We start from the raw sequence: 55,817 nt of genomic DNA on the forward strand, positions 1-55,817 counted from the left end.
GAGATGCCGGCCGGCGCCCCCGAGCAGGCCCGGGAGTCCATCGGCGGGGCCCTGGCCGTGGCCGGCGGTGACGCGGGGCTGGTGCGGGCGGCCCGGGAGGCCTTCGCCGACTCGATGTCGACGACCTTCACGATCAGTGCGGTCGGTGTCCTGGCGGCGGCGGTCGTGGCCACGCTGGTGATGCGGGACCGCAAGCGGGAGCCCGCCGGGGCCGTGAACGAGGAGCGCGACCTCGTCGCCTGACGCTGCAGCCCGAGGGCCGTCACCCCGCAACGGGGTGACGGCCTTTCGTCGTGCCGTTCTTCCGTGGTTCGCTGCGCCGTCCCCCGGGTGGGAATGTCTTCCCGGTTTTCTCTGTTCGGGGTGGCAGGAAGTTCAACGCTCAACTAAACTGGGCGTACACGAGGAGGAACCGACATGCCTGCAGTGACCGTCGAGAACCCGTTGACGCTGCCCCGCGTGACCGCGCCGTCCGAGGCAGTGGCACGTCCCGTGCTGGCCGTCACGACCGCTCCGAGCGGTTTCGAGGGCGAGGGCTTCCCGGTGCGCCGGGCGTTCGCGGGGATCAACTACCGCCACCTCGACCCGTTCATCATGATGGACCAGATGGGCGAGGTGGAGTACGCGCCGGGCGAGCCCAAGGGCACGCCCTGGCACCCGCACCGCGGCTTCGAGACCGTCACCTACATCATCGACGGGATCTTCGACCACCAGGACTCCAACGGCGGTGGCGGCACCATCACCAACGGGGACACCCAGTGGATGACCGCGGGCTCGGGCCTGCTGCACATCGAGGCCCCACCCGAGCACCTCGTCGTCTCCGGCGGGCTCTTCCACGGCCTCCAGCTGTGGGTGAACCTCCCGGCCAAGGACAAGATGATGGCCCCGCGCTACCAGGACATCCGCGGCGGCTCGGTCCAGCTGCTCACCACCCCCGACGGCGGCGCGCTGCTGCGGGTCATCGCCGGTGAGCTGGACGGGCACGCGGGTCCCGGCATCACACACACCCCGATCACGATGGTCCACGCGACCCTCGCGCCGGGGGCGGAGCTCACGCTGCCGTGGCGCGAGGACTTCAACGGGCTGGCCTACGTTCTGGCCGGGCGCGGCAGCGTCGGCCCCGACCGCCGGCCGGTCCACATGGGCCAGACGGCCGTCTTCGGCGCTGGCTCCTCGCTGACCGTCCGCGCCGACGAGAAGCAGGACTCCAACACGCCGGACCTGGAGGTCGTCCTGCTCGGCGGACAGCCGATCCGTGAGCCCATGGCCCACTACGGCCCGTTCGTCATGAACACCAAGGACGAGCTCATGCAGGCCTTCGAGGACTTCCAGAAGGGCCGCCTGGGCACGGTGCCGGCGGTGCACGGCATGACCGCGAGCGGCCCGCAGGGCTGACGCGGACCCGGGGCGGCTGACGCCCCGTCACCCTGGCGGGCCTCCCTGACGGGACGGCCCGCCGGGTGCGTGATCGGGTGGAGGGGTGCAGGACACCCAGCAGGCCCCCCTCCTCCCCGGCCCCGCCCGGCGCCTCGCCGCCTGGTGTGCGCTGCTCCTGCTCGCCGCCGGGGTCGTCTACGTCGGGATCCGGCTGGTCGTGGAGTTCCGGACCGCCGTGGTGCCCGTGCTGCTCGCCCTGCTCGGGACGGCGCTGCTCGGGCCGCTGCACCGGCGGCTGGTGAAGGCCGGGGTGCACCGGTCGGTCGCGGCCGGGCTGACCTGCGTCGCGGTGGTCGCCGTGGTCGGCGGGGCCGTGTACATCGTGGTCGCCGCGCTCATCGACACCGGCGACGAGATCGTCGCCTCGCTCAAGGAGGCCGCCCGGGGCGTCTCCGAGCACTTCGGGGCGGCCGGCACCTCGCTGGACGACCTCGCCTCCAACGCCCGGGAACTGCTGGGCAAGTTCGGCGGTACGGCCGCCTCCGGCGTGATCAGCGGCGTCAGCGTGGTCGGCGAGTCCATCGCCATGGCCGTCCTCGCGCTGCTGCTCGTCTTCTTCTTCCTGCGCGACTCCGACAAGGCCGCCGCGACCCTGCGGTCCCTGTCGCCCCGCGGTTCGGCCGACACCCTGGAGGCCATGGCCCGCCGGGCCCTGAACGCGGTCGAAGGCTTCATGCGCGGCACGACCCTCATCGCCCTCATCGACGCGGTGCTCATCACCGTGGGACTGCTCGTCCTCGACGTGCCCGGCGCACCCGGGCTGGGTGCGCTGGTCTTCGTCGGCGCGTACATCCCCTACCTCGGTGCCGTCATCTCGGGAGCCCTGGCCGTGCTGGTCGCGCTGGCCGACCGGGGGTTCGTCATCGCGCTGTGGGCGCTCGGCGTGGTCCTCGCGGTGCAGGTGCTGGAAGGGCACGTGCTCCAGCCGATGGTCCAGAGCCGGACCGTGCAGATGCATCCGGCGGTGGTGATGGTCACGATCACGGCCGGGGCGTCCGTCGCCGGGGTGCTCGGCATGCTGCTCGCCGTGCCGCTCACTGCGGCGGCCTTCGGCGTGGTGCAGGAGCTGCGCACCCGGTACGGCGATCAGGAGCCGTCGGCGTCCCGGCCGTGACCGCTACGGCGACCAGGACCCCTCGCCCGAGCCGTTCACGGACTCGTAGAGCTCGAACCAGATGCTCTTGCCCTCGCCGCGCGGGTCCACCCCCCAGGCGTGCGCGAGCAGTTCGATCAGCACCAGGCCACGGCCCGAGGACGCCAGCTCCCCGGGTCTGCGCTTGTGCGGCAGGTCGTCACCGGCGTCGGTGACCTCGATCCGCAGCCGCCGCTCACCCACCCCGCCGGTGATCTCGGCGACGAGCAGCGCGTCGGAGTCGGTGTGCACGAGGACGTTCGTCAGCATCTCGGACAGCAGCAGCACCGCCGAGTCGACCTGGTCGGGCGAGGACCAGTCGTGCAGCAGCTCGCGCAGTTGCTGCCGGGCCACCGCGATCCGCTCGGGCTCGGCCTGCGCGACCGTCAGCACGGTGCGCCGCGCCGGGAGCCGTACGGCCATGGTGTCGCCGCCACCGCATCCCTCCCCCTGCCGGCTCAGCAGCAGCATCGCGATGTCGTCCTCGCGGCGGTCGGCCAGCGGGCCGGTGGTGTGGTGCGAGGACGGGCCGTGCACGGCCTGGACCAGTGCGTCGGCCAGCTCCTCCAGATCGCCCTTGTGCTCCTCCAGGATCGTGCGCAGCCGCAGCCAGCCGGTGTCCAGGTCGTGGCCGCCGGTCTCGATCAGGCCGTCGGTGCACAGCAGCATGGTCTCGCCGGCTTCGAGGGCGAGCCGGGTCGTGGGGTAGTCGGCGTCCGGGTTGATGCCCAGCGGCAGGCCTCCGGCCGTCGGTCGTGCCAGCACCGTGCCGTCGGCCATGCGGATCGCCGGGTCGGGATGCCCGGCACGGGCGATGTCCAGCACCCCGTTCACCGGGTCGACCTCGACGTAGACGCAGGTCGCGAAGCGCGGGTCGGTGGGGTCCTCGTCGCCGATGCCGTGCAGGAAGCGGGACGCGCGGTACAGCACCGCGTCCGGTCGGTGCCCCTCCGAGGCGTAGGCCCGCAGGGCTATCCGCAGCTGGCCCATCAGCCCCGCCGCGCGCACGTCATGGCCTTGCACGTCACCGATGACCAGTGCGAACCTCCCGCTCGGCAGCGGGATCACGTCGTACCAGTCGCCGCCGACCTGAAGGCCACCGCCGGTGGGAACGTAGCGGGCGGCGACGCTCATGCCCGGTATGCGCTGTGCGCCGAGCCTCGGCAGCATCGTGCGCTGGAGCCCGTCGGTCAGGGCCCGCTCGCTCTCCGCCACTCCCGCCCGGGCCAGGGCCTGCGCCAGCATGCGCGCCACCGTGGTCAGCACGGACCGCTCGTCGGGGGTGAACGCGACCGGGTAGGCGAAGGCCGCCATCCACGCGCCCATGGTGCGGCCGGCCACCGTCAGCGGCAGGAACGCCCACGAGTGGCGGCCGAAGGACTGGGCGAGCGGCCAGGTCAGCGGGTAGCGCGACTTGTAGTGCTCGGGAGAGGACAGGTACACGGCCCGGCCGGTCCGTACGACCTCGGCGGCCGGGTAGTCCGTGTCCAGTGCCATGTGCGTGAACGGGCTCTCGCCCGCCTGCTGGGGCGGGCCGTGGTGGCCGATGAGCGTCAGCCGGTCGCCCTCCACGCTGAACACCGCGAGCCCATCCGGGGAGAACCCCGGCATCGACAGGTTCGCCGTGACCCGCAGCACCTCCTGCGTGGAGCGTGCCTCGGCCAGCGCTCGGCCGGCGTCCAGCAGGAACGCCTCCCGGGAGCGCCGCCAGTCGCCGGTGACCGCGCTGCGCCCGGCCGGGGTGCCCGGCGTCGGCTCGGCGACCTCCTGGAGGGTGCCGATCAGCTCGTACGCCTTGCGGACCTGGTCGAAGGACGGCTTGGAGCGGCTTCGGACGACCCGGACGACCCGGCCCTGTTCGTCCATGATCCGCACCCGCACCTCGGCGAGGGTGCCCTCGGTGACGGCGAGCTGGACCACGCCGGTGATCTCGTTCCAGTCCACCGGGTGCATACGGGCCCGGGCCTGGGCTTGTGTGAGGCTGGTCTGCTCGGCGGGCAGCCCGAGCAGCCGTGCCGCCTCGGCATCGACCGTGACCAGGCCGGTGGCGGTGTCCCAGTGCCACAGGCCGGTCGCGAGGGCGGCGAGAACCTCCCCCACGGCGGGCAGAGGCTCGCCAGTGCGCATTGCCCCACTCTAGGAAGAGGTCATCGAACGCTGCCACCGAAAGCAGAAGGGAGTGATCGTCATACCGGGGGAGGCGATCTCCGCCCGAACGGTACGCTGGGGAGGCGTTTCACGTGAAACACAGACCCCGATCAGCGAAGACTGGATGAACGACGATGCATCGGTACAGGTCCCACACCTGCGGCGAGCTCCGCTCCTCTGACGTCGGCAGCGACGTCCGGCTGAGTGGCTGGCTGCACAATCGGCGCGACCTGGGCGGCATCCTCTTCATCGATCTGCGCGATCACTACGGCATCACGCAGCTCGTGGCCCGTCCCGGCACCCCCGCCTACGAGGCCCTCGACAAGCTCTCCAAGGAGTCGACCGTCCGCGTCGACGGCAAGGTCGTCTCCCGGGGCACGGAGAACATCAACCCCGAGCTGCCGACCGGTGAGATCGAGGTCGAGGTCGGCGAGGTCGAGCTGCTCGGCGCCGCCGCCCCGCTGCCGTTCACGATCAACACCGAGGACGGGGTCAACGAGGAGCGGCGCCTGGAGTACCGCTTCCTCGACCTGCGCCGCGAGCGCATGCACCGCAACATCCTGCTGCGCACGTCGGTCATCTCGGCGATCCGCCACAAGATGACGGCGCTGGGCTTCAACGAGATGGCGACACCGATCCTGTCCGCGACCTCCCCCGAGGGCGCCCGCGACTTCGTCGTCCCCTCCCGCCTGAACCCGGGCAAGTTCTACGCCCTTCCCCAGGCGCCCCAGCAGTTCAAGCAGCTGCTGATGATCTCCGGCTTCGACCGCTACTTCCAGATCGCGCCCTGCTTCCGCGACGAGGACGCGCGTGCCGACCGCTCGCCGGGCGAGTTCTACCAGCTCGACATCGAGATGAGCTTCGTCGAGCAGGAGGACGTCTTCCAGCCCGTCGAGAAGCTCATGACCGAGCTGTTCGAGGAGTTCGGCGGCGGCCGCCACGTCACCTCGCCGTTCCCGCGGATCCCGTTCCGCGAGGCGATGCTGAAGTACGGCTCCGACAAGCCCGACCTGCGCGCCCAGCTCGAACTCGTCGACATCACCGACATCTTCGAGGGCTCGGAGTTCAAGGCGTTCGCCGGCAAGCACGTCCGCGCCCTGCCGGTGCCGGACGTCTCGGGCCAGCCCCGCAAGTTCTTCGACCAGCTCGGCGACTACGCCGTCTCGCAGGGCGCCAAGGGCCTGGCCTGGGTCCGCGTCGCCGAGGACGGCTCCCTGACCGGTCCGATCGCCAAGTTCCTCACCGAGGAGAACGTCGCCGAGCTGACCAAGCGCCTGTCGCTCGCGGCCGGCCACGCGGTCTTCTTCGGCGCGGGCGAGTTCGACGAGGTCTCGAAGATCATGGGCGCGGTGCGGGTCGAGGCCGCCAAGCGCGCCGGGCACTTCGAGGAGGGCGTCTTCCGGTTCTGCTGGATCGTCGACTTCCCGATGTACGAGAAGGACGAGGAGACCGGCGCGATCGACTTCTCGCACAACCCGTTCTCCATGCCGCAGGGCGGCCTGGAGGCCCTGGAGACCCAGGACCCGCTGGACATCCTCGGCTGGCAGTACGACATCGTCTGCAACGGCGTCGAGCTGTCCTCCGGCGCGATCCGGAACCACGAGCCGGAGATCATGCTCAAGGCCTTCGAGATCGCCGGGTACGACCGCGAGACGGTCGAGGAGAAGTTCGCCGGCATGCTGCGCGCCTTCCGCTTCGGCGCCCCGCCGCACGGCGGCATCGCCCCGGGCGTCGACCGCATCGTCATGCTGCTCGCCGACGAGCCCAACATCCGCGAGACCATCGCCTTCCCGCTCAACGGCAACGCCCAGGACCTGATGATGGGCGCGCCGACGGAGCTGGAGGAGGCCCGGCTGAAGGAGCTGCACCTGTCGGTGCGCAAGCCGCAGCCGAAGTAGGCGATCTCCCGTGAGTGGCTCGGAACCGGCGCCGGTTCCGAGCCACTTTCGTACCCAGGGCTCTTGCCCAGCTCTTACCCAGGCTCCGTACAGCCGCGCTCCCTAGCTTCCCTTCCCATGACGGGACACGAGACGGCCCGAGGGCCGAAGCACAAACGGGATCTGACACGCCGTAAGGTCATCGCCGCGGGCGCCGGTGCGGTGGTGGCGGCGGGCGTCGGCGGTACGTTCGCGGCGGGCGCCTTCGCCGGCGAGGAGACGACGGCCGCCCGGGCGAAGACGGCCGGGACCTCCGGCGAGGCCTGCTACAAGCTCACCTCCGAGACGACCGAAGGCCCCTACTACATCGACGCGGACAAGCTCCGCCGGGACATCACCGAGGACCAGGACGGCATCCCCCTCACCCTGCGGCTGAAGGTGATCGACTCCGACACCTGCAAGCCCCTCGCGAACGCCGCCGTCGACATATGGCACTGCAACGCGCTGGGCATCTACTCCGGTTACGAGGCGATGGGCAGCGGGGGCGGGGGCGGCGACGGGGGCGGTACGCCGCCCTCCGGGGCGCCGACCGGTTCCCCAACGGGCGCGCCGACCGGTTCGCCTCCGGGCGGTGGCGGTGGCGGTGGCGGGGGGCACGAGGAGCCGACCGACGACGAGCGCTACCTGCGCGGCACGTGGCGTACGGACAAGAAGGGCGAGGTCGTCTTCCGTACGGTCTTCCCCGGCTGGTACCAGGGCCGCTGCGTGCACATTCACACCAAGGTGCATGTGAACGGCACCTGGACCGACGCGGGGTACGAGGGCGGCACGACCTGCCACACCGGGCAGCTCTTCTTCGACGAGGCGTCCGTGCTGGCCACGGCCGAGGTGGAGCCGTACTCCACCAACACCACGACCCGCACCACCCTCGACGAGGACACCATCTACCCGGGCAACGGCACCGAGGGCGGCCTGCTGAAGCTGAAGTACAAGAAGGGCGCCATCGCGAAGGGCGTCGTCGCGACGCTCACCCTGGGCGTCGATCCCGGGGCGACGCAGGACGGCACGGGCGCGGGCTGACGCGGACATGTGAGGCGGACGTGTGCGGGAGGGTCCCGGCCGTCCGCTTCATGTTCACATGCATGGACTTCAGCTCAACCCGCGGACCCAGAACTTGAGCCTCCATAAGGTCCCTTCGAGACGCGTACGCCGGCTACGCGATCACGTTCTGGCTGCCGAGCCTGGTGGAGGAGATCGGCGGGCTGTCGCCGTTCCAGATCGGCCTGCTGTCGGCGATCCCCTGGATCTGCGCGGTGGTCGCGATGTACACGATGAGCCACTTCACGGACCGGGCCGCGGACCGCCGCCCCTACCTGGCGATCGCCCTGGTCCTGTCCGCCACCGGCACGTTCCTGGCCACGCTCGGCTCTCCCTGGTTCGGCCTGGCCGCCCTGACCCTGGCCGCGGTCGGCGGCAAGTGCGCGGCGACCCTGTTCTGGCCGATGGCCCAGTCGGGCCTCGACCTGAAGATCGCGGCACCCGGCCCTGGTCAACTCCCTGGGAAACCTGGGCGGGTTCGCCTCCCCCACGCTGTTCGGCTACCTGAAGGACACGACGGGCAGCACGAACGGGGGCCTGTACACGCTGTCGGCGGCGTCGGTCCTGGCGGTGGTGGGGGTGGCGTTCGTGCGGCACACCAAGAGGGGTGAGCGGGCCGGGTCCGGCGGGGAGGTGGCGGTGACGGGGGAGCCGGTCGTGGGGGAGGCGCGCTGAATCGAGCCGACCCGACCCAGGCCTTGGGCCCGCTCCTTGGATGGGCGGGCCCGGCCCTCGGGCGGTGCCGGTCACTCTTCGACGAACAGGTCCTCGGCGGTGGTGGCCGTCAGGGAGCGGTCGAACCAGAGGGTGAGGGTGTCGAGGTCGGTGCAGGAGGTGATGCGGTCGCGGGTGGCTTCGGGAACGGGGATGCCGCGTTTCTCCAGCACGCTCAAGATGGATTCGGCTTTGCCTTCGGCTTTGCCCTCCAGGTACGTCTCCTCGAAGAGGGTTCCCCTGCCCGGGAAGTATGTGGCGACCATCTTCTCCAGCTCTCTCCATGTCTCCCGGACCGGAGTGGCCTCCAGCCCGACCTCAAGCCATTCGCACCAGTACTTCGCTGTTGCCCTGTCGAGCGACCGCATGCCGCGGGCCACCATGGACAGTATGGCCGGGGCGTTTTCGCTCTCGCTATGCACGATGGCCGAGAAGGTGGCCATGGCCGGTTCCCGGGCCACGACGGACTCGTCCGTGATCTCCGGGACGTTGTCGGGGCCCAGTACGAAAGGGCGAGTGCTCTGTGTCGTCCAGGTGCCCACCCGGCACTCGAAGGGGCCGGCTGCCCAGGATGCCGTCGACTGCTTTCTGCAGACCGTGACGAGCAGCACCGGCAGGTCGAACTTCGCGCGCAGGTACGCCACGTAGTAGGACCAGCTGGAGCCCTTGTCACGAGCCCGATCGGTCTGGGCCTCGATGGCGATCAGGAAGCCGTCCCCGTCGGACGGTTCGACCTTCAGCACCGTGTCGACGCGGCGCTCCAGCGGTTTGACCTCCGTGGCGTCGGGAGTGAGCGCCTCGATGATCGCTTTCGCGGGTGGCGGCAGCCCCAACGCCTTGAAGGCGGGAGTGAGAACCTCCGGATGGTCCTGGAAGATCCGGTGTGAGGTCTCATGGGTTGATATGACCATGTGCGCAAGCTAGGTCCATCAGGGGCGATGCACTCGTGGACCGAGCCGCGTTCACTCTTTCGAGGTTCGGAGAAACGTTCAGCGCATGACGGGAGAGGTCACCTCGCCACGAACTGAGTCAGGATCGCCTGGACCTCGTAGATGTCGACGCCCTTGGTGAAGGTCTTCTCGATGGGGGTCGGGGTGCCGGAGATCCAGATCTTCAGTTCGGCGTCGAGGTCGAAGGTGCCGGCCGTTTCCACCGCGAAGTGGGTGATGCTGCGGTACGGGACCGAGTGGTACTCGACCTTCTTGCCGGTGATGCCCTGCTTGTCGATCAGGATCAGGCGGCGGTCGGTGAAGAGGATCGTGTCGCGGATCAGCAGGAACGCGGCGTGGACCTGCTCGCCGTGGCCGAGGAGGCGGGCGTAGTCCTGCTGGGCCGACTGCGGGTTCACGGTGTGTGCGTTGCCGAAGAGTGCCATGTGTCCCCCTGGTCGAGTCGGGGCGGCCTTCGTGGCCGTCCTGAGGGGATCTTCGCAAAGCGCGGGGCCCGGGAGAAGGTTCTCGTTCTCCCGGGCCCCGTGCTGTAGCGAGCGCGTTACGCCCGTTACGCGGCCGGTTCGCCGCCGAAGCGCTCCTTGTACGACTCCAGGTCCTCGTCCGTGAGCTTGGCGAACAGGACCGGCGGGATGGTGAAGGGGGTGCCGGCGGGGACGGCGCTCAGCGAGCGGGCCTCGTCCGCGGTGACCCAGAGCGCGGTGTCGTCCTTCAGGGAGAACGCCTCGCGCATCTTCTTCGCCGACGTCGGGATGAACGGCTCGGAGACCACCGCGTAGAGGTGGATAAGGTTCATCGCCGTACGGAGGGTCAGCGCGGCGCCCTCCGGGTTGGTCTTGATCTCCAGCCAGGGGGCCTTCTCCTCCAGGTAGGAGTTGCCCGCCGACCACAGGGCGCGCAGCGCGGCCGCCGCCTTGCGGAACTGGATGGCCTCCATCTGCGACTCGTACTCCGCGAGCAGGCGGGCGATCTCCTCGCCCAGCTTCGCCTCCGCCTCGCCGGGCTCGGCGCCCGCCGGGACCTCCTCGCCGAAGCGCTTCCTGGAGAAGGACAGGACGCGGTTGACGAAGTTGCCGAGGGTGTCGGCCAGGTCCTTGTTCACCGTGGCGGTGAAGTGTTCCCAGGTGAAGGACGAGTCGTCCGACTCCGGGGCGTTCGCCATCATGAAGTAGCGCCAGTAGTCGGCCGGCAGGATGTCGAGGGCGTCGTGCGTGAAGACGCCCCGGCGCTGGGACGTGGAGAACTTGCCGCCGTAGTAGTTCAGCCAGTTGAAGGCCTTGATGACGTCGACCTTCTTCCACGGGGCGCGGGTGCCCAGCAGGGTCGCCGGGAACATCACGCTGTGGAAGGGGACGTTGTCCTTGCCCATGAACTGCGTGTAGTGGACGTTCGCGTCCGACTCCCACCACCAGGAGCGCCAGTCGCGGTTCTCCGGGTCCTGGTCAGCCCACTCCTTCGTCGCGCCGATGTACTCGATCGGGGCGTCGAACCAGACGTAGAAGACCTTGCCCTCCGCGGCGAGGTCGGGCCAGGTGTCGGCGGGGACCGGGACGCCCCAGTCCAGGTCGCGGGTGATCGCGCGGTCGTGCAGGCCCTCCGTGAGCCACTTGCGGGCGATGGAGGAGGCGAGGACGGGCCAGTTGTCGGCTCGCTCGTCGACCCACGCCTCGACCTCGCCGGCCAGGGCCGACTGGAGGAGGAAGAGGTGCTTGGTCTCGCGGACCTCCAGGTCGCTGCTGCCGCTGATCGCCGAGCGGGCGTCGATCAGGTCCGTCGGGTCCAGCACGCGCGTGCAGTTCTCGCACTGGTCGCCGCGGGCCTTGTCGTAGCCGCAGTGCGGGCAGGTGCCGATGATGTAGCGGTCCGGCAGGAAGCGGCCGTCGGCGTTCGAGTACACCTGGCGGATCGCGCGCTCCTCGATGAAGCCGTTCGCCTTCAGCTCGCGGGCGATCTCCTGCGTGATCTCGTGGTTCTGCGGGGAGGAGCTGCGGCCGAAGTAGTCGAAGGCCAGGCTGAAGCCGTCGTAGATGGCCTTCTGCTGGTGGTGCGCCTCGGTGCAGAACGCGTCCACCGGGATGCCCTGCTCCTTGGCGGCCAGCTCCGCCGGGGTGCCGTGCTCGTCCGTCGCGCAGATGTAGAGGACCTCGTGGCCGCGCTGGCGGAGGTACCGGGAGTACACGTCCGCCGGGAGCATGGACCCCACCATGTTGCCCAGGTGCTTGATCCCGTTGATGTACGGAAGGGCGCTGGTGATGAGGTGTCGAGCCATCGCGGGCTGCTCCCAAGTCGCTACGTGGGGTGACGATCTCGTGGTCTCGGTCGTCTACGGAACCTTGAAATCGTAGCTGACACGGGTACGCCGCCCGCCTCCCCTTTTACGGGGTGGGAAGCGGGCGGCGTCGTGAGCGGTGGGTGGCTACGGGCGCCAGTTCGCCAGTACGCCCTCGTACAGCTCCTTGTCCGTGAGCTCGCGGGGGGTTTCGCCGGCGAGGAAGTGGGACGTGTTGGGGGTCTTGAGCTTGCGGAGGTAGTCGAAGGCCTTGTTCTCCGGGTCTCCGAAGGCGACGAAGGAGAAGAAGACGGCGGGGTGGGTCTTCGCGGCGTCGGTGAGGGCCTGGGTCGCGGGGGTCTTCGCGTCGGGGGCGCCGTCGGTCTGGAAGACCACCAGGGCGGGGGCGGTGGGTTCCGCCGTCTTGTCGTGGTGGGCGAGGACCGCTTCCACGGCGGCGTGGTAGCTGGTGCGGCCCATGCGGCCGAGGCCCGCGTGCAGGTCGTCGATCTTGTTCTCGTGGTCGGTGAGGGTGATCTCGCCGGTGCCGTCGAGTTCGGTGGAGAAGAAGACGACCGGGACGGTGGCGTCGGGGTCGAGGTGGGCCGCGAGGGCGAGGGTCTGCTCGGCGAGGGCCTGGGCGGATCCGTCCTTGTAGTACGGGCGCATGGAGGCGGAGCGGTCGAGGACGAGGTAGACCTTGGCGCGGGTGCCGGTGAGGTTGTTTCGGTCGAGGGTGGTTGTGGCGGCCTTGTAGGCGGTGCTGAGGCCGGGGGCGTGCTTCTTGAGGGCGGTGAGGGTCAGGGCTGGGCCGGCCTCGCCTGCGGCTTCGGCCGTGTTCTTCTTCCCACCCGCACCACCCGTGCGGCTTTCGTCGCCGGGTGCGGGTGGCCCCTGCGGGGCGGTGTCGCCGTCGGCGGCCGCGGGCTCGGGGGCCTTTTCGGACTTCGTCCCTGTCGTGCCCGTTGTGTCCGTCGTGCCCGTCGTCCCCTTGGTGGCCTTCGCGGCCCTGGTGGCCTTCGTCGCCTTGGTCGTCTCGCCGGCCTCGGCCTTCGGCGCGGCCTTGCGCGTGGCCTCGGGCTCGGGCTCGGGCTTGGGCTCGGGCTTCGCGTCGGCTGCGGACTCGGCCTTCGGCTTCGCTTCGGCTGTGGGCTCGGCCTCGGGCTTCGGCTCGGCCTCGGCCGTCGGCTCCGGCTTCGGCTCTGCGGGCGTCTCGGCCTGCGGCTCGGGCGCGGCTTCCGTCTTCGCGTCCGCTTCCGCCGGTGCTTCGGACCCGGCTTCCGCCTCCGTGTCCGTCTTCGCCGCGGGCTCGGACTGCGCATCGTCCGCCGGGCTGGCCTCGGGCTTCTCCGACGTCGTCGACTCCGGCTCCTCGGCGACCGGCGTCTCCGCCGGAGCCGCCTCTGCAACCGTGGCCTTCTCCGCCTCGGCAGGCTCAGCCGCCTCCGGCTTCTCTACAACAGTCGGCTCCGCGGCAGCCACCGGTTCCTCAGCAGCGGCCGGCTTCTCAGCAGCGGCCGGTTCCTCCGCAGCCGCCTTCGCGGAACCCGCCGGCTCCTCCGCACCCGCCGACTTCTCAGCCGTCGGTTTCTCTACAACAGCCGCCTCCGCGGCACCCGCCGGTTCCTCCGCAGCGGCAGGCTCTTCCGCAGCGCCCGGCTCACCCTCCGCCGATCGGGTCGGCCTCGGGACCGTCACATGGTCGAAGGCCGCCGAGACGAGGTCGTGTTCCCCGGAGTCCGAGTCCGGCGTGCGGGGCTCGGGGACACTGGCCGAAGGCGTGGGCTCCGGTTCCGGGGAGGGGGACGGGACCTTCGGGTCCGTGGCGGGGGGCGACGCCGGTGCGAGGGTGTCCTCGCTGGTCAGGCCCTCGGTCCCGCTGGTCTCATCGGCGGTCGCCGTCCGCGCCGCACCCTCCGCCTCGGCGGTCCGTGACTTGCGGGACCGACCGAACGCGTTCCGCAACCGAGTGAGAATGCCCATGTGCGCGCAACCCTTCGCGTGAGTTGAAGCCGTCAATCCCTGGCCAGGACGGACACGTAAGGTTAGCGGCCCTCCTGTGTGATCTTGGGCAGGGTCTGTTGTGCCAGGTCCACCCTGTCAAGGGGGACATCCGGCCGGTGCGGGTGTCGCCGGGCTTAATCGTCGCAACCCCCGTACAGCGGCCGGGGGTTCATCCGTTGTTCACCAGGGCGCCCGGCTCTCGCGCATATGTGCCCCTACGGTCACGCTGACACCAAGGGCATCCAAGGAGAGAGCAAAGTGCGCAAGCTGCTGCCGTTGATCGGAACGCCGTCCGGTTCTCACCCCGGCGGCCGGTCCGCCATGACCTGTCGTTTCCGGTGTGGTGACGCCTGCTTCCACGAGGTGCCCAACACCAGCTCCAACGAGTACGTCGGTGACGTGATCGCCGGTGCGCTCAGCCGCCGGTCGATGATGCGCGCCGCGGCCGTGGTGACCGTGGCCGCCGCGGGGGCGGGTGCTGCCGGTGTCGCGCAGGCTCCGCAGGCCGCCGCCGCCCCGGCCACCGGCGCCCCGTCCGCCACCGCCGCCTCCGAGGCCGCCCGGCGTAACACCAAGGGCGCGCGCGGGCTGCGCTTCGCGCCCGTCGCGCCCAACACCGCCGACGCGGTGACCGTGCCGGAGGGGTACCGGCAGAACGTCGTCATCCGCTGGGGCGAGCCCATCCTGCGCGGCGCTCCCGCCTTCGACCCGGAGAAGCAGACCGCGAAGGCGCAGGCCGGGCAGTTCGGGTACAACTGCGACTTCCTCGCCCTGCTGCCGTTGCCCGGGGAGCGCAACCGGCAGCTGCTCGTCGCCAACCACGAGTACACCGACGAGATCCTGATGTTCCGCGGCTACGACGCCGCCAACCCGACCCGCGAGCAGGCCGAGATCGCCTGGGCGGCGCACGGGCTGTCCGCCGTCGTGGTGGAGGGGGACCGCAAGAGTGGCAGGCTCACCGCCGTCTCCCGGCATCAGCTGAACCGGCGCGTCACCGCGACCACCGAGTTCCGGCTCACCGGGCCCGTCGCCGGGTCCGAGCTCGTGAAGACCTCCGCCGACCCGTCCGGCACCAAGGTGCTCGGCACCCTCAACAACTGCTCCGGCGGTGTCACCCCCTGGGGCACGACCCTGCACGGCGAGGAGAACTTCAACCAGTACTTCGCCAACAGCAGCCGGGCGACCGACAAGCGGTACGGGATCGGCACCGGGGCCAGCGAGCGGAAGTGGGAGCGGTTCGACAAGCGGTTCGACGTCGCCCAGGAGCCGAACGAGGTGCACCGGTTCGGGTACGTCGTGGAGTTCGACCCGTACGACCCCGCCTCCACGCCTCGCAAGCACACCGCTCTCGGGCGGTTCAAGCACGAGGCGGCGACCGTGCGGCTCACGCACGACGGGCGTCCCGTCGTGTACTCCGGGGACGACGAGCGCTTCGACTACTTCTACAAGTTCGTCGGCAGCAAGCGGATGAAGCACGGCACCTCCCGGGCCGTCCGCGAGCACAACCTCTCCCTCCTCGACGAGGGCACGCTGTACGTCGCCAAGCTCACCGGCGACTCCCCCGCCATCGAGATCGACGGCACGGGCAAGCTGCCGAAGGACGGCGAGTTCGACGGGAGCGGCGAGTGGATCCCGCTGGCCACCGCCACCGCGAAGGGCGCCGTCTCGCACGTGGACGGGATGAGCGCCGAGGAGGTGTTCGTCTTCACGCGGCTCGCCGGTGACAAGGTGGGCGCGACCAAGATGGACCGGCCCGAGGACATCGAGCCCAACCCGGTGACCGGCAAGGTGTACGTCGCGCTGACCAACAACAGCAACCGGGGCGTCGGCTCCAACGCCAAGGCGGACGAGGCCAACCCGCGCAACGCCAACAAGCACGGGCACGTGCTGGAGCTCACCGAGCGCTGGAACCGGCCCGAGAGCACCCGGTTCGCCTGGTCGCTGTTCCTGGTCGCCGGTGACCCGGACGACCCGGCGACCTACTTCGCCGGCTTCCCGAAGGACGCCGTGAGCCAGATCTCCTGCCCGGACAACGTCGCCTTCGACCCCTACGGCAACCTGTGGATTTCCACCGACGGCGCCCAGCTCGGCTCGCACGACGGCCTGTTCGGTGTGGCGACCCGGGGTGAGCGGCGCGGTGAGCTCAAGCAGTTCCTGACCGTGCCGAAGGGCGCCGAGACCTGCGGCCCGATCATCCAGGACCGGCGTGTCCTGGTCGCCGTGCAGCACCCGGGCGAGATCGACGGAGCGTCCGTGGAGAAGCCCGCCAGCACCTGGCCCGACGGGCCCGGGACGTACGTCCGTCCGGCGGTCGTGGCCGTGTGGCGTGCCGACGGGTGCGACATCGGCGTCTGAGCCGTTCGGCGGCAGGGGCTGATCGGCAGCGGTTCATCGGCAGCGGTTCAGCGGCAGGGGTTCACGTGAGGGCCGGGCTCGGCGGTCGAAAGGGGCCGCCGGGTGCCGGCCGTTGCGGCGCCTGCCACTCCCGGTACGCCGGTGCCTGCCGCGCCACCTCCCCGTACGCCTCCTCCAGTGCGGGGTAGACGCCGTCCAGGTCGGTCTCCGTCCGGGCCGCGGCGAGCAGCCGTACGCCGAGCGGGTCGCCCTTGAGGCGGCGTACCGCCATGTCGGGGCGGGGGGCGCGGGTCGGCTGGCAGACGGTGACGACCTCGCCGGTCGCGACCAGGGCGTCGGCCGTGTGGTAGTCGCCGTGCAGGACGTGCGGGCTGACGCGGGCGGCGCGGAACATCCGCTGGACGGCGTCCCATTCGCCGTCGACCGTGGGGTCGATCATCCAGCGGTCGCCGGCCAGGTCGGCCAGCTCGACCTCCCCTTTCGCGGCGGCCGGATGGTCGACGGGCAGCGACACGCACTGCGGCTCGCGCTCGACCAGGACGCGCAGCCGGAGTTCCGCGGGGATGCGCAGCGGGGAGCCCTCCACCTCGTGCACGAAGGCGACGTCGAGCTGGCCGTCGGCGACCATGCGGAGCAGGGCGTTGGGGGAGACGTTCATGTGGAGGCTGGGGTTTCGGCCATGGGCGCGCAGCCGGCGCAGCCAGCCCGCCAGGGCCTTGCTCGCCGTCGAGCCGATGCGCAGCTCGGTGCCGCCGGACGCGGCCGCCCTCGCCTCGGCGACCAGCAGGTGCAGCTCGGCCATCAGCGGCCGGGCGCGGCTCAGCACGAGGCGGCCCAGCGGGGTGGGGCGGCAGCCGGTGTGGGAGCGCAGGAAGAGCACGCCGCCCAGTTCCTGCTCGATGCGGCGCAGTTGTGTGCTCAACGACGGCTGGGCGACGCCCAGTTGCCGGGCGGCGCGGTGCAGACTGCCGGTGTCGGCTATGGCGCACAGCGCGCGGAGGTGCCTCACCTCGAGCTCCATGCCCTGTGAGGCTAAGGCGGAATCGCGGCGTTAACCAGCCACATAATTCATTGCTAAACCAGGTGAATTGGGCACCGTATAGGGCTGTCCTATCCCCGGTTGCCATCATCACAGGCACCGCACAGGCATCGAGACTCACCGGTGACGACTCGACCCCCACCCAAGGAGTCCTCGATGTCCTCGATGCGAAAGACCACGTCCGCCCTGGCCGTTCTCGGACTCGGCATCGTGACGGCCGGTCTCGGCACGGCCGTGCCCGCGGCGGCGGCCCCCGTCGCGGAGCAGCCCCATGCCGGATTCGTCGCCAAGTCCGACACGTCCGCCACCACGTCCGCCGACTCCGACGCGAGAGCCTTCTTCCAGGCCGTCCTCGCGTCCGTCGCCGAGAAGCGCGCCGAGAACCCGAGTGCCGCCGCGGCCGTCACCGTCGTCTACGACGCCTCCCGCGCGCCCACGTTCAGGACGCAGATAGCGCGCAGCACCCAGATATGGAACAGCTCGGTGTCGAACGTGAAGCTCCAGTCGGGCTCCGCGTCGGCGGCCGACTTCAGCTACCGGGAGGGCAACGACTCCCGCGGCTCGTACGCCTCCACCGACGGCCGGGGCAACGGCTACATCTTCCTGGACTACCGGCAGAACCAGCAGTACGACTCCACGCGGGTCACCGCCCACGAGACGGGCCACGTCCTCGGGCTGCCCGACCACTACTCGGGCCCGTGCGGTGAGCTGATGTCCGGTGGTGGGCCCGGCCCGTCCTGCACCAACGCCAACCCGAACGCGGCCGAGCGGGCCCGGGTCGACCGGCTCTGGGCCGGCGGCCTGGCGGCGGCGATGGACAAGGCCCTGGAGAAGTCGGCCCGTTGATACCCCATGCGGATACGGCCGTCCCGCTGTGCGGGGCGGCCGTATCCGGGTGTGCGGACCGGGGCCGGTCAGCGGCCTTCGTGGAGCGTGAGGTCCGTGACGACCGCGCGGTGGTCGGTGTCGGCCAGGTCCAGGATGCGGGTTCGGCTCGCGCCGAAGTCCTCCGAGACCAGGACGTGGTCGATCTGCACGCCGAGCGTGGGTGCCGTCCGGGCCGGCCAGGTGGCCGTGCGGTCGGCTCCGTCCAGCCGGGAGGCGTCGCGCAGGCCGGTGTCGAGGATGCGGCGGAAGGCCGCGTGGTCCTGGGAGGCGTTGAAATCCCCGGCCAGGACGAGAGGGGTGCCCGGGTCGGCGGTGGCCGCCTCGCGCAGGGCGGCGAGCTCGCGGTGCCAGAGGTCCACCTGCCCGGGCAGCGGGGGCATGGGGTGGGCGAGCTGGAGCCGTACGGCGTGCCCGTCCACGTCGGCGACCGCCCCGGGCATGCCCATCGTGCCGGGTACGCCCCCGGTGGGCCGCAGCGGGAAGCGGCTGAGGATGACGGAGCCCTCGGAGCCGCCGCCCTCGACGGCCCGGCGGTGCGGGTAGTCCTGCGAGAGGTCCCGCTTCAGCAGCGCGTCGCACTCGTAGTCGCACTCCTCCACGAAGACCACGTCCGGTTTCTCGCGGCGGACGGTGGTGACGAGAGAGGCGGTGCCCTGGCCGAACTCGACGTTGGAGGTCAGCACGCGCAGGTCGGCGACCGGGCGGCCCACCGGGTCGCCGACCTTGCCGTACGGCTCGATGAACCAGGCCAGCAGGCCGAGCAGGACGACGCCCCAGACCGTCCCGGGCCACCAGCGGGACAGCAGCGTGAGCAGCAGCGCCACGGCGGTGGGGACGAGCAGCCAGGGGAGGAAGGCGAGGAGCTGCGGGACGGGGGTGATGCCGTCGCTGTCGGCGACCCGGAAGCCGACGACCACACTCACGCCGGCGAACAGCAGGCCCGCACACCAGGCGCCGAACCGCCGCCCGGGCGGACGGTGTTCCCGCCCGTCGTTCCCGGCGGTCCACTCGGCAGTGTCGGTGTCCAAGGCCCGGCCTTCCGTTCGCGGTGGGGTATGCCCGAATCCTCCCTCAAAGACGGGGTGGGGCGGAGGAAGGTTGCCGTGCATCGACCCGGGCCAGCAACTCCTCCAGCGCGGCGTCGAACACCTCCGGGCGTTCCAGGTTGGGCATGTGGGCCGCGCCGTCGACGATGTGCAGCTCCGCGTCGGGGAGGGCCGCGTGCAGGGCCAGGGCGCCGGAGACGGGTGTGAAGGTGTCGTCGGCTCCCACGACGACCAGGGCCGGGACGGAGACGTGCGGCAGCAGGGGGCCGTAGTCGGGGCGCCGGGCACGGGCGCGCAGGGCCGCGGCGGCGCCCTCGGGGGCGGTGGCGGTCATCATGCCGTGGACGTGCGCCTTGACCTCGGCGGACGCGTAGGGGGCGACCATCCGCTCCAGGACCTCGTCGGCGTAACCGCGCATGCCCTCGGCGAGGAGACGGTCGGCCATGGCGTCGCGGGTGCGCACGCCCTCGGGGGTCTCCGCGGACGGGGAGGTGTCCGCGAGGACCAGGCCGCGGACGCGTTCGGGGAACAGGCGGTAGCAGTCCATGACGATCTGCCCGCCCATCGACAGGCCCGCCAGGACGAACGACTCCACGTTCAGCTCGTCCAGCAGGGCCTCGATGTCCCGGGCGAACTCCGAGAAGTCCGTGACGGCCGGGGCGGTGGGGGAGGCGCCGTAGCCGCGCAGGTCGGGGGCGATGACGCGGCGGGTACCCGGGAACCTCGCGAGCTGCGGGGCCCACATCGTGCGGTCGAAGGGGTGGCCGTGGACGAGGACCAGGGGTACCCGATGCGTATCGGTCCCCTTGTCCTCGTATGCGAGGAAGGGTGCCATGGCGTCGACCCTAGGCCGCCCAACTACTCGGTGCAATAAGATCTTTGCTCTCGGTGCAATCCAAGGGGGAGACCGGCCGATGAGTGACTACCGGCGCATCGCCGACCGCATCGCCGACGACATCGCCACCGGCCGGCTGCGGCCGGGCCAGCGGCTGCCGCCGCAGCGGGCGTTCGCACGGCGGCGGGGCATCGCCCCGTCCACGGCCGGGCGCGTCTACGGCGAACTCGTGCGGCGCGGGCTGGTCGTCGGGGAGGTCGGGCGCGGCACCTTCGTACGGGCCGCACCGGACGGCCCGGCGGGGCTGGCGCTCACCGAGCCCGGTCCGGCCGCCGCGCCCGTGAACCTGGAGCTCAACTACCCCGTCGCGCCCGGCCAGCCGGAGCTGCTCGCCCCCGTCCTTACGCCGCTGCTGCGCCCCGACGTGCTGGCCGAGGCGCTGTTACCGGCCGCCGCCACCGGCACCGAGGCGGCCCGGGAGGCCGCGGCCACGCTGCTCACCACCCCGGGCTGGCGCCCCGCCCCCGAACGGCTGCTGTTCACCGGCAACGCCCGGCAGGCCATCGCAGCCGTCCTGGCCTCGCTGGTCCGGCCGGGCGGCCGGGTGGGTGTGGAGCAGCTGACGTATCCGCTGGTCAAGGAGATCGCGGCGCGGCTCGGCATCACCCTGGTGCCGCTGGCCGGGGACGCGGCCGGGCTGCTCCCGGAGGCCGTGGCGGCAGCGCACCGTTCGGCGCCGCTGTCCGCCCTGTACGTGCAGCCGACGCTGCACAACCCGACGTCCCTGACGACGAGCGGGCCGCGGCTGCTGCAACTCGCCCAGCTGGTCCACGACCTGAACCTGCCGGTGGTGGAGGACCGCATCTGGTCCTTCCTCCGGGAGCCCGGTGATCCGCTCGCCGTGCACGCCCCGGCCCTCACCCACGTCGTCGACGGGCTCTCCAAACGGGTCGCCCCGGGGCTCACCGCCGGGTTCCTCGTGGTGCCGCCGCACCGGGTCGCCGCGGTGGGCGACGCCGTGCGGTCGGGCGGGTGGAGCGCGGGGCGGTTCGCGCTGGAGGCGGCCGTGCGGTGGACCGGGGAAGGGACGGTGGCCCGGCTGGTGGAGGCCAAGCGGGCGGACGCGGTACGGCGGCAGCGGATCCTCGCCGAGGAACTCGCGGGCTTCGCCGTACGGTCCGACCCGGCCTCCTACTTCGCCTGGTGGGAGCTGCCCGCCCCGTGGCGTGCGGACACCTTCACGGCCGCCGCCGCAGCGCACGGCATCGCCGTCACGCCCGGCCCGGCCTTCGCGGTCGCCCCCGGGCACACGCCCGACGCCGTCAGGCTCGGGCTCGCGTCGGCGCCGGAACCGGATCTGCGACGGGCACTGCGGACCCTCGCGCACGTCGCCGCGCGGCGATCCGGGGACCGTACCGGCCCGTGAGCCAGGCGCCGGCCGCCACCGCCAGGCCCAGCACGCACAGCAGCCAGGACACCGTGCGCAGTGTGGCCGTCAGGGCGTCGTAGACCGCGCCCGCGGCCGGCCGGTGGAGGTCGTCGGGCAGGTCGGCGAGAGTGAGGCGGCGGCCGATCGCGACGGCGAGGACCAGCAGCACGCCGCCCAGGGCCGTGCCCAGGGCGAGGGCGGTGACCGCGCGGCGGCGGCACGCGGCGACGGTGATCCCGGCGACCGCGAGGACGGCGGCGGCCAGCGGCAGCCAGAGGGCGGCGGTGTCCAGCACGTGGTACCCCTTGCGCAGCCGGTCCACGTCCTCGGCCGGGAGCACCGGGATCCGCGTGTGCGTGACCGGGATGCGGTGGGCGAACGGCACGTGGTTGTCGGAGAGTTGCTGTTTGACCCGGGCGATGACGGGGGCCGGGTCGACGGTGACCGGGGCGCCCTGCGCGCCGTCGTCGCGCAGGGCGCGCAGCACCGCGCCGTGCACGGCCCGGTTCGCCGCGTCCCAGGCCGTGCGGTACGCCTCGGTGCGGGTGAAGGAGCGCGCGGCGTCGTGCACGAAGGGGCCGATCTCCCCGCGCAGCGGACCGGAGCCGGCCGCGGGCGCGGCCTCCCGCAGGACGCCGTCCCCGACGGCCTCCGCCACCGCGCCCCGCACGTCCGGGTCGGCGGCGAGCGGTGCCATCGTCCGGACCCAGCGGCCGGTGTCGGTGAGCCCGTGGGCCGCCCAGGACGCCAGCGCCCCGAACGGCACCAGCAGGCACGCCAGGGTGAGCAGAACGGCCGACAGGACGTTCCGCGCTCGTGGGGGCGCCTTCTCGGCTACGGGCGCCCGGTCGCGCTCGGTCACCCTTCCAGGCAAGGCGCCCGCGGCCCGGCCCGCGAGCGCAACAACGGCGTCCGGCCGTACAGCGGGCGCCCCGCAGCGCACTCCACCTGCGAGAAGCGGCCGTCACGGGACCCTCGGCGGACTCACCCGAACGGGTGTCCCGGTTCCCGTCAGCCGATCCGCCGGCCCGCGGCGTCCTCGTGCGTGTAGTAGCGGTAGAACACCATCGCCAGGACGGCCGCCCCCACCAGCAGTCCGAGGCCGCTGGAGCTGAACACGGAGGCGCCGGTCTGGCTGTAGAGGAAGCCGACCGCGCAGCCCGAGAAGACGAACCAGCACAGCGCGTGCAGTTCGCGGGGCAGCCGCGGTGCCAGCGCGCACACGGCGGCGAACAGCACGGCGAACACCAGCGCCGTGACGAAGCCGAACAGCACGTTCCAGCCGGTGATGGGCCCGCCGTGGCGCTGGTTGGCCGCCGCCCAGAAGCCGTAGATGAGCCCGAGCACCACGGGCAGGCCGACCTTCACGGCGGCGTGGACCCGCGGGCCGAACACATCGGGCCTGCGGCGTTGCGTGATCATCCTGCGTGAGGCGGGTGCCGCATGAGCCATGACAGCTCTCCTCTCTGTCCCTGCCCCTGGATCCAGGGCACACCGGCGGGCACCCGGTGGCAAGTCGGCGGAGCGCACGGAACGGGATGCGGCCGCTGCGACCCCGTGTTTCGCTGGGGCCGTGAGCCGCCACCGCAGGGGGCACGGCCCGCTCGTCCGGCACGCCCGGGCCGGGGGCCGGGACGTCGTGCGGCGGCAGGAACTGCTGCGGGTGCGGGGCCACAGCGTGGCCTGGGTGCCGCCGCTGCTGCTGCTCGTCGCCATCGCGGTGGCCGACTACCACACCATCGGCGAGTTCCGCATGATCTCCTGGATCGTGCTGGTGCCGGGCATCGCGGCCGCGCTCTGCGGGGTGTGGGGCACGGCCCTGTTCGCGGTCGTCTCCCTGGTGACGTACGTCGTCGCCGACAGCGCCTGGCCGCACGAGTACCGGGCCGGCCGCGGCGACTTCGTCCTCGTCGCCCTGGGCGGCATCCTCGCCGTCCTGGCCTGCGCGATCCGGGTGCGCGACGAGCACCGGGCGCTGCACATGGGCGACGTCACCGACACCATCCGCCGTACCGTGCTGCGCCCGCTGCCACCGGGCTGGGGCGGCCTCGACCACGCCGGGGTCTACCTCACCGCCGACGCCCACGCCCGCGTCGGCGGCGACTTCTACGACATCCAGCCCGGCCCGCACGGCACCCGCGTGCTTGTCGGTGACGTGCAGGGCAAGGGCCTGGGCGCGGTGGAGGCGGCGGCCGCGCTGCTCGGCACGTTCCGTGAGGCCGCGTACCACGAGGCGGACCTGGCGACAGTCGCCGAGCGGCTGGAGACGCGGATGATCCGGCACCGCGGGCACACCGTCGCCCTGGGCCGCTCCGACGGCGACCGGTTCGCCACCGCAGTCCTGCTCGCCTTCCCCGACGACGAGCAGGGGGCGGTGGACGTCCTGCTGTTCGGGCACGAGCCGCCGCTCGCCGTCGGGCCGGGCGGGGTGCGCACCCTGTCGGCCGGGGCCGGACTGCCGCTCGGCTGCCGGGACCTCGCGCCCGGGCCGCCGGAGACCCGGCGGTGGCGGGTCTCCGGCGACGAGACGCTGCTGCTGGTGACGGACGGCGTGACCGAGGCCCGGGACGGCACCGGGGCCTTCTACCGGCTCGCCGACGAGGTGTCCCGGGCCGTCGCCGAGGACCCGGGCACCGCCGAACCGGCCCGCCTGGCGGCGTTCGTACGGGACGGCACGCTGCGGCACGGCGGAGGGCACCTCGCCGACGACACGACCGTGTTCGCCGTCCGACGGAGACCCGGGAGTGAAGCCCCCGAAGGCGGACGTTTGCGGTCCTGAGACCCACCTTTGCAGCCGCAGCGGCTACGGTGCTGACGTACGTGATCGACACAGGGGGTGGCGCGATGCCCGGAACCGTGCTGTTGCTGGCGGCCTCGCCGGTGGGCAAGGGGCGCCTGGTGGACGCCGCCTCCGTGCTCCCCGTCCTCGCCGCCGTGGCGCCCGCGGTGCTGTCCGGCACCGACACCGCGAACGTCGTCGAACTCGCCGACCCGCTGGAGCCGCAGGCCGTCCTCACCCGGCTGCGCGCCGCCGCCGCGGCCCCCGGCCCCCTCACCGTGTACGTCACCGGCCAGCTCCAGCTGGACCGCCGACAGCGCCTGCCCCACCTCGCGCTGGCCCGCACCACCGCCTCCACCGCCCGCTACACCGCCTTCCCCTGGCACTGGTTCCGCGAGGAGCTGCGGCTCAGACCCGCCGGCGCCACGACCCTCCTGCTCGACCTGCACGCCGACGCCGAGACCTGGGAGCTGCTGCGCGCCACCCCGCTGGACGCGGGCCGCGGCAACGTCGTTCACGGTCGCATCGCGCCACCGCCGTCCCGGCGCACGGTCGCGCAGCCGTCGTACATGAAGGCCGTCGCGACGATCCTGCGCAGCGGGTTCCGGCCGCCGGCCGAGCAGTTGCACCAGCAGGCGCTGGCCCGGATCGCGCCGGAGAGCGCGGGCACGGACCTGGTGCTGAGCACGCCTGGCCCGGCGGTCGGCGATCCGCACGCCGCCATCACCGCCGCCGTCCAGTCCGGCCGGCACACCGAGGCCGACGCGCTCGCCGCCCGGCACGAGCAGCTCGCCGTCGCCGCGCACGGCCCCGCGTCCGAAGAGGCCCTGCACTGGGCCGAGGTGCGGGCCGACCTGGCGATGTTCGCCGGGGACGCCGCCCGCAGCTGCCGCACCTGGCTGATGATCGCCACCGCCCGCCTGAACGCCGGGCAGGCCCCGGACGCCCCCGCCGTCGAGTCCGCCGTGGACCGGGCGCACCACCAGTGGGGCCAGGTCCGCGACACCGCCCCCGCCCGCGAACTGGGCGCCGCCCTCGCCGCGTTGCGCGGACGGGTGCCCGGGCGGCGCGAAGGCGCGCTGGACCATGTGCAGCGCCAGCTACGGCAGTTGCAGACCCAGGCCTGAGACGCGTGCGCCGTGTGCGCGTGGCGTGAAGGGGGCGTGCAATCGCTTTCGCAGGTCACGTCACAGGTCTGCCGCCGAGGCATGACCCGGTGTCATGATGTCCGGTATGACAGAGGGGGACCGAGTGGCTGTCTTAGGCGTGCGCGTCCGGCTGGGCGCCGGCGCGACCGTGGATGATGTCAGAGCTCTGAAGACGTGGCTGGAGCGCGAGGAGCCGTTGGAGGCGCTGCTCTCCGGGCGTCACCTGCGCATCGACGAGCGGTCCGGCACGGACGGGACCCCGGGCCGGCTCGGGCCCGACCTGGAACTCGTGCTGACGATCCTCGGCGACGTCGTCACGGTCGCGGCACTGACCGAGTACACCGCCCGCGCGGTGAAGACCTGGACGAACAACCGGAGCAGGCTGCAGGGCGGCGATCCGGAGCCGCAGATCCGCCCGCTGGACCCCGACGGGGAGTAGGCCGGTGAGCCGCTTCGACCCGCGCGGCAAGGTGAACCGGGCGCTGCTGGCCGGTGTGTCCGAGTACGACCACACGGCACCGGACGACTCCCAGGGCGTGAGCGGTCAGCTCCCGGCCGTACGGCACAACCGGACGGGACTGGAGGACGCGCTGCGCCGGGGCGGGGTGTTCGGCGCGGGCGAGGTGCGGGCCCTGGCCTCACCGGCCCCGGACGACTTCACGCGCGAGTTGCGCCGCGTCTGCCAGGAGGCCAGAGGGCTGCTGCTGTTCTACTTCGCCGGGCACGCCGTGACCTCCACCTCCGGCAGCGAACTGCACCTCCAGATGCGCACCGCGCGGGTGCTCACGGGCAACGGACTGCCCGGCTCGGTGACCTTCACCGAGGTGCTCGGCGAGCTCGCCGAGAGCAACGCCGAGCAGGTGGTGGTGATCCTCGACTGCTGCTACGCCGGCAACGCGGCGGGAATCTGGCACCGCTTCGACGATCCGAAGCGCAAGAAGCACAAGATCCTGCTGCTGATGAGCGTGCAGCCCAACCGCTGCATCCTGGGCGGGGACGCCGACATGGCGACACCGTTCACGCGTGAACTCACGCACGTCCTCGACGAGGGCGGCGAGGTGTGGCTCTCCGGGCTGTACACCGCGGTGAAGGAGCGGATGGCGGCGGCGAACTACCGGGCGGAGGACGACGACTCGCAGCGGCCGCAGGCGCTCGCTCCTCCCTGGAAGCAGGATGCGGATGTCCTGCTCGCGGCAGGTCCGGGGGTCGTGGTGGACCCGTCCGGGCCCGCGCACATCGGCTGGTTCCCGTGGCTCCGGCCCCTGGTAGCCCGCGCCGGCAAGGCCTTCGCCCGGTCCGGCCGTACCGCGCTGGCGGCTCTGCTCGCCGTGCTCGCCACCGGCGCCGGCGGCTACGGCATCCTGGCCCTGACCGGCGAATCCGGACCCTGCGCACCGGCTCTGGAACTGCGCGTCCTCGCCGACCCCGACCTGGAGCCGGTGGTGCGGGCGGCCGCGGACTCCTACGTCACGTCCGACGCCAACACCACCGGCGAGGGTTGCCGGCGCAGCGGCATCACCGTCAACAGCGCGGGTTCCGCGGCGGTGGTGAACGCCCTGGGTGAGCGGACCGACGCCTGGCAGCAGCCCCGGGAGGACGACAACCCGCAGCGGGACATCGGCCCGCAGCCGGACGTGTGGATCCCCGCCACCGGCGCCGACGTCGACCGCGTCTCCTCGGCCGCGGCCAAGGAGGACCGCGTCTTCGCCCGGCTGGAACCGGAGGCCGAGCCGATCGCGTACTCGCCGGTCGTACTGGCCGTACCGAAGGCACTGGACGCCGGCCTCGAACCCACCGGGCGGTCGCTGTCCCGGCTGCTCGACGACCTCGAACGGGCCGATGGCGCAACGGAAGTGCACCGTCCCGACCCGGAGTTCACCGACGCTGCGCTGCTGGCGACGACGGGCCTGTACGGCGGTGACGCCGACGCGCGCCGTGCCGAGCTGCGCCTCGCCCGGACCGAGCGGCCCGAACCCTCGGCCGTGCGGCTGCTGTGCGCGTTGCCCGGCGGCGGCGACGCCGTGGACGACCACGGCGCGGCGCTGGTCCCCGAGTTCCTGCTGAAGAGCGGCACCGGCTGCCACCCGGTCACCCGCGCCGCGCGCGTGGCCGCCTACCCCGACGACGTACCCGGCCTGGAACCGGCGTTCGTGCGCGTGCGCTGGGAGGACGGTGACCGGGATGCCGCCGCGCGGGACGACGCGGTGGACCGCTTCCACACCTGGCTGACCGGGGAGGACGGCCGGGCGGTGCTCGGCGAGCACGGCTTCAGGTCCGCGAAGGGTGAACGGGGCCTGCTCGACGCGGCATCGCCCCCCAAGGGCGTCACCGAGTCCGTCCAACCGGCCAGGGCCGCCGACCCCACGACGATGGACCAGACACTGGAGGACTACGGCAACGCTCACGGGCCCGGCCGGGTGCTGTACCTCCTCGACAGCTCCGGCTCCATGGCCGGCCGGTGGGACGGCCCCAGCGGAGGCCCGGGCATCCTCAAGCAGACCCTGCCCGGACTCGGCGGGGGGGACGAGTACGGGGTGTGGGCGGTGCACGGCACCGGCGACCGTACGCACACCGAGCTGCTGGAATTCGGCACGCACGGGCGCCGCGAGGCCGAAGACGCCCTGGACGCCGCCGAGGTGCGGGACGCGGAGGCCGATCCGCCCGGCGCCCTGCTGGACGCCCTGGCGTTCATGCGGGAGCGCAGCAGCGGCGACGACCGGCCGCAGCTGATCGTGTACCTGACCGACGGCGAGGACGACGGCCGCCTGACGAGGAAGGCCCTCAAGGAGGTCCTCGACCGGGCCGGCGGCGCGGGCGTCCCGGTGACCATGGTGTCCCTGAGCAGCGCGGGCTGCGACCAGGGCCGCCCCGCCACGCGCATCGCCGAGGCCGGCCGGGGCCGCTGCCTCGACACGGGTGACGATCTCGTGCCCGCCCTGCACGACGAGGTCGCCCGCACCGGAACGGGGGAGGAATGATGGCCCGCCGCCTGACGGCCGCCGCACTGTCCCTGCTGTCCCTGCTCGCGCTCACCTCCTGCACCGGCAAGGACGCGCCGGAGCAGCCGCAGGGCGCCGCCGACCCGCCCCGGATCGTGGTGGCCAGCGGCCAGGACGTGACCGGCAAGAACGGCATCCGCCAGCAGCTCATCGACGCCTGGAACGCCCAGGAGGGCGAACACGGCTACCGCGCCCGCCTGGTGGAGCTCCCCGGCTCCGCCGACCAGCAGCGCAGCCAGTTGCTCGGCGCGCTCCAGTCGGGCGGCGCCGAGTACGACGTGGTGAACCTGGACGTGACCTGGATCCCGGAGTTCGCCGCCGCCGGCCTGATCCGCCCGCTGACCGGCGCGGCGGTGAAGTCGCCCGACGACATCATCGAGGCCGTCGACCGGACGTCGTTCTGGGACGGCGAGCGGTACGCCGTTCCCTTCAACAGCGATGTGGGCCTGCTGTACTACCGCAAGGACCACCTGCGGGGCGCGGGCACCTCCCGGACCGGACTGGGCCGCGGAGTGACCTGGGACGACCTGCGGGAACTGATCGACGCCGTCAACGACGACCCCACGAAGCCCGGGAACTACGAGGAGGGGTGGACCACGCAGCTCGCCGCCTACGAGGGCCGTACGGTCAACGCGATCGAGGCGTTCGCCTCGGCCGTCCCGGACTTCGCGCTCACCGACGAGGACGGCCGGTACACCGCCGACGAGGAGCAGTTGACGGCCGGGGTGACCGAACTGCGGGAGCGCACGCAGTCACCGCCGTACATGCTGGACGAGGCCTCCGGCTCCCGCGAGGCCGAGTCGCTCAGCGCCTTCGCGGAGGGCCGCACGACGTTCTTGCGGCACTGGCCGTACGTCTACCCGGCCCTGTACGAGAGGTTCAAGGGGAATCTCGGTGTGACCCGGCTGCCCGGCAAGGCCGTGCTCGGCGGGCAGAACCTGGCCGTCACCTCGAACACGTCCGAGCAGCGGGCCGCCAAGGCCGCCGAGCTGATCGCGTTCCTGACCGACCCGGACAGCGAACGCTGCCTGCTGCGCGCCGGGTTCGCCGCGACCCGCACCTCCGCCTACCGGCACCCCGGCGGCACCCCGGAGTGTCGGCACGCCTCCGCGTACTCCACAGGCGCCTCGGCGTCCCCCACCGGCGAGAGCGCCGAGGTCAAGGCCCCCGACCAGCTCGCCGGCGGCGTCAGCTACTCCCGCGACATCCTGCTCCCGGCCCTGAGCGAGGCCGTGCAACGCCCCCGCACACCCCTGTACGGCGCCGTCACCCAGACCCTCATCACCCAACTGGGCGCCCTGTACGGCCCCCGGCCGCCGCGGGACGCGGAGGTGGCGAAGAACCTCGACGAGGCGCTGAGCGAGGTTCTGCCCGACTGACTCGGCCGGATTTCCCGCAGCGCGAACGTCGCGCTCAGCGGGAGTCGGCCACCGCCCGCGGGGCCGGTTCCGGGGTTTCGGCTCTTGCCGGGCCCGCGTTCGCCGCGAGCAGCAGGGTCGCCACCGCGACCAGGGCGGCGGTGAAGCCTCGGGCGTACCGCTCGGCGGTGCGTGTGCGCATCAGCACGGCGACCTCGCAACTGGGGCGGTGACTACGGCGGCAGTGTGTTAAACGTGTTCAACAATTCGGCTTAACACTCCGTTTAACCTAGGGGCAGTTCAGGTCGAACGGCAAGGGGCACAGGGGGAGTTGGCGTGGGGGAGCGTGACGATCCGGGGACCATCGGTCGCCGGGTGCAGCGGTTGCGTGTGGAACGCGGGCTGACGCAAAGGCAGTTGGCGGAACCCGTGTACACACCGGCCTATATCTCCACCCTGGAGTCGGGCCGGGTGCGGCCCTCCGACGACGCGCTGCGGCATCTCGCGGACCGGCTCGGCGTCGCCTTCGACGAGCTGGCCAGCGGGCATTCCGCGCGACGGGTGACCGAGCTGCGGCTGCGGCTGACCGAGGCCCAGCGGATCCTCGCCGTCGGCGAGACGGAGGCGGCGGCCGGGCAGTACGCCGGGCTGCTCGCCGAGGCCGAGACGCACGGGCTCACCGCGGAGCGGTCCGCCGCCCTGCTGGGCCTCGGCGAGTGCGCCCTGGAGACGGGCGAACTCGTGGCGGGCCGGCAGTACTTCGAGCGGGCCGAGGAGTGTCTGGCCGGCGCGCCGCTGCCCGCCCGTGTCCCGGCCCTGCGCGGCCGGGCCGTGGCGCACTACCTCGCCGGTGAACTCCGCTACGCGGTCTACCTGCTGGAGACCGCCCTCGACGAACTGAACCGCGGCGGCCTGCACGACCCGGACGCCCTGCTGCTGCTCTACGCCAGCGCCATCGGCCCGTACATGGACATGGGCGCGCACGCCCGGGCCGCCCAGGCCGCCGAGTTCGCCCTGGCCCTCGCCCCGCAGTCCGGTGACCCCGCCCTGGTCGCCCGCATGCACCGGTCCGTCGCCCGCACCCTGGTCGCCGAGGGCCGTCTCGCCGAGGCCGACGCCTCCCTGGCCAAGGCCGCCGAACTGTACCGGGGCCTGCAGATCCGCACCGAACTCGCCAACTGCCACTGGATGCGCGGCTACGTCTACGCCCAGGACGGACAGCTGGAGCGGGCGGAGGCCGAACTGCGGGAGGCGCTCGGCATGCTGTCGGCCAAGCGCGCCGCCCTCTACAGCAGCCAGGTAGCCGTCGAGCTGGCCGACGTGCTGCACCGGCGCGGCCGGTCCGACGAGGCGGCGGCCCTGCTGCACGACGTCCTCGGGCACCTGTCCCCCGAGCGCGGCGCCGTCCACGCCGCCGCCGCGCACCGGCTGCTCGGCATCATCGCCGAGGACGCCCGTCGCACGGAGGAGGCCGAGGAACACTACGTCCGCGCCCTGAGCCTGCTGGAGCGGGCCGGTGCCGCCGGCGACCTGGCCGACCTGTGCCGCCTGCTCGGTGACCTGCTGCGGCGGACCGGCCGGGTGGAGGCGGCCCTGGACGCCTACCGGACGGGCCTCGGGCACCGCACGGCCCCGGGCACCACCACCCTCGGGCCCGCGCCCGCCCAGCCCCCTCTGTGAGCAACCGGGCGCCTTCGCACTGCCGTGCGGGTTAGCCTCCCTCCGGGGATGTGAACGACCGGGGCGGGCGCGTGGAGAACCAACGAACGGTGGCCGACGGCATACGGCTGGGCCTGCGGGCCCTGGTGTACGCCGTCCTCGGCGGTGCCGCGCTGCTCGCCGTCCTCACGGTGGGGTCGGTGCTCGGGCCCCTGGTGGCGCTCGGCCTCTACACCCCGCCGGTCGCGGCCTGGTGGACGGTGTTCACCGCGATCACCGTCCAGGGCGTGCCGTTCCTGCTGCTGGGCACTTTCGTGTCGGCGGCGATCGGCGCGTTCGTGCCCGAGCGGGTGTTCCAGCGGCTGCTGCCCCGCCGTACGGTGCTCGCCGTGCCCGTCGCGGGGGCGGCCGGGGTCGTGCTGCCCGGCTGCGAGTGCGCGTCCGTGCCGGTGGCCGGGAGCCTGATGCGGCGGGGTGTCGCACCGGCCGCCGCGCTCGCCTTCCTGCTGTCGGCGCCCGCGATCAACCCCGTCGTCCTGGTGGCGACCTCCATCGCCTTCCCGGGGCAGCCGGAGATGGTCCTCGGCCGGCTTCTCGCCTCGCTCGGCACGGCCGTGGTGATGGGCTGGCTGTGGGCCCGGTTCGGGCGGGAGGAGTGGCTGCGGCCGCCGAAGCGGCGCGGTGGGCAGGCGCCGGGCGGTGGCCCGCGCGCCTTCGTCTCCGGGCTGCAGCACGACTTCCTGCACGCGGGCGGCTTCCTCGTCCTCGGGGCGGCGGCCGCGGCGACCTTCGACATCGTCGTACCGCGGTCGCTGCTGGAGGTGTTCACCGGGTCCGCCTGGCTGTCGGTGCTGCTGCTCGCGCTGCTGGCGGTCGTGCTGTGCGTGTGCAGCGAGGCCGACGCGTTCGTGGCGGCGTCGCTGAGCGGCTTCTCCCCGACCGCGCGACTGGCGTTCATGGTGGTCGGGCCGATGGTCGACCTGAAGCTGATCGCGCTGCAGACGGGCACGTTCGGCAGGGCCTTCGCGGTGCGGTTCTCGGCGGCGACGTGGATGGTCGCCGTGACGAGCAGCGTCCTGGTGGGGTGGTGGCTGCTGTGAGGCGCTACGGACCGGCCGTGCTGCTCGCGCTGCTGGGCGCGGCGATCCTGCGGGTGTCGCTCTTCGGCGAGCTGTATCTCCGCTACGTCCAGGCGGGGCTGCGGCCGTACCTGGTGGTGTCCGGGGCGGCGCTGGTGCTGCTGGGCGCGGCGGTGGCGGTGGTGACGAACAGGGCGGACCACGACCACGACCACGGGGACGGCGGCGGCCACGCGGGGCACGGTCACGGCCCCGGCGGGCCCCGGGTCGCCTGGTTCCTCACGGTCCCCGCGCTCGCCCTCCTCCTCTTCCCGCCGCCCGCCCTCGGCTCCTACAGCGCGGAGCGCGAGGCGGCCCGGAGTGCCGCCCGGGGCGTCGGCACCTTCCCGGCCCTGCCGCCCGGGAACCCCGTCGACCTCACCCTCGGGGAGTTCGGTTCCCGGGCGGTCTACGACAGCGGCCGCTCCCTGGACGGCCGTACGGTCCGGCTCACCGGCTTCGTCACCCGCGGCGATGGCACCTGGTACGTCACCCGCCTCCTCGTCTCCTGCTGCGCCGCCGACGCCACGGCCGCCAGGGCCGAGGTACGCGGTGCTCAGGCCCCGCCGGCCGACACGTGGGTGACGGTCACCGGCAGGTGGCACCCCGAGGGCGGGCTCGGCTCGGACGCCGCCTGGCCGCCGGTCGTCGACGCCGCCTCCGTCCGGCGGGTGCCGCAGCCGGACAACCCGTACGAGAAACGCTGAGGCCACACGCCACGGCGACCGCCCCACCGAGGGGTTTCGCCCCTTCCGCGACGGGTAGTCGGGGCACCTCCGGGAGGGCCCCGGCGGGTGCCCCGGACAAGGCGACGGTGCAAGCCGCGGTGCGAAGGAGGCGGTGATCGTGCGGCCCAGGGACGATCCCGGAGGCGCCCACGACGGCGACCCGGGTCCCGGCCGCACCGGAGGCGGAGACCCGGACCCGGACGGAGCCCGGGCCGCCGACGTGATCGCCCGAGGCATGCGGGGCGCCGAGCCCGGCGAGGTCCCGGGACGGCTGTGCGAGGTGGCGGTGGAACTGCTGCCGGTGACCGGCGCGAGCGTGTCCCTGCGCAGCGAGGGCATGCCCGTGCAGCTGAGCGCGAGCAGCGCACAGGCCGCGCACCTGGCGCAGATCCAGGCGACCCTGGGTGACGGCCCCTGCCAGAGCGCGCTGGAGGACGGCGCGCCGGTCCTCGCCTGCGACCTGACCTCGGGCCGGGACGCGGGACGCTGGCCGGTCTTCGCCCAGCAGGCGACGGAGGCCGGAGTGCGGGCGGTGTACGCGGTGCCGCTGGGCAGCGGAACGGTGTGCGTCGGCACGCTCGACCTGTACCGCGACCGCCCGGGCGGGCTCACCGACCGCCAGCTGCACGTGGCCCGGATCGTGGCCGGGGTGATGACCGTGGCCCTGATGGCACTGCCGCACGGGGACGAGCCCGAGACCCCGGACGGGGAGGACTGGCTGAGCGGCCTGGCCACCGACCACGACGAGGTCTACCGGGCCGTCGGCATGATCATGGCGCAGCTCGGCGTGGGCGCGGACGACGCGCTCGCGCGGCTGCGGGCCGACGCCTTCGCGCACGGGCGCACGGCCCTGGACGTGGCACGGGACGTCATCGCCCACCGCACGCGCTTCGACCGGTCGTGACTCCCGAGGCCCGGGACGTCAGATCTGCGCCCTGCCCTGCTTCCTGATCTCGGCCAGGCGCTGCGCCCCGAGCTGCACGGCCTGCTGGGTGACCTCCGCGTACACCTCGTCGAGGCCGGCGTTGGTGAGGGTGATCGCCTCCTCGCCCACGCGGACGGCGGCGAGGTCCATGGTGAGGTACGTCAGCTCCCCCTCCTCCGTCTCGCCGGCCAGCGTGACCCGCAGGGCCTGCCGGGCGTCCCCCACCGGCGGCAGCGGCAGGTCCCGGACCTCCACGCCCTGGACGACGCCGCGGGTCGTCGTGACCGTGAACTGGCCGCACCGGTCCGGCAGCGACTTCATCCAGTCCAGCGTGCGGTCCACGTCCGCCGGGGGATACGCGGCGACCCGGTAGCGCAGCTGGGCGTCGGTGTCGCCGTCGTCGAGCGCGGACGTCGCCTCCGGGCCCTTCGGTGTGCCGAAGGGCTCCTCCAGGTAGAGGGCGTCCAGCAGCCGCTGGCAGTCCCCGTCCTCCGTGGTGCCCTTGAGCAGCCCGTCCCGCCAGGTCCGCGCGCCCCGGGTCGGCCCCCACGGCTCGCCCAGGTCGGCCTCGGTGACCAGCGCCGCCTGGGCCTGCGCCTCGGTGAGGGCGGCGCCGGAACCGGCGGGCTGCTCGACGGCGGGCGACGCGCCGGAGGCGGACGCGGAGGCGGAGAACCACCGGGGGCGCGGCTCGTCGACGACGGAACAGCCGGCCGTGGCCAGCAGGGCGGTCGCGGACAGCGCGGAGGCGAGGAGGGCGCGGGCGGCCGGAGGATGGGTCATCGGGGTGCCTCCTGCGAGGGGCTCGTGGAGGCGCCTCCGGACGGAGCGGTCTCTCCGAGAACGGGTGGATGCTCTTACGGCACCACCGCGCCCGCCCGCCCACCAGCGATACGTGCCGTCCGGGTGAGCGGACCGGGACCCCGGCCGCCGTCCGAAAACCCGTGGCCCCGCCCCCAATGCCCTTGTTACGGTCCCGCCCATGCAGCGCGCCCAGTCGTACCCGTCCGCCACGACGACGCCGGAGAGTGTCCCGGCGCGCTGACAGCTGATGTCCGAAGCCCCGGGGCGAGTGCCCCGGGGCTTCCTCGCGTGGTGCTCGCCTCCCCACCGCGAGGAGTCACCGTGCACGACCACCGCCGACTCGGCCGTGAACTGGACCTGTTCGACACCGATCCGCTGATGGGCGCCGGGCTGCCGTACTGGCTGCCCGACGGCGCGATCGTGCGGCACACCCTGGAGGAGTACATCCGCGACGCGGAACGGCGGGCCGGCTACCGGCACGTGTACTCGCCGGTCCTCGGCAAACGCGAGCTGTACGAGATCTCCGGGCACTGGGACCACTACGGCGACGACATGTTCCCCCCGATGGACGTGGGCGCCGAACAGGTCCTGCTGCGCCCCAGCCTCTGCCCCCACCACGCCCTGATCTACCGCTCCCGCTCCCGCAGCTACCGCGAACTACCGCTGCGTATGGCCGAGTTGGGCGGCATGTACCGCTCGGAGCTGTCCGGTGTCCTCGGCGGCCTGACCCGGGTGCGGTCCATCACCCTCAACGACGCGCACGTCTTCTGCACCCTGGAGCAGGCCGTCCAGGAGGCCCGTGCCGCGCTGGAGCTGATCGGCCGCGCCTACGCGGACCTGGGCATCCGCGCGTCCCGGTACCGGCTGTCGCTGCCCGGCGAGGGCGGCAAGTACGTGGCCGACCCGGAGCTGTGGCGGCGCGCCACCGCCCTGCTGCGGGAGGTCCTGGACGGCTCCGGCGTCCCCTACGAGGCGGCCGGGGGCGAGGCGGCCTTCTACGGCCCCAAGATCGATGTACAGATCACCGACCCGGCGGGCCGGGAGGCCACCCTGTCCACCGTGCAGATCGACTTCCACCAGCCCGAGCGCTTCGACCTGCACTACATCGGCCCCGACGGGGCGAAGCACCGCCCGGTGATGGTGCACCGCAGCATCATCGGCAGCGTGGAGCGCGCGGTCGCCCACCTCGTCGAGGAGCACGGCGGCGCGTTCCCGCCGTGGCTGGCACCGGTGCAGCTGGCGGTCCTGCCCGTCGGCGAGGAGCAGACCGAGGCCGCCGACGCGCTGGCCGGGCACGCCCGGGAGCTCGGTCTGCGCGCCGAGGTCGCGGGCCCCGGACAGGGCACCCTCGCCGCCCGGATCCGCGCGGCCCGGCTGGTGCCGTACCAGGCGGTGATCGGCGGGCGGGAGGCCGCCGCGGGGCTGGTCGCACCGCGTCTGCGCGACGGCCGCCGGCCGGACGCCCTGCCCGGCGCCGAACTGCTGCGCCGGATCGGCGACCGGGTGGCGGCCCGCGGACCCGGTCTGTGGGACCCGTCGTAGAACGGGTGCGACCGGGCCGAGGGCGGTCTCAGAACGTCCAGCGCGTGTGGCTGTAGACCCCGTTGTCCCGGCCGAAGCCGTACGCCGTGTCCGGGGCCACCGCGAACACCACCGCGTCGCCGCTGCGGAACTCGTCCCCGATGCCGTGGAAGGTGCCCTCGGGGGAGGTGATGTGCGGTCCGTACTTCGTCTCGAACGCCGTGATCACCTCCTCCAGCAGGGCACGGTCGGCGACCGGCTCGGCCGTGCCCTCGACCACGAGGTCGAACCCGTCGGTGAGGGAGTTCGCCCCGGTGGTCAGGGCGCAGTGCGCGTCGTGCGCGAGGTTCTTCGCCTTCTGCTCCCCGCGGCCGGTGGAGAAGTACAGCGCCCCGCCGTGCCAGGCGGCGATGCAGGGCGTGACGTGCAGCCGGCCGCCGGGCCGCACCGTGGACACCCAGAAGATCTCGGCGGTCTCCAGCCGCCGTCGGGCTTCGTCCCAGTCGGTGGCCGTCACCGCCGCGGCGCCCGGGCGGGGGTTGAGCGCGGAGCTGTAACGGGCGTCGAGTTCGGTCGTCGGTCGCTGTGCGGGCATGGCGGACTCCTTCGTCGTCTCCTCCCCGTAACGACCGTCCGCCGGGGCCGGAATCATCGCCGCGTCCGTTCGGGTCGCCGCGCGGCGCAGGCCGGTGCGCCGTCCAGGGCCGGAGCTCGTCGGGGTTGAGCGCGGCGGATGCCGGGCACCGCCTCCTGGTCCTCCCACGCCCGCCGGAACGCTCTGACGACCTCCGCGCGCCGGGCCGCCGGTGTCGCGGGAGGCCGCTGCGCGAGGATGCGGCCACGGGCCGAGGAAGCCGGCCGGCGGCAGGCGGCCGGGGCCACGTGCGGGGCGCGGGCCGCCGGGCAGGCCGTAGGGTCGCTGCCAGGAAGCTTCCCGCAAAGCCACTGGAAGGAGTCCCGCCGTGACGGACGGCCGGCGCATCCCGGTGATCATCGACTGCGACACGGGCGTCGACGACGCCCTCGCCCTGCTGTTCGCCGTACGACACCCGGCGCTCGACGTGCGGGCGATCACCTGCGTGGCCGGGAACACGGACGTGGACGGCGTCGTCCGCAACACCCTGACCGTGCTGGAGCAGGCGGGCGCCCCCGGCATCCCCGTCGCCCGGGGCGCCGAGCGGCCGCTCATCGAGGCACCCCGCTCGGCGCAGCACGTGCACGGGCACGACGGCATGGGCGACCTGGGCCTGCCGGAACCGTCCCGCAGGCCCGCCGACGTCGACGCGGTGACGCTGCTGCGGAGTGAGATCCTCGCCTCCCCGCGCCCGGTCACCCTCGTCCCCATGGCCCCCCTCACCAACATCGCGCTGCTGCTGCGCACGCATCCGGAGGTGGTCCGCAACCTCGAGCGGATCGTCTTCATGGGCGGCGCGGCGGCCGTCGGGAACGCCACTCCCGTCGCGGAGTTCAACGTCTGGCACGACCCGGAGGCGGCCGCGATCCTGCTCACGGCCGGGGTGCCGATCACGATGTACGGGCTGGACGTGTTCACGCGGGTCGTGGTCCCCGCGGCCGACGTGCGCAGGCTGCGCGGGAGCGGCGAGCCGGGGGCACGGCTGGCCGGGCAGTTGCTCGCCCACCGTCCGGCCCATCCGGACAGCCGTCCCGGCGATCCCTCCGAGACGTCCGGCGGTCTGGGCGACGCGGGCGCGGTGTGCGCGGTCGTGGACCCGGAGGGCCTGACGACGCACCGCCTCCCGGTGGACGTCTCCCTCGCGCCGGGACCCACGCGCGGCATGACGATCGTCGACCGCCGCCCCCGGCCCGGTGAGGCGGAACTCCACGAGGGCACACGCGAACAGCCCCTGGTCGACGTGGGGCTGGACGTGGACGTGGAGCGCTACGTGAAGCTGTACCTGGCGACCGTCGAGGTGTGACGCCGGCGGCGGTGCGCCGCGATCGTCACGCCGGGGTGGTCCGGCCGCGGGGCGCGGGAACGCCCGGTGTGCTGCCGCCGCCGGACGGCAGCACACCGGGCGTCTTCGGGCTCGGGCGTGCTACGCGCCGCGCTTGGCCGAGCGGCGGCGCGTCACGACGACGAGGGCCGCGCCACCCGCCAGCAGGGCGGCCGCGCCGAGGGCGATCGGGCCGGTGCTGCTGTCGGCGCCCGTCTCGGCGAGGTCACCGCCACCGCCGTTCGGCTTGGGGGCGGCGGGCGTCGACTCGGAGGCGCTCGGGGTGGGCGTGTCCGTGCCGGAGGACGGCGGCGTCGAGGGCTCGGCCGGCTCCGACGGGCTCGCCGGGGGCGTCGTGCCCTCGGCCGGCTCGGACGGGCTCGCGGGCGGGGTGGAGGCGGGCGGCTCCTCCTCCGCTGGCGGCGGGGTCGTGCAGTCCTTCGTGCCGCCGTTCCAGGCCGCGATCAGTTTGTCCTTGATGACCGGGCGGTCCGGTCCCTTGGGCAGTTCGCCGTGCTCGAAGCCGTCCTTCGCGTCGAGTTCGCCGTCGAACTTCACCGCACCCCGGTACAGGTCGATCTGCCCGAAGCAGCCCTTGTCCGGGATGGCGATGTCGAGCGAGTCGGTGGCGCCCGGCTTGACCGTCACCGTGTCGAAGTCGACGAACACCTGCTCGCCGGAGGTGGCGAACGTCGCGCCGTGCGCGAGGTAGGACGCGAGGGAGGCCGTGCAGGTGGCCGCGCCACCGGCCGTGCGGACCTTGACGTGGACCTTGCCGTCCTCGGTCGGCTTCAGGTTCTGGTCGTCGACCTTGACCGAGTCGTAGAAGTTCGTGCCGTCGAGCGAGAACTGGCAGCGGTCGGTCCCGGTCTCCGTGCCCGCGCCCGTGCCCGGCTTGTAGCTGCCGCCGGACGACCAGCCGTCGCCGCCGGGCGTTCCGGTGGCGAAGGAGGTCGTGGCGGAGGCGGCGCAGAGGGCGAGGGCCGCGGCGCCCGTCCCCAGCAGGCGTCGCGCGGTGACACGTCTCGCTATGGACATGCGTATCCCATTTCTTGGCGTGTGCAGGACCCGGGTGACGGCATGCGGGCAGCGCGACGCACGCGGCTGCCGGGGCCGCACCGGGGGATGAGTGGTCTGAGAAATACTGGGCTCATTGGTCACATGCGCCTCAGTGGCCCCATCGTGGCGGCGCCCGCAGCACACTGTCAACCTGCGGTAATGCAAAGGAAGTTGCTCCGCCATCACACTTCCGTCACAGCGGGAATGGATCACTCCGATCAGCGCGATGGTTCCTTTTTCCGGCATTCTGGACAGATTCAATGCTGTCGCCCGTATGCCCTGCGAAGGAGACCGCGTGACCGATCGCTCGACCCTCGACCTGTCGTCCCGGGACCCCGACTGGTGGCGCCAGGCCGTCGTCTACCAGATCTACCCCCGCAGCTTCGCCGACGCCGACGGCGACGGACTCGGTGATCTGCGCGGCATCACCCGCCGCCTCACCCACCTCGCCGGCCTGGGCGTGGACGCCCTGTGGCTGAGCCCCTTCTACCCGTCCGAACTCGCCGACGGCGGCTACGACGTCGCCGACCCCCGGGGAGTCGACCCGCGCCTGGGCACCCTCGACGACTTCGACGCCCTGGTCGCCGAGGCCCACCGGCTCGGCCTGAAGGTCATCGTCGACATCGTGCCCAACCACTCCTCGCACCGGCACGCGTGGTTCCAGGAGGCCCTCTACGCGGGGCCCGGCTCGGCGGCCCGGGACCGCTACGTCTTCCGCGACGGCCGCGGCGAACACGGCGAACTCCCGCCCACCGACTGGCAGTCCGTCTTCGGCGGCAGCGCCTGGAAGCGGGTGCCCGACGGCCAGTGGTACCTGCACCTGTTCGCCCCCGAACAGCCGGACCTCAACTGGGAGAACCAGGAGGTCCGCGCCGACTACCGCACCACCCTGCGCTTCTGGTCCGACCGCGGGGTCGACGGCTTCCGCATCGACGTCGCCCACGCCCTCGTCAAGGACCTGAGCGAACCCCTGCGCGACCTCGGCCGGCCCGAGCTGAGCCGCGAGGCGGCACTCACCGCGCTGCCGCCCGGCACCCACCCCTTCTACGACCGTGACGACGTGCACGAGATCTACCGCGACTGGCGCAAGATCCTCGACGCGTACCGCCCGCCCCGCATGGCCGTCGCCGAGGCGTGGGTGCCCGGCGCCCGGCGTGCGCTGTACGCCCGCCCGGACGAACTCGGCCAGGCCTTCAACTTCGAGTACCTGGAGGCCGGCTGGGACGCGGAGGAGTTGCGCCACGTCATCACCGACTCGCTCGCCACCGCCCGGGCGGCGGGGGCGTCGGCCACGTGGGTGCTGTCCAACCACGACGTGATCCGCCACGCCTCCCGGCTGATGCTCCCGCCGGACACCGACCTCAACGCCTGGCTGCTCTCCGGCGGGCGCGCCCCGGCCGTCGACGAGGCGGCCGGGCAGCGCCGGGCCCGGGCGGCCACGCTGCTGATGCTGGCGCTGCCCGGGTCGGCGTACGTCTACCAGGGGGAGGAACTCGGTCTGCCCGAGGTCGCCGACCTGCCCACCGAGGTGCTCCAGGACCCGATCTGGGAGCAGACCGGGCACGTCCGCAAGGGCCGTGACGGCTGCCGGGTGCCGCTGCCGTGGACGACGGCCGGGCCGTCGTACGGCTTCGGGCCCGGCGGGGCCTGGCTCCCGCAGCCGCCCGGCTTCGCCGCGTACGCCGTCGAGGCGCAGGACGGGGTGGAGGGCTCGACCCTGGAGCTGTACCGCACGGCACTGCGGCTGCGCCGCAAGCTGCTCGACGGCGAGGAGCTGACCTGGGCGGCGGACGCCCCGGAGGGCGTGCTGCGGTTCGACCGCTGCGAGGGGTGGCGCTGCGTCGCGAATCTGTCCGGCGCGGCGGTCGACCTGCCGGCCGGGGAGGTGTTGCTGAGCAGCGCGCCCCTGGAGGACGGGCGGGTTGGACCGGACACGACGGTGTGGCTCGGCCGCTGAGCGCTCCGCGGGTGGCGCGGATTCGGGTCGTCGTGTGTCTGCGGGGGTGAGGGGGCTGGTCGCGCCGTTCCCCGCGCCCCTGGGGGTGTGGGGCTTGGCGTTGTGTGTGTCTGCGGCGCCGTCGTGGCTGGTCGCGCCGTTCCCCGCGCCCCTTCTGGGGCGTGGGGTGCTCGCGTGGCGTAGTACGGCGTGAGGGTCAGTAGCGGACCGCCCGGGCCACCTCGGTGCGGACCTCACCGGACAGGTCGTGGGTGCTGCGGGCGGTGGCCGTGGCGGAGCTGCCGGCCTGCACGTGGTCCACCGTGACGATGATCGTGTCGACCAGCCGGCCGTCGGCGTTGCGGAAGTCGACCTGGACGGCGAAGGACCGGGCCGAGTCGTCGGTGTTGCGGGCGGTGACATCCGTGCGGACCCGGCCGTCGGAGCCGGTGACGGGCGCCCCGGTCGTCACGTCGCCCTTGACGTCGACGCCGTCCTGGATGTCGTCGAGCCGCTGCTGCGCCTCGGCCGAGGCCGACTCGACCGCCTCGCCGGCCTCCGAGGCGATCGACCCCACCGCGGACTCCGCCTTGCTCGCGGCGTCCGCGGGGGTGTCGTCACCGCTGCAGCCCGCGAGCACCGCGGACAGGGCCAGCGCCGTGGCAGCCCCTGACGTCGCCCAGCGCTTGCGGTGGCGGGCGGACATGTCGCCCCCGGTCTCAGGTGCGGCCGAGTCCGCCGCCGCCGAAGGATCCACTGGATCCGGGCGACCAGCGGCGCGGTTTCTGGTCCTTTCCGGTCCTGGTGCTCGAGTGATGGAGCTCATGCGGCATGAGCCGCTGGCCCTCGCGCGTCACGACCGGCATGTCGTCGGGCTCCCGCATCTCCCGCATCTCGCGGACCGGACCGGTGTCCGGCAGGTGCGGCTGCTCCTCCGGGGCGGGGTGATGGGTGTCCTTGTCCATGACCTGCATCCCGACCCGCACGGCCCAGATCAGCGCACAGGCCACGATGAGCCCGCCGACGAAGGCGATGGCCACGGCGACCGCGTGATCTGACGAGGCCGCCAGTTCTGCATACGTTGCCGTATTCATGCCCCAAGTATCGCCGACGGAATGTGATAAAGCGCCCGGAATGCCCTTCGGTGATGGGCGGGCAACCCCGGCCGCGCCGGTGACGACCTCAGGGTGACATCCCTCTCCCCCACGAGGAGATCACCATGCGCAGACACCTGGCGCGGCTGCTCACCGTGCTCGCCGTGCTGGCGGCGGCGTTCGCCACCCCCGGCATGGCGTCCGGCAAGGCGCAGGCCGCCGACGAATGGAATCCGCCCGCGCACCTCGCCCAGCCCCTGAACGAGGTGTGGAACCACGTCGAGTCGACCTACGGGAACCTGTACGGCTTCCGGAACTACGGCTGGGACCAGGTCATGGCCAACCGGGGCAGCGTCAACTACTGCGTGCGCTGGGAGTCCGACGCCCCGGTCAGCGCCGCCCTGCGCGACCGGATCCACGCGGCGCTGAAGAAGCAGTTCGGCAAGTGGATGTCCGCGATGGTGGTGAACGGCAAGGGCCACAACGCCTGGCCGTACACGAACGTCCCGGTCAACATCGTCGGCTGGGCCGTGAAGAACCGCTCCACCCTGCAGTGGACCGACAACTCCGTCGACATCTACGCGGGCGTCCTCGACGGCGGCGGCTCCCCGCAGTGCGCCCCGGACTGCGGGCGCTTCTTCCACCAGGACGGCAACTACTCCAAGTGCCCGGGCGGCGCCGCGCGCCACTACGACCAGTCGCTGTGGCTGACCAAGGGCTTCCAGGGCGGCGCGGGCGGTGACTGGGGCCAGCGCATGGGCCAGGAGTACTTCACCGGCGCGCTGAACCAGGAGAACATCCACATCTACCTGCACGAGGTCGGCCACACCTTCGGCCTCGACGACTTCTACGACTGGTCGCCGACCGGCCAGTGCTGCTTCCTGATGAAGGCGGGCAGCGCCACGCAGATCACCGAGTTCGACACGTGGATGCTGCGCGACTTCTGGCGCCATCTGAAGAGCCGCTACGGTCTGTGACCGGCGGTGGGCGGTACGGCCGGCCCCGGCCTCCGTACCGCCCCACGGCGTACGGTGGATATGCCGAGGGTATGTCGCAACAGGTGGCCGAACCGGTCTCGCCGCCCCTCCGCAGCAGGAGTCCCTCGATGACGTCCGCCTCTTCGCCCCCGCCGTCCGTCCCCGCCCCGTCCGAGGTCCGGCTACGGATCGCGGACCAGGCGCGCCAGGACCGCACGGCCCGCCGCATCGACGGGGCGTGGTGGCCCCGCTCCTACGACCTGGCCGCCGAACTGCCCGGGCTGCTCGGCGGGCTGCCGGCTGCCTGGGGCCGGATCAGCAGCGTCCTGGTCAACGGGGACACCTGGCCGGAGTGCCCGGAGCGGATGGATGTGGCGGGCCAGGCGGTGCACGTGGGGCGCACGGACTCGCCGACCGCCCCGCACACCGTGTGCCTGCTCGCCCCCGGCCGGGGGCGCTGGGACCTGCTGGTGGTGCCGCCCGCCACCGACGAGGCGGAGGCCCGCCGGGTCATGGCACGGGCCGTCACGCAGGGCCTCTGACTCAGCGCGCGAGCAGCACCAGGGCCAGGGCGGCCAGCGCCGGGACGGTCTGGACGAAGAGGATCTTCCTGCTCGCCGTCGCGGCGCCGTAGAGCCCCGCGACCGCCACGCACACCAGGAAGAACACCGACACCTGGAAGCCGACCGGGTCGGACGCCACCGCGCCCCACACCAGGCCGGCCGCGAGGAAGCCGTTGTAGAGGCCCTGGTTGGCCGCCAGGGCCTTCGTCGAGGCGGCGAACTCGGCACTGGTACCGAAGGCGGCCCGGGCCCGTGGCGTGGTCCACAGGAACATCTCCAGCACCAGGATGTAGGCGTGGAGCGCGGCGAGGGCCAGCACCGCGACGGTGGCAAGGGTCGACATGCGCACATCATCACAGACCCTGCCACCCCCATCCGCACCGAACCGCTCCCTAACCGGCCGGCGGGCCCTCCCCTCTCCCCGTTCGGGCCCGCCCCGGAGGCGGCACCGTCGTACGGGTGGCAGATTGCGGCCAGAGGAAGGCCGGGTCCGGCCGTCGCGTCCCCGCGTGTGCCGCTCGGGAGCCGGCCCCGGTCTTCCCGCCCCCTGGAAAGCGCTCCTAGGGCGCGATGGCCTTGCGCAGGGTGTGCAGGCACAGGGTCAGGGCCGAGTGCTTGGGGGTGCCGGTGGTGCGGGTGTGCTCCCAGGCCGTGTAGAGCAGGGCCCACACCAGGTTGCGGACCCACTCCTCGTGGAGCTCGGCATCGATGCTGCCCTCCGCGTGGCCGCGCCGGACCGTGTGCAGGAAGTGCAGATCGGCGGGGGTTTCCTCGTCCCAGTCGGACCAGTTCGTCAACTGCGGCGTGTCGAACATCAGCGTGAGGCCGTCGCCGAGCTCGAAGTACTCCTGGCACAGCCGCTCCAGCGCCTTGGCGGCCGGGCCGTCGTCGAGCCGGGCGCGCTCGGTCGCCGCCTCGACCTTGTCCAGGACGTCCGCGCTGATCGCGGCGAGCAGGTCGGACCGCTCGGGGAAGTAGCGGTGGACCGTCGTACGCCCCACACCCGCCGCCGTCGCGACGTCGCCGAGCGACGCGGTCGGGTCGCCGGCCAGCAGGGCGACGGCGGCGTCGACGATGGCGCGACGCGTGCGTGCCCGGGTTCCGCTCTCGGCCGCCACGGCCCGCTCCTCACCCATGCCGCATACGGTAGCGCGCCTTCCATGATGAAAATCGATTGACCGTTATGGAACAACAGTGTTCCACTCGGCATCATGACTGTTCCGGAAAGCGCGTCCCCCAAGCTGTCCGTCCCGCGGCTGCGGATCCTCTGGTCGTTCGCCCGCCCACATCGGCGCGCGCTGGTCCTGGCGCTCGCCCTCGCCCTGGTGGGCTCCGGGATGGGGCTGGCCACGCCGATGGTCACCAAGGGCGTGCTCGACGCGCTCGGCGGATCGGAGTCGCTGCGCGGGCCGATCTGGGCCCTCCTGGTTCTGCTGGTCGTCGGCAGTGCCGTCATGTACTGGCAGTGGACGCTGCTCGGCGCGCTGGGGGAGCGCGTGGTGCTCGGGGCCCGCGAGTCGATGGTGCGGCGCTTCCTGACGGCGACGGTCCCGGCCGTCACCCGGCGCCCGCCCGGCGAGCTGGTCACCCGCGTCACCTCCGACACGGTCCTGCTGCACCAGGCCGCCACCGGCGCCCCGGTCGGCCTGATCAACGCCGTGGTCATGCTCTTCGGGACCCTGATCCTCATGGGCGTCCTCGACCTGGTGCTGCTGGGGACGGTCGCGGCGGCCGTGGCGGTGGTCGGCGTCCTGTTCGCCGTCCTGATGCCCGGGATCGCGACCGCGCAGCAGCGCGCCCAGGACCACCTCGGACGGCTCGGCGGGAACCTGGAGGGCGCGCTGCGCGCGATCCGGACCGTGAAGGCCGGCCGGGCCGAGGACCGCACGGCCGAGCGCATCGTGGCCGACGCCCGCGCCTCCGCCGAGCACGGCGTCCGTGCCGTCCGCCGCGAGGCCCTGGCCTGGACGATCGCGGTCGCCGGCATCCAGCTCGCGATCATCCTCGTGCTGGGCGTGGGCGCCTGGCGGGTCTCGGAGGGCGCCCTGGAGGTGTCCGGCCTCATCGCGTTCCTGCTCTACGCGTTCGGCCTGATGGACCCGGTCGGCGAGCTCAGCCAGAACATCACGGCGCTCCAGTCGGGGATCGCCGCCGCGGAGCGGATCCGGGAGACCGACGCCCTGGAGTCGGAAGGACGGGCCGAGGACCACGTCCGCGGACCCGCGCCGGTGCGTGCGGCGGCCGCCGAGGACACCCCCGTGCTGGAACTGCGGGACGTCAGCGCCGCCTACGGCCCCGGCGCCGACCCGGCGGTGCGCGGCGTCTCCCTGGTGATCCCCCGGTACGGTCACACGGCGATCGTCGGACCGTCGGGTGCGGGCAAGACGACCCTGTTCTCCCTGGTCCTGCGCTTCCTGGAGCCGACCGGCGGCGAACTGCTCCTGGACGGCCGCCCGTACCGCGACCACTCCCACGACGAGATCCGGTCGCGCCTGGCGTACGTCGAGCAGGACACCCCGGTCGTGCCCGGGACGATCCGCGACAACCTGCTGCTGGCCCGCCCCGGCGCGACCGACGAGGAACTGCGGCGCGTCCTGCACGAGGTGCGGCTGGCCGAGAAGGTCGACGCCCTGGACGAGGGACTCGACACGCCCCTGTCCGGCGCGGCGGTCTCCGGCGGCGAGCGGCAGCGCATCGCCCTGGCCCGGGCCCTGCTGCGCACCCCGGACGTGCTGCTCCTGGACGAGGCGACGGCCCAGCTCGACGGGCTGACCGAGGCCGCCGTGCAGACCTGCGTGCGCGCCCGCGCGGCGACCGGCGCGGTCGTCACCATCGCCCACCGCCTGTCGACCGTGATCGACGCGGACACCATCGTGGTGATGGAGGCGGGCCGGGTCCGCGCCCGGGGCGGCCACGCGGAGCTGCTCGCGACGGACGCGCTGTACCGGGAGCTGGTGGAGGCGCTGCGCATCACGTCGGACACACAGGCGGCGTGACGGCGCGTCAGCGGGCGGCGGCCGGTTTTCGATCATCCCTCGGAAGGATGTAAGGACCGTCCGCCGCCCAAGACGATGATCCCGACCTGTTCGAACACGACGTGGTCGAAAACCGACGTACTCGAACATCAGGGAAGGGACAAGCAGTTGCGCATCGCCCGGCTCCTCGGAACCGTCCTGGGCACCACCTTGCTGACCACCACCGTCGTACTGACCGCGCCCGCGCAGGCCGGCCCCGCCGCCTCCCCGGACGCCGTGTCCCTGGACCGGCCCGCCCTGCGCGACTCGCTGGACGCCGTCCACGAGGCGGGCATGTACGGCGTCTTCTCGTCCGTCCGGGACGGCGGCGAGCGGTGGACCGGAGCCTCCGGGGTCGCCGACGTGGCCACCGGACGGCCCGTCACGCCGGGCATGCGCCAGCGGGTGGGCAGCATCAGCAAGACCTTCACCGCCGTGGGTGTGATGCAGCAGGTGGAGCGCGGCCGGATCCGGCTCGACGCACCCGTCGGCGACTACCTCCCGGAGCTGATACCCGGGGAGCGCGGCCGGGAGATCACCGTCCGCATGCTCCTGAACCACACCAGTGGCATCGGCGACTTCGTCGCGGGCGCCTTCCCCTCCCTCACCCGGAACTCCCCGGCCAGCCTGGAAGAGGAACGCTTCCGCTCCATACGCCCCGCGGAACTGGTCAGGATGGGCCTCGCGGCCCCCGCGACCGGACGCCCCGGTGCGGTGCCCGGCTCGTACTCCAACACCAACTACGTCATCGCCGGGCTGCTCCTGGAGAAGGTCACCGGCCAGAAGGCCGGCGCCTACCTCACCCGCCACGTCATCGACCGGGCCGGGCTGCGCCACACGTACCTGCCGCGTACCCCGTACATCAAGGGCCCGCACCCGCGGATGTACGAGTCGTGGTTCGGCCTGCTCGACCCGCCCCGCGACTTCAGCGTCTACGACATGTCGTGGGCGTCCACCGCGGGTTCGGTCGTCTCCACCACCGACGACCTGAACCGCTTCTACCGCGCCCTGCTCGGCGGGAAGCTGGTCGGCAAGGCCTCCCTCGACCAGATGACGCGCACGGTCCCCGTGTCCGGCGTGGACTACGGCCTCGGCATCTACGCCCTCGAACTGCGCGGCTGCGGCCGCTTCTGGGGCCATGACGGGGCGGTGTTCGGCGCCGGCACGATCGCGCTGTCCAGCCGTGACGGCAAGCGCCAGGTCGCCCTCGCCCAGAACCTGATGAAGTACCAGGAGCTGGACGAGAACGGCCGTCCGAAGCCGCACCCGATCGACGACGCCATCGCCGTGCACGTCGTCCGCGCGCTCTGCCCCGAGGCCTCCGCGTCCGGAATCAACCATTCTCGGTTGACCGAGAGCCTCAGGTTTGATCAGCTGTCCCACTAGTCGTGTTCGATTCTGATCGAGCAATTCATGGCTCCCTGGGGGGGAGCTTGTGACGAGTTGGGGAGTTCCCTTGATGCATCACGGATCCGCCGTGCCGCGCCGCGCCAGATTCCGGCGCGGCGCCGCGGCCCTGACCTTCGTGGCGCTGACCGCCGGCACCGCCCTGACGGGCGCTCCGGCCGCGACGGCCGCCGGCAGCGCGGTGCTCGCCGGGAAGGCGTGCACACCGACGGAGGGCTTCTCCGGCTGCCGCCTGTTCGATCCGAAGACGGGGACGCACGAGTTCACGGTGCCGTCCGGCGTGACGGGCCTGGACGTACGGGCCTGGGGAGAGGGCGGCGCCGGCAACTCCATGACGAGCGGCGGTGCGGGCGGCTTCGTCGCCGGCACCTTGAAGGTCAGCCCCGGAGAGGCGCTGAGCATCGCCGTCGGGGGTCCGAACGCCGGTGACGCCCTCGGCGGCAAGGGCGGCAGCAGCGGCGCCGACCGCGGCGGCAACAGCAGCGCCATCCGCACCAGCGGCGGCTCGGCGCTGGTCGTCGCCGGCGGCGGTGGCGGCGGGGGCGGCGACATCGCCCACGGTCGGGCGGGCGCCGCCGGTGGCGAGTCCGGCCAGGACGCCTCGGAGAAGGGGCGTGGCGGCAAGGGCGCCACCGGCGCCAAGGGCGGTGCGGGTACCGGCAACGGCGCCGCGGGCGCCGACCACGCCAAGGGCGGTGCCGGCGGGGCCGGCGGCGCGGGCCGCTACGGCGGTGGCGGCGGCGGTGCCGGCTACGCGGGCGGTGGCGGCGGCACGGGTGCCGAGACCGGCTCGTCCACCGGCAGCGACCCCACCACCGGCAGCGGTGGCGGCGGCTCCAGCTACGCCGAACCGGCCCGGGTGGACGACGCCCGGCTCGTCGTCGGCAACGGCAACAAGGCACCGGAGAAGAACGACCCGTTCTGGGCCCCCTCCGGCGACCCGGTCAACTCCGGTGTGGCCGAGGGCGGCGCCAACGCGCCCGGCGGCCCCGGCCGGATCGTCCTGCAGTGGCGGGGCCTGCCCGTCGACCGGCTGGCCCAGGTCACCGGCACCGACGTGACGACCCAGCCGGGCACCGACGTCCAGCCGCTGGCCGTGGTGGCCCAGGGCAAGGACGGCAAGCCGGTCGCGGACGCCTCCGTGACGTACACCATCGAGGACCCGGACGGCCTGGAGCCGCTCTTCTACCTCACCAACGGCCCCGACGACGACGAGACGGTCGTGGCGACCGATGCCCAGGGCCGTGCTCAGACCCCGTGGATCAACCTGAGCGGCAGCAAGGAGGGCTCGTTCACCGTCCGGGCGAAGACCCTGGGCGCGTCGACGGCCTTCACCGTGCGGGTCAAGGAGTCCCCGTACGTCGTGAGCACCGCCGGTGGCGACAAGCAGAAGGCCGAGCAGGGGCAGGACTTCGCCGACGCGCTGATCGCCGGGGTGGTCAAGTCGGGCAAGACGGCACCGGCCGGCACCGAGGTGGAGTTCCGCGTCGAGGACACCGCCGAGGACGCGCCCCGCTTCGAGGGCGAGGACCGGGTGGTCCGCGTGAAGACCGACGACTCGGGCAAGGCGACGGCCCCGGCCCTGACCGCCGGTGAGGGCACGGGCACGTACACCGTGGCCGCCTCGGTCGGAGACGCCATGACCCAGTTCGCGGTCGAGGTCGTCCCCGGTGACGGCTCGCAGGAGCCCGGACCCGGCGACGAGTCCCCCTCCCCGTCCGGTAGCCCCACGGCCGAGCCGAGCCCGTCCGCCGAGCCGAGCCCGTCGGCGAGCAGCACCTCCGGCACGACCGGCGGCGGCACCTCGACCACGGGCGGCACGTCGACCGACCTCGACGGCGGCAGCCTCGCCTCCACCGGCGCGGGCGGCGTCGGCCTGCTCCTCGCGGCGGCGGCGGGCCTGGCCGCGGTGGGCTTCGCGGCGTTCCGCCTCGCCCCCCGCCTGAAGCTCCGCTCACGCGACAACGGTTGACATTCCGTCACGGAGACCGCCCGCACCCCGGCTTCGGGGTGCGGGCGGTCTCCGTTTCGACCGCGGGTTGAGGGCTGCCGGGGCAGGCCGCCCGGAGGAACGGCACCGTCGGCGAAAAGTCTCCGGGATCCCTTCAACGAAACGATGGAATTCATGGATGCCCGAGACATCGAATCGCCCGAGTTACGCCTTTCCCGCTGGTGGACGCTGCCGGTGGTGAGCGCGGCCCAGCTGCTGGTCGTCCTGGACGGGACCATCGTCAACATCGCGCTGCCCTCGGCGCAGAGCGCGCTCGGCATGTCCGACGGAAGCCGGCCATGGGTGGTCACCGCGTATGCGCTCGCCTTCGGCGGGCTGCTGCTGATCGGCGGCAGAGTCGGCAGCACGTGGGGCCACAGGCGCGCGTTCGGCATCGGCCTGGCAGGCTTCGCCGTCGCCTCCGCGCTGGGCGGGGCAGCCGGCAACCAGGAGACGCTCTTCGCGGCCCGGGCCCTGCAAGGAGCCTTTGCCGCTGTTCTCGCCCCCGCGGGGCTGTCGTTGCTGACCATGACGTTCACCGGGCCGCGCGAACGGGGGCGCGCGCTGGGGGTGTTCGCGGCGGTCGGCGCCGCGGGGTCGGCGATCGGCCTGATCGCGGGTGGGCTGCTGGCCGAGTACGCGGGCTGGCGGTGGTGCCTCTACATCAACGTGCCGGTCGCGCTGCTCGCCCTGCTCGGCACGGCGCTCGTGCCGGCCGACCGCCCGCACCGCGAGGGCGGGCGGCTCGACGTCCTGGGCGCCCTGCTCAGCGCCCTGGGATTCGCCGCCGTGGTGTACGCCCTGCTGGGCTCCACCGTCGCCGGGAGACTGCACGGACGCCTGGCACCCGGGCTGCTGATCCTTCCCGGGCTGGGGGCCGCGGCGGCGGGGGTGCTGATCCTGACCCGTCTGACGACGCAGAGCACGGACGTCCTGCCCCTCCATCTGGTGCCCGCGCTGGTCCTCACCGGCCTCGGTCTCGGCTGTGTCCTGCCCCCGACCGCCTCCCTGGCCACCTCGGACGTCCGGCCGCAGGACATCGGAGCGGCGTCGGCCGCCTACAACGCCGCCCAGCAGCTCGGTGCCGCGCTCGGCACCGCACTGCTCAACACCGTCGCGGCGGGCGCCTCGGCGTCGTACGCGGCGTCATCGGCCGGCCGGGTCTCGCGGGACGCCGTGTCCGTCCACGGCTACACGGTCGCCCTGGCCGTCGCCTTCGGCATCCTGCTCGCCGCGGCGTGCGTCGCCGGGCCGCTGGTCCTGCGCCGGGCCGGGCGGCGGTCCGGGTGATGAGACGAAGACGCTTTTGCGGAACCTTTGCCCGGGGGTCGGGCGTTGGGTGGGTGTGCGCGCGTGAGCGGGTGCGCCAGGTGAGGCCTACTAGTACCGAGGTGACGTCAATGGCAGTGTGGGACCGGCTCAAGGACCAGGCCAAGGCTCTCCAGCAGGGGCAGGGCGGGCGAGGCGCCGCGACCGGTGGGCACGGCAGCGGTGGGCACGGCAGCGGTGGGGCGAGGTCCGGTGGTGGCGGCAAGGCCCAGCTGGTCGGTCTGCTGAAGACGCAGCTCGGGTCGTTGAAGAACGAGTTGAAGAGCGGTGCGTACCGGGACGCGAGCATGGCGATGTGCGCCCTGGTCGCGGCGGCCGACGGGAATGTGGACCCGGCCGAGCGCCAGCAGGTCGAGTCGATGATTCTCAGCAACGACGTCCTGCAGAACTTCCCGCCGGAGCAGCTGCGCACGCGTTTCAACAAGCATGTGGACCAGCTGACCGCCAACTTCCAGTACGGCAAGTCGGAGGCCATGCAGGAGATCGCCAAGGCCGCCAAGAAGCCCACCGAGGCCAGGGCAGTGATCCAGACCGGCATGGTCATCGCCGGTGCGGACGGCCACTTCTCCCAGGCCGAGGCGACGGTCCTGCGCGAGGCCTGTGCGACGTTGGGGGTGAATCCCGCCGAGTTCCAGCTCTGACCGGCGGGAGCCGGCCGCTCAGGGAGCGCGCAGGGCGTCCACGGCCAGGCGGGCCGCCGTGCCGATGACGGCGTCGGCGGCGGGCAGGAGCGCGCAGGTGCGGGCCGTGCGGGTGAAGACGGCGACGGCGTAGCGCCCCCCGTCGGGGTATTCGACGACGCGGATGCGGCGGATGGCCGCGCCGTGCTCGGGCGTGCACGCCTCGTCGCGCCAGACGGCGGCGAGCAGCCGGGTCATGTCGCGCGGGTGCTGCGATTGGTGCGGGCCGGGTCGAGTGCGCGCAGCCGGGTGACGACGAGCGGGTCGGCCAGGGACCGGGCGCCGCCCGGCCCGGCGTCCTCCTTGACGGTGGCGAGGAGTTCGCCGAAGGTGTGCACGGCCATCGTGCGGGCCGGGCCGAGACGGGCCGTGGTGCGGTTGACGGCGTCGAGAACGACTCCGCGTGACAGCAGCCCAATCCGTGAAGGAGCCCGCCGTATGACCCCCGACCGGAACGTGACGTCCGACCGCACCACCCCCTCCCGCCGTGCCCTCCTGGCCGCCGCGGCCCTGACGCCGCTCGCCGCCTGCGGTACGGACGAACGCCCCGCCGACCACGCGAGGCGGCGGAGCGCCGCGCCCACCGGTTCGCCGTCCGGCAGGGCCGCCGTCCACCGCCCCCGGCTGGCGGACCTGGAGCGCGAGTACGGCGCACGCGTCGGGGTCTACGCCCTCGCGACCGGCACCGGTGCCACGGTCGTGCACCGGGCCGGTGAACGCTTCGCGTTCTGCTCGACGTTCAAGGCGCTGGCCGCGGCGGCGGTCCTGCACCACCGCTCCGCGGGCGGGCTTAACCGCCGTGTCACCTACACCGAGGCCGACCTGCGCTCCACCGCGCCCGTCACCGGCAAGCACGTCGCGACCGGGATGACCCTCCGTGAACTCTGCGACGCCGCCGTCCGCTTCAGCGACGGCACGGCGGGCAACCTCCTGATGCGCGACGTCGGCGGCCCCGCCGGACTCACGGCCTACCTGCGCGGGCTCGGCGACACCACGAGCCGGATGGACCACTACGAGCCCGAACTGCACGACGTGCCGCCGGACGACCCCGCCGACACCACCACCCCGCAGGCGATCGCCAACGACTTCCGCGACCTGATCCTGGGCACCGCCCTGCCCGTCCGCGAACGCCGGCTCCTCATGGGCTGGCTCTCGCGCAACGCCACCGCCGTCGGCGCCCGCCGCATCCGGGCCGGGCTCCCCGGGGACTGGAAGGTGGCCGACAAGACCGGCACGGGCGACTACGGCAGGGCCAACGACATCGCCGTCGTCCACCCGCCCCGCACCGGGCCGCTCGTCCTGGCCGTCATGACCGACCGGCCCGGCCGCGACGCCGAACCCTCGGACGCCCTGATCGCCGAGGCGACCCGGCGGGCCATCGCCGCCCTGCGGCTCCCGGGGCTCCCGTCGCCGTCTATAACGGGGCCATGATCTATCACGTCGTACCGAGCACCGTCTGGGCCGTCGCCCGCGGCCCCGCCTACGCGCCCGACTCCCTCGCCGAGGAGGGTTTCGTGCACTGCTCCCCGGACGAGGCGACCACACTGGCCGTCGTCGACGCCTTCTACCGGGACGCGCCCCGGCCTCTGCTGGTGCTGGCCCTCGACGAGGCGCGGCTCACCGCGCGGGTGGAGTGGGAGGCGGCGGCCCCCGCCCCGCCGCCCGGGGTCGCGGGGGACGTCCTGTTCCCGCACGTGTTCGGCCCCCTCGACCGGGACGCCGTCGACCACGTCCTGGAAGTGCGCTTCGACGAGGAGGGCCGGGCCTCGGAGCTGCGTACGGCAGGATGACCGGGTGATCGAACAGAGTCCCGCCCCGCCCGCCCCCGCCCTGCGGCCCGTCCGGGGAGCGGCCCGCTGCGCGATCGCGGCCCTCGCCCTCGCCGGGGCCGCCTGGGTGGCCCGGGCGGTCTGGCACATCCGGCTCGCCGTGGCGGGGCAGCCGGCGTCCGGCCCGCCCGACCAGGGCGACGGCGTGAACCGGCCCCTGAACACCCTGGAGGACTCCTACCACCTGGTCGCCTCCCTGGGCAGCGCCGTCACGGCCGTCTGCGTGATCGTGTTCCTGCTCTGGCTGGACCGGATGCGGGACAACGCCAAGGCCCTCTCGGGCACGGACCCGCGCTACGGCTACTCCTGGCTCTGGGTGGGCTGGATCCTGCCCGTCGTGAACCTGTGGATACCCCGGGGCATCGTCGCGGACGTCCACCACTCGGTCTTCCCCGAGCGGCGGCTGCCGGCCGTCGTGAACTGGTGGTGGGGCCTGTGGCTGGCCGGCCTGGCCGGCGGCGTGGGGATCATCTACTCCGACGACACGGACGAGGTCATCGCCCGCGCCTACAGCGGCGTCCTGCCCCTGCTCGCCGCCGACCTGGTGATCGTCGCCGCGGCCGGGGCCGCCGCCCTCATGATCCACACGCTCACGACGGCGCAGCAGGAGCACGTCGCCGGCCAGGGCTACTGACCGGGGCGCAGCGGCCGGTGCGCGGACACGGCGAACGAGGCCGTCACCGGCCCCAGGGACCGGCGACCCGGCCCACCCTGCCGCCGCCCCCTGAACTTCGGCAGTTATCGTCCGCTCGTGAGCGAACTGTCGGCTGTGTACCTGCCGGAACCGACCGCCGGACGGCTGCTGGGATCGTGGCAGTCGGACGTCCCCGCCCTGCTGCTCGTCGCCGTGCTGGGCGGGCTCTACGGCTGGGGTGTCGTCCGGGTGCGCCGGCGGGGCGGGCCCTGGCCGCCGGCGCGGCTCGCCGCCTTCGTGCTCCTCGGGCTCGGGACGATCGTCGTGGCCACGATGTCCGGCCTGGCCGTCTACGACCATGAGCTGTTCTGGCCCGCCGCCGTGCAGAACGTCGGACTCGATCTGCTCGCTCCGCTGGGCCTCGCCCTCGGGGATCCGCTGCGGCTCGCCGTGGAGGCGCTGCCGGAGGGCGGCGCCAACCGGGTGCGGCGGGCGCTGACCGGCCGTCTGATCCGGCTGCTGACGTTCCCCCTCGTCAGCACGGTCCTGGTGCTGGCCACCGAACTGACCGTCTATTTCACGCCGTACTTCGCCACCGCGCTGCGCGTGGGCTGGCTGCACGAGCTGATGTACCTCCATCTGCTGGCGGCCGGCTGCCTGTTCGTGCTGCCGGTGCTCACCCGCGAGCAGGCCCTGCCCGCCTGGTGCACCCACCCGGTCCGGGCGGCCCTGGTCTTCCTGGACGGGATCGTCGACGCGCTCCCCGGGCTGGTGGTCATGACGCACGGCACCCTGATCGCGGGCGCCTGGTACCTGCACCACGCACCGCCCTGGTCCCCCGATGTCCACCACGACCAGCAGCTCGGCGGTGGCGCCATGCTGGGCATCTCCGAACTGGTCGCGCTCCCCTTCCTGCTGGTGGTCCTCGCGCAGTGGGTGCGGGCCGAGCGGGCCCGGACGGCCGTACTGGACCGGCGTCTCGACGGGGAACTCGCCCCCGCCGCCCCCGCCGCGCAGGGGCCCGCCGAACTGGTCCGGCCCTGGTGGGAGACCGAGGACGGCGAGGTGGCGGAGCGGATGCGGCGGCAGG

General features: G+C 73.0%; 50 protein-coding genes and 1 pseudogene (2 of these 51 running past the window's edge). 32 read left to right on the top strand and 19 right to left on the bottom strand.

What is annotated here, in order from left to right; all coding sequences use genetic code 11:
• The 3 genes from HNR57_RS15505 to HNR57_RS15515 all read left to right on the top strand — a co-directional run.
• Window positions 1-243, top strand: the final stretch of a protein-coding gene (locus HNR57_RS15505; RefSeq protein ID WP_184560586.1) for an MFS transporter. The gene continues 1,257 nt to the left of window position 1, outside the view; 243 of the gene's 1,500 nt are visible here — the last part of the coding sequence; the start codon falls outside the window, past its left edge; its stop codon occupies window positions 241-243.
• Between the two features lie 174 nt (window positions 244-417).
• Window positions 418-1,395 carry a pirin family protein gene (locus HNR57_RS15510; protein ID WP_184560587.1) on the top strand — a complete coding sequence of 326 codons (978 nt, stop codon included), beginning with the start codon at window positions 418-420 and terminating at the stop codon, window positions 1,393-1,395.
• 85 nt (window positions 1,396-1,480) lie between these two features.
• Complete coding sequence (locus HNR57_RS15515; protein WP_184560588.1) at window positions 1,481-2,551, top strand: AI-2E family transporter; 1,071 nt, start codon at window positions 1,481-1,483, stop codon at window positions 2,549-2,551.
• A gap of 3 nt (window positions 2,552-2,554) precedes the next feature.
• Here HNR57_RS15515 and HNR57_RS15520 read toward each other — a convergent pair whose 3' ends face one another.
• Window positions 2,555-4,696, bottom strand: coding sequence for an ATP-binding SpoIIE family protein phosphatase (locus tag HNR57_RS15520; protein ID WP_184560589.1), 2,142 nt, complete (start codon window positions 4,694-4,696; stop codon window positions 2,555-2,557).
• A gap of 155 nt (window positions 4,697-4,851) precedes the next feature.
• Here HNR57_RS15520 and aspS point away from each other — a divergent pair, with 155 nt between their 5' ends.
• From aspS to HNR57_RS15535, 3 genes are all read left to right on the top strand, one after another.
• Window positions 4,852-6,615 (top strand): aspartate--tRNA ligase, encoded by a 1,764-nt coding sequence (gene aspS / locus HNR57_RS15525; RefSeq protein WP_184560590.1) that lies wholly within the window; start codon window positions 4,852-4,854, stop codon window positions 6,613-6,615.
• 117 nt (window positions 6,616-6,732) lie between these two features.
• On the top strand, window positions 6,733-7,674 hold the full coding sequence (locus tag HNR57_RS15530; RefSeq protein ID WP_184560591.1) for an intradiol ring-cleavage dioxygenase: 942 nt from the start codon (window positions 6,733-6,735) through the stop codon (window positions 7,672-7,674).
• Between the two features lie 164 nt (window positions 7,675-7,838).
• Window positions 7,839-8,303, top strand: coding sequence for an MFS transporter (locus HNR57_RS15535; RefSeq protein ID WP_246554640.1), 465 nt, complete (start codon window positions 7,839-7,841; stop codon window positions 8,301-8,303).
• 135 nt (window positions 8,304-8,438) lie between these two features.
• On the opposite strand, the gene HNR57_RS15540 is transcribed toward HNR57_RS15535, so the two are convergent.
• The 4 genes from HNR57_RS15540 to HNR57_RS15555 form a co-directional block, all read right to left on the bottom strand.
• Entirely contained in the window at window positions 8,439-9,317 is an 879-nt protein-coding gene (locus HNR57_RS15540) for an RpnC/YadD family protein (RefSeq protein ID WP_184560592.1), read from the bottom strand.
• 98 nt (window positions 9,318-9,415) lie between these two features.
• A complete protein-coding gene (locus HNR57_RS15545) occupies window positions 9,416-9,781 on the bottom strand; it encodes a PH domain-containing protein (protein ID WP_030846758.1) in 366 nt (121 codons plus the stop codon).
• Window positions 9,782-9,906: 125 nt separating this feature from the next.
• The gene (metG, locus tag HNR57_RS15550; RefSeq protein ID WP_184560593.1) at window positions 9,907-11,625 is read right to left on the bottom strand and encodes a methionine--tRNA ligase; all 1,719 of its coding nucleotides are present in this window, start codon (window positions 11,623-11,625) and stop codon (window positions 9,907-9,909) included.
• A 147-nt stretch (window positions 11,626-11,772) separates the two neighbouring features.
• On the bottom strand, window positions 11,773-13,608 hold the full coding sequence (locus HNR57_RS15555) for a VWA domain-containing protein (protein ID WP_184560594.1): 1,836 nt from the start codon (window positions 13,606-13,608) through the stop codon (window positions 11,773-11,775).
• 279 nt (window positions 13,609-13,887) lie between these two features.
• Here HNR57_RS15555 and HNR57_RS15560 point away from each other — a divergent pair, with 279 nt between their 5' ends.
• Window positions 13,888-15,984 carry a PhoX family protein gene (locus HNR57_RS15560; protein ID WP_184560595.1) on the top strand — a complete coding sequence of 699 codons (2,097 nt, stop codon included), beginning with the start codon at window positions 13,888-13,890 and terminating at the stop codon, window positions 15,982-15,984.
• A 61-nt stretch (window positions 15,985-16,045) separates the two neighbouring features.
• Here HNR57_RS15560 and HNR57_RS15565 read toward each other — a convergent pair whose 3' ends face one another.
• Window positions 16,046-17,005 carry a LysR family transcriptional regulator gene (locus tag HNR57_RS15565; protein ID WP_184560596.1) on the bottom strand — a complete coding sequence of 320 codons (960 nt, stop codon included), beginning with the start codon at window positions 17,003-17,005 and terminating at the stop codon, window positions 16,046-16,048.
• 183 nt (window positions 17,006-17,188) lie between these two features.
• Here HNR57_RS15565 and snpA point away from each other — a divergent pair, with 183 nt between their 5' ends.
• Window positions 17,189-17,869 carry a snapalysin gene (gene snpA, locus HNR57_RS15570; protein ID WP_184560932.1) on the top strand — a complete coding sequence of 227 codons (681 nt, stop codon included), beginning with the start codon at window positions 17,189-17,191 and terminating at the stop codon, window positions 17,867-17,869.
• Between the two features lie 68 nt (window positions 17,870-17,937).
• On the opposite strand, the gene HNR57_RS15575 is transcribed toward snpA, so the two are convergent.
• Both HNR57_RS15575 and HNR57_RS15580 read right to left on the bottom strand, forming a co-directional pair.
• The gene (locus HNR57_RS15575) at window positions 17,938-18,939 is read right to left on the bottom strand and encodes an endonuclease/exonuclease/phosphatase family protein (protein WP_184560597.1); all 1,002 of its coding nucleotides are present in this window, start codon (window positions 18,937-18,939) and stop codon (window positions 17,938-17,940) included.
• A gap of 43 nt (window positions 18,940-18,982) precedes the next feature.
• Complete coding sequence (locus tag HNR57_RS15580; protein WP_184560598.1) at window positions 18,983-19,792, bottom strand: alpha/beta fold hydrolase; 810 nt, start codon at window positions 19,790-19,792, stop codon at window positions 18,983-18,985.
• A gap of 79 nt (window positions 19,793-19,871) precedes the next feature.
• On the opposite strand from HNR57_RS15580, the gene HNR57_RS15585 reads away from it, so the two are divergent.
• Window positions 19,872-21,218 carry an aminotransferase-like domain-containing protein gene (locus HNR57_RS15585; RefSeq protein ID WP_184560599.1) on the top strand — a complete coding sequence of 449 codons (1,347 nt, stop codon included), beginning with the start codon at window positions 19,872-19,874 and terminating at the stop codon, window positions 21,216-21,218.
• On the opposite strand, the gene HNR57_RS15590 is transcribed toward HNR57_RS15585, so the two are convergent.
• Complete coding sequence (locus HNR57_RS15590; protein WP_313673787.1) at window positions 21,115-22,083, bottom strand: hypothetical protein; 969 nt, start codon at window positions 22,081-22,083, stop codon at window positions 21,115-21,117. The genes HNR57_RS15585 and HNR57_RS15590 overlap by 104 nt on opposite strands.
• Window positions 22,084-22,232: 149 nt before the next feature.
• The gene (locus HNR57_RS15595; protein ID WP_184560600.1) at window positions 22,233-22,673 is read right to left on the bottom strand and encodes a hypothetical protein; all 441 of its coding nucleotides are present in this window, start codon (window positions 22,671-22,673) and stop codon (window positions 22,233-22,235) included.
• Window positions 22,674-22,794: 121 nt separating this feature from the next.
• Between HNR57_RS15595 and HNR57_RS15600 the strand changes: the two genes are divergently transcribed.
• From HNR57_RS15600 to HNR57_RS15620, 5 genes are all read left to right on the top strand, one after another.
• Window positions 22,795-24,000, top strand: a complete 1,206-nt coding sequence (locus HNR57_RS15600; protein WP_313673789.1) for a PP2C family protein-serine/threonine phosphatase — start codon at window positions 22,795-22,797, stop codon at window positions 23,998-24,000.
• Between the two features lie 65 nt (window positions 24,001-24,065).
• Window positions 24,066-25,127 carry a serine/threonine-protein kinase gene (locus tag HNR57_RS15605; protein WP_184560602.1) on the top strand — a complete coding sequence of 354 codons (1,062 nt, stop codon included), beginning with the start codon at window positions 24,066-24,068 and terminating at the stop codon, window positions 25,125-25,127.
• Between the two features lie 124 nt (window positions 25,128-25,251).
• Window positions 25,252-25,587, top strand: a complete 336-nt coding sequence (locus HNR57_RS15610) for a hypothetical protein (protein WP_313673791.1) — start codon at window positions 25,252-25,254, stop codon at window positions 25,585-25,587.
• 4 nt (window positions 25,588-25,591) lie between these two features.
• Window positions 25,592-28,126, top strand: coding sequence for a substrate-binding domain-containing protein (locus tag HNR57_RS15615; protein ID WP_184560604.1), 2,535 nt, complete (start codon window positions 25,592-25,594; stop codon window positions 28,124-28,126).
• Window positions 28,126-29,526, top strand: coding sequence for an extracellular solute-binding protein (locus HNR57_RS15620; protein ID WP_184560605.1), 1,401 nt, complete (start codon window positions 28,126-28,128; stop codon window positions 29,524-29,526). Before HNR57_RS15615 ends, HNR57_RS15620 begins: the two co-directional genes overlap by 1 nt.
• A gap of 34 nt (window positions 29,527-29,560) precedes the next feature.
• Here the strand turns inward: HNR57_RS15620 and HNR57_RS15625 are convergent, their stop codons facing one another.
• A complete protein-coding gene (locus HNR57_RS15625) occupies window positions 29,561-29,707 on the bottom strand; it encodes a hypothetical protein (protein WP_184560953.1) in 147 nt (48 codons plus the stop codon).
• Between the two features lie 134 nt (window positions 29,708-29,841).
• Between HNR57_RS15625 and HNR57_RS15630 the strand changes: the two genes are divergently transcribed.
• The 4 genes from HNR57_RS15630 (at window position 29,842) to HNR57_RS15645 (ending at window position 33,914) form a co-directional block, all read left to right on the top strand.
• Complete coding sequence (locus HNR57_RS15630; RefSeq protein WP_184560606.1) at window positions 29,842-31,185, top strand: helix-turn-helix domain-containing protein; 1,344 nt, start codon at window positions 29,842-29,844, stop codon at window positions 31,183-31,185.
• 71 nt (window positions 31,186-31,256) lie between these two features.
• Window positions 31,257-32,264, top strand: coding sequence for a permease (locus HNR57_RS15635; protein WP_184560607.1), 1,008 nt, complete (start codon window positions 31,257-31,259; stop codon window positions 32,262-32,264).
• Window positions 32,261-32,989, top strand: a complete 729-nt coding sequence (locus HNR57_RS15640; RefSeq protein WP_184560934.1) for a TIGR03943 family putative permease subunit — start codon at window positions 32,261-32,263, stop codon at window positions 32,987-32,989. The genes HNR57_RS15635 and HNR57_RS15640 overlap by 4 nt, the downstream gene beginning before the upstream one ends.
• Window positions 32,990-33,122: 133 nt before the next feature.
• Window positions 33,123-33,914, top strand: a complete 792-nt coding sequence (locus HNR57_RS15645; protein WP_184560608.1) for a GAF and ANTAR domain-containing protein — start codon at window positions 33,123-33,125, stop codon at window positions 33,912-33,914.
• A gap of 18 nt (window positions 33,915-33,932) precedes the next feature.
• Here the strand turns inward: HNR57_RS15645 and HNR57_RS15650 are convergent, their stop codons facing one another.
• Window positions 33,933-34,718, bottom strand: a complete 786-nt coding sequence (locus HNR57_RS15650; RefSeq protein WP_184560609.1) for a hypothetical protein — start codon at window positions 34,716-34,718, stop codon at window positions 33,933-33,935.
• A 342-nt stretch (window positions 34,719-35,060) separates the two neighbouring features.
• On the opposite strand from HNR57_RS15650, the gene thrS reads away from it, so the two are divergent.
• Window positions 35,061-36,281: a threonine--tRNA ligase gene (gene thrS / locus HNR57_RS15655; protein WP_184560610.1), complete on the top strand. Its 1,221-nt coding sequence runs from the start codon at window positions 35,061-35,063 to the stop codon at window positions 36,279-36,281.
• A gap of 28 nt (window positions 36,282-36,309) precedes the next feature.
• On the opposite strand, the gene HNR57_RS15660 is transcribed toward thrS, so the two are convergent.
• Window positions 36,310-36,855, bottom strand: coding sequence for a pyridoxamine 5'-phosphate oxidase family protein (locus HNR57_RS15660; protein ID WP_184560611.1), 546 nt, complete (start codon window positions 36,853-36,855; stop codon window positions 36,310-36,312).
• Between the two features lie 367 nt (window positions 36,856-37,222).
• Between HNR57_RS15660 and HNR57_RS15665 the strand changes: the two genes are divergently transcribed.
• Window positions 37,223-38,197: a nucleoside hydrolase gene (locus HNR57_RS15665; RefSeq protein WP_184560612.1), complete on the top strand. Its 975-nt coding sequence runs from the start codon at window positions 37,223-37,225 to the stop codon at window positions 38,195-38,197.
• A gap of 120 nt (window positions 38,198-38,317) precedes the next feature.
• On the opposite strand, the gene HNR57_RS15670 is transcribed toward HNR57_RS15665, so the two are convergent.
• Window positions 38,318-39,253: an LAETG motif-containing sortase-dependent surface protein gene (locus HNR57_RS15670; RefSeq protein ID WP_184560613.1), complete on the bottom strand. Its 936-nt coding sequence runs from the start codon at window positions 39,251-39,253 to the stop codon at window positions 38,318-38,320.
• A gap of 295 nt (window positions 39,254-39,548) precedes the next feature.
• Between HNR57_RS15670 and HNR57_RS15675 the strand changes: the two genes are divergently transcribed.
• Entirely contained in the window at window positions 39,549-41,231 is a 1,683-nt protein-coding gene (locus HNR57_RS15675) for a glycoside hydrolase family 13 protein (protein ID WP_184560614.1), read from the top strand.
• 196 nt (window positions 41,232-41,427) lie between these two features.
• On the opposite strand, the gene HNR57_RS15680 is transcribed toward HNR57_RS15675, so the two are convergent.
• Both HNR57_RS15680 and HNR57_RS15685 read right to left on the bottom strand, forming a co-directional pair.
• On the bottom strand, window positions 41,428-41,916 hold the full coding sequence (locus HNR57_RS15680) for a hypothetical protein (protein WP_184560615.1): 489 nt from the start codon (window positions 41,914-41,916) through the stop codon (window positions 41,428-41,430).
• Between the two features lie 13 nt (window positions 41,917-41,929).
• The gene (locus HNR57_RS15685; RefSeq protein WP_184560616.1) at window positions 41,930-42,304 is read right to left on the bottom strand and encodes a DUF6479 family protein; all 375 of its coding nucleotides are present in this window, start codon (window positions 42,302-42,304) and stop codon (window positions 41,930-41,932) included.
• 125 nt (window positions 42,305-42,429) lie between these two features.
• On the opposite strand from HNR57_RS15685, the gene HNR57_RS15690 reads away from it, so the two are divergent.
• Together HNR57_RS15690 and HNR57_RS15695 are read left to right on the top strand one after the other, a co-directional pair.
• Entirely contained in the window at window positions 42,430-43,281 is an 852-nt protein-coding gene (locus HNR57_RS15690) for a hypothetical protein (RefSeq protein ID WP_184560617.1), read from the top strand.
• 128 nt (window positions 43,282-43,409) lie between these two features.
• Window positions 43,410-43,823: a DUF5994 family protein gene (locus tag HNR57_RS15695; protein WP_184560618.1), complete on the top strand. Its 414-nt coding sequence runs from the start codon at window positions 43,410-43,412 to the stop codon at window positions 43,821-43,823.
• A gap of 1 nt (window position 43,824) precedes the next feature.
• On the opposite strand, the gene HNR57_RS15700 is transcribed toward HNR57_RS15695, so the two are convergent.
• On the bottom strand, window positions 43,825-44,187 hold the full coding sequence (locus tag HNR57_RS15700) for a DUF1304 domain-containing protein (protein ID WP_184560619.1): 363 nt from the start codon (window positions 44,185-44,187) through the stop codon (window positions 43,825-43,827).
• A 217-nt stretch (window positions 44,188-44,404) separates the two neighbouring features.
• The gene (locus tag HNR57_RS15705) at window positions 44,405-44,980 is read right to left on the bottom strand and encodes a TetR/AcrR family transcriptional regulator (protein WP_184560620.1); all 576 of its coding nucleotides are present in this window, start codon (window positions 44,978-44,980) and stop codon (window positions 44,405-44,407) included.
• A 75-nt stretch (window positions 44,981-45,055) separates the two neighbouring features.
• On the opposite strand from HNR57_RS15705, the gene HNR57_RS15710 reads away from it, so the two are divergent.
• From HNR57_RS15710 to HNR57_RS15730, 5 genes are all read left to right on the top strand, one after another.
• A complete protein-coding gene (locus HNR57_RS15710; RefSeq protein ID WP_246554646.1) occupies window positions 45,056-46,840 on the top strand; it encodes an ABC transporter ATP-binding protein in 1,785 nt (594 codons plus the stop codon).
• A gap of 147 nt (window positions 46,841-46,987) precedes the next feature.
• Window positions 46,988-48,244 carry a serine hydrolase domain-containing protein gene (locus tag HNR57_RS15715; protein WP_184560621.1) on the top strand — a complete coding sequence of 419 codons (1,257 nt, stop codon included), beginning with the start codon at window positions 46,988-46,990 and terminating at the stop codon, window positions 48,242-48,244.
• A gap of 73 nt (window positions 48,245-48,317) precedes the next feature.
• The gene (locus HNR57_RS15720) at window positions 48,318-50,237 is read left to right on the top strand and encodes a glycine-rich domain-containing protein (RefSeq protein WP_184560622.1); all 1,920 of its coding nucleotides are present in this window, start codon (window positions 48,318-48,320) and stop codon (window positions 50,235-50,237) included.
• A gap of 153 nt (window positions 50,238-50,390) precedes the next feature.
• A complete protein-coding gene (locus tag HNR57_RS15725; protein WP_184560623.1) occupies window positions 50,391-51,545 on the top strand; it encodes an MFS transporter in 1,155 nt (384 codons plus the stop codon).
• A gap of 110 nt (window positions 51,546-51,655) precedes the next feature.
• Window positions 51,656-52,225 (top strand): tellurite resistance TerB family protein, encoded by a 570-nt coding sequence (locus HNR57_RS15730; protein ID WP_184560624.1) that lies wholly within the window; start codon window positions 51,656-51,658, stop codon window positions 52,223-52,225.
• 18 nt (window positions 52,226-52,243) lie between these two features.
• On the opposite strand, the pseudogene HNR57_RS15735 reads toward HNR57_RS15730, so the two are convergent.
• A pseudogene (locus tag HNR57_RS15735) lies at window positions 52,244-52,677 on the bottom strand (serine hydrolase); the annotation flags it as partial.
• A gap of 25 nt (window positions 52,678-52,702) precedes the next feature.
• Between HNR57_RS15735 and bla the strand changes: the two are divergent.
• From bla to HNR57_RS15755, 4 genes are all read left to right on the top strand, one after another.
• Window positions 52,703-53,695, top strand: a complete 993-nt coding sequence (bla, locus tag HNR57_RS15740) for a class A beta-lactamase (RefSeq protein ID WP_184560625.1) — start codon at window positions 52,703-52,705, stop codon at window positions 53,693-53,695.
• Window positions 53,692-54,054 (top strand): DUF952 domain-containing protein, encoded by a 363-nt coding sequence (locus HNR57_RS15745; protein ID WP_184560626.1) that lies wholly within the window; start codon window positions 53,692-53,694, stop codon window positions 54,052-54,054. Before bla ends, HNR57_RS15745 begins: the two co-directional genes overlap by 4 nt.
• 4 nt (window positions 54,055-54,058) lie before the next feature.
• Window positions 54,059-54,727, top strand: coding sequence for a DUF4328 domain-containing protein (locus tag HNR57_RS15750; protein WP_184560627.1), 669 nt, complete (start codon window positions 54,059-54,061; stop codon window positions 54,725-54,727).
• A gap of 117 nt (window positions 54,728-54,844) precedes the next feature.
• Window positions 54,845-55,817, top strand: partial view of a cytochrome c oxidase assembly protein gene (locus HNR57_RS15755; protein WP_376772253.1) — the 5' portion only. It continues 14 nt past the right edge of the window; 973 of the gene's 987 nt are visible here — the first part of the coding sequence; it begins with the start codon at window positions 54,845-54,847; its stop codon lies beyond the right edge, outside the window.

The sequence above is a fragment of the Streptomyces paradoxus genome (assembly GCF_014202475.1).
Taxonomy (GTDB): domain Bacteria; phylum Actinomycetota; class Actinomycetes; order Streptomycetales; family Streptomycetaceae; genus Streptomyces; species Streptomyces paradoxus.

What these genes read in the sequence shown, in the direction of transcription:
- HNR57_RS15675 (WP_184560614.1), top strand. Translation starts at nt 39,549, where the DNA reads ATGCCCTGCGAAGGAGACCGCGTGACCGATCGCTCGACCCTCGACCTG.
- HNR57_RS15545 (WP_030846758.1), bottom strand. Translation starts at nt 9,781, where the DNA reads ATGGCACTCTTCGGCAACGCACACACCGTGAACCCGCAGTCGGCCCAG.
- HNR57_RS15510 (WP_184560587.1), top strand. Translation starts at nt 418, where the DNA reads ATGCCTGCAGTGACCGTCGAGAACCCGTTGACGCTGCCCCGCGTGACC.
- HNR57_RS15745 (WP_184560626.1), top strand. Translation starts at nt 53,692, where the DNA reads ATGATCTATCACGTCGTACCGAGCACCGTCTGGGCCGTCGCCCGCGGC.
- HNR57_RS15650 (WP_184560609.1), bottom strand. Translation starts at nt 34,718, where the DNA reads ATGACCCATCCTCCGGCCGCCCGCGCCCTCCTCGCCTCCGCGCTGTCC.
- HNR57_RS15605 (WP_184560602.1), top strand. Translation starts at nt 24,066, where the DNA reads ATGCCCGGAACCGTGCTGTTGCTGGCGGCCTCGCCGGTGGGCAAGGGG.
- HNR57_RS15585 (WP_184560599.1), top strand. Translation starts at nt 19,872, where the DNA reads ATGAGTGACTACCGGCGCATCGCCGACCGCATCGCCGACGACATCGCC.
- HNR57_RS15730 (WP_184560624.1), top strand. Translation starts at nt 51,656, where the DNA reads ATGGCAGTGTGGGACCGGCTCAAGGACCAGGCCAAGGCTCTCCAGCAG.
- HNR57_RS15555 (WP_184560594.1), bottom strand. Translation starts at nt 13,608, where the DNA reads ATGGGCATTCTCACTCGGTTGCGGAACGCGTTCGGTCGGTCCCGCAAG.
- HNR57_RS15530 (WP_184560591.1), top strand. Translation starts at nt 6,733, where the DNA reads ATGACGGGACACGAGACGGCCCGAGGGCCGAAGCACAAACGGGATCTG.
- HNR57_RS15690 (WP_184560617.1), top strand. Translation starts at nt 42,430, where the DNA reads ATGCGCAGACACCTGGCGCGGCTGCTCACCGTGCTCGCCGTGCTGGCG.
- aspS (WP_184560590.1), top strand. Translation starts at nt 4,852, where the DNA reads ATGCATCGGTACAGGTCCCACACCTGCGGCGAGCTCCGCTCCTCTGAC.
- HNR57_RS15625 (WP_184560953.1), bottom strand. Translation starts at nt 29,707, where the DNA reads ATGCGCACACGCACCGCCGAGCGGTACGCCCGAGGCTTCACCGCCGCC.
- HNR57_RS15710 (WP_246554646.1), top strand. Translation starts at nt 45,056, where the DNA reads ATGACTGTTCCGGAAAGCGCGTCCCCCAAGCTGTCCGTCCCGCGGCTG.
- snpA (WP_184560932.1), top strand. Translation starts at nt 17,189, where the DNA reads ATGCGAAAGACCACGTCCGCCCTGGCCGTTCTCGGACTCGGCATCGTG.
- HNR57_RS15700 (WP_184560619.1), bottom strand. Translation starts at nt 44,187, where the DNA reads ATGTCGACCCTTGCCACCGTCGCGGTGCTGGCCCTCGCCGCGCTCCAC.
- HNR57_RS15580 (WP_184560598.1), bottom strand. Translation starts at nt 19,792, where the DNA reads ATGGCACCCTTCCTCGCATACGAGGACAAGGGGACCGATACGCATCGG.
- HNR57_RS15725 (WP_184560623.1), top strand. Translation starts at nt 50,391, where the DNA reads ATGGATGCCCGAGACATCGAATCGCCCGAGTTACGCCTTTCCCGCTGG.
- HNR57_RS15685 (WP_184560616.1), bottom strand. Translation starts at nt 42,304, where the DNA reads ATGAATACGGCAACGTATGCAGAACTGGCGGCCTCGTCAGATCACGCG.
- HNR57_RS15670 (WP_184560613.1), bottom strand. Translation starts at nt 39,253, where the DNA reads ATGTCCATAGCGAGACGTGTCACCGCGCGACGCCTGCTGGGGACGGGC.
- HNR57_RS15620 (WP_184560605.1), top strand. Translation starts at nt 28,126, where the DNA reads ATGGCCCGCCGCCTGACGGCCGCCGCACTGTCCCTGCTGTCCCTGCTC.
- HNR57_RS15595 (WP_184560600.1), bottom strand. Translation starts at nt 22,673, where the DNA reads ATGGCTCATGCGGCACCCGCCTCACGCAGGATGATCACGCAACGCCGC.
- HNR57_RS15680 (WP_184560615.1), bottom strand. Translation starts at nt 41,916, where the DNA reads ATGTCCGCCCGCCACCGCAAGCGCTGGGCGACGTCAGGGGCTGCCACG.
- bla (WP_184560625.1), top strand. Translation starts at nt 52,703, where the DNA reads ATGACCCCCGACCGGAACGTGACGTCCGACCGCACCACCCCCTCCCGC.
- HNR57_RS15660 (WP_184560611.1), bottom strand. Translation starts at nt 36,855, where the DNA reads ATGCCCGCACAGCGACCGACGACCGAACTCGACGCCCGTTACAGCTCC.
- HNR57_RS15565 (WP_184560596.1), bottom strand. Translation starts at nt 17,005, where the DNA reads ATGGAGCTCGAGGTGAGGCACCTCCGCGCGCTGTGCGCCATAGCCGAC.
- HNR57_RS15540 (WP_184560592.1), bottom strand. Translation starts at nt 9,317, where the DNA reads ATGGTCATATCAACCCATGAGACCTCACACCGGATCTTCCAGGACCAT.
- metG (WP_184560593.1), bottom strand. Translation starts at nt 11,625, where the DNA reads ATGGCTCGACACCTCATCACCAGCGCCCTTCCGTACATCAACGGGATC.
- HNR57_RS15695 (WP_184560618.1), top strand. Translation starts at nt 43,410, where the DNA reads ATGACGTCCGCCTCTTCGCCCCCGCCGTCCGTCCCCGCCCCGTCCGAG.
- HNR57_RS15520 (WP_184560589.1), bottom strand. Translation starts at nt 4,696, where the DNA reads ATGCGCACTGGCGAGCCTCTGCCCGCCGTGGGGGAGGTTCTCGCCGCC.
- HNR57_RS15720 (WP_184560622.1), top strand. Translation starts at nt 48,318, where the DNA reads ATGCATCACGGATCCGCCGTGCCGCGCCGCGCCAGATTCCGGCGCGGC.
- HNR57_RS15705 (WP_184560620.1), bottom strand. Translation starts at nt 44,980, where the DNA reads ATGGGTGAGGAGCGGGCCGTGGCGGCCGAGAGCGGAACCCGGGCACGC.